Annotated in this window: 46 protein-coding genes, 3 pseudogenes and 1 riboswitch (1 of these 50 cut by a window edge); of the genes and pseudogenes, 23 read left to right on the plus strand and 26 right to left on the minus strand. The window is 66.4% G+C overall.

Annotated features, from left to right (window positions below):
- Positions 1-218 precede the first annotated feature (218 nt).
- Together IEX78_RS21315 and IEX78_RS21320 are read right to left on the minus strand one after the other, a co-directional pair.
- The gene (locus IEX78_RS21315) at positions 219-716 is read right to left on the minus strand and encodes a WKL family lipoprotein (protein WP_188830827.1); all 498 of its coding nucleotides are present in this window, start codon (positions 714-716) and stop codon (positions 219-221) included.
- 48 nt (positions 717-764) lie between these two features.
- A complete protein-coding gene (locus IEX78_RS21320) occupies positions 765-2,063 on the minus strand; it encodes a DNA polymerase IV (RefSeq protein ID WP_188830939.1) in 1,299 nt (432 codons plus the stop codon).
- A 166-nt stretch (positions 2,064-2,229) separates the two neighbouring features.
- On the opposite strand from IEX78_RS21320, the gene IEX78_RS21325 reads away from it, so the two are divergent.
- Positions 2,230-3,105, plus strand: coding sequence for a UTP--glucose-1-phosphate uridylyltransferase (locus IEX78_RS21325; RefSeq protein ID WP_188830828.1), 876 nt, complete (start codon positions 2,230-2,232; stop codon positions 3,103-3,105).
- A 218-nt stretch (positions 3,106-3,323) separates the two neighbouring features.
- Here IEX78_RS21325 and ileS read toward each other — a convergent pair whose 3' ends face one another.
- The 22 genes from ileS to IEX78_RS21435 form a co-directional block, all read right to left on the minus strand.
- On the minus strand, positions 3,324-6,458 hold the full coding sequence (gene ileS, locus IEX78_RS21330; protein WP_188830829.1) for an isoleucine--tRNA ligase: 3,135 nt from the start codon (positions 6,456-6,458) through the stop codon (positions 3,324-3,326).
- A 263-nt stretch (positions 6,459-6,721) separates the two neighbouring features.
- A complete protein-coding gene (locus tag IEX78_RS21335) occupies positions 6,722-6,916 on the minus strand; it encodes a hypothetical protein (RefSeq protein ID WP_188830830.1) in 195 nt (64 codons plus the stop codon).
- A gap of 83 nt (positions 6,917-6,999) precedes the next feature.
- Positions 7,000-7,854 carry a DivIVA-like cell division protein Wag31 gene (wag31, locus tag IEX78_RS21340; RefSeq protein WP_188830831.1) on the minus strand — a complete coding sequence of 285 codons (855 nt, stop codon included), beginning with the start codon at positions 7,852-7,854 and terminating at the stop codon, positions 7,000-7,002.
- 60 nt (positions 7,855-7,914) lie between these two features.
- Positions 7,915-8,220, minus strand: coding sequence for a YggT family protein (locus tag IEX78_RS21345; RefSeq protein WP_188830832.1), 306 nt, complete (start codon positions 8,218-8,220; stop codon positions 7,915-7,917).
- Positions 8,221-8,309: 89 nt separating this feature from the next.
- Positions 8,310-9,062, minus strand: a complete 753-nt coding sequence (locus tag IEX78_RS21350; protein ID WP_188830833.1) for a cell division protein SepF — start codon at positions 9,060-9,062, stop codon at positions 8,310-8,312.
- Between the two features lie 162 nt (positions 9,063-9,224).
- A complete protein-coding gene (locus tag IEX78_RS21355) occupies positions 9,225-9,977 on the minus strand; it encodes a YggS family pyridoxal phosphate-dependent enzyme (protein ID WP_188830834.1) in 753 nt (250 codons plus the stop codon).
- A gap of 83 nt (positions 9,978-10,060) precedes the next feature.
- The gene (gene pgeF, locus IEX78_RS21360; protein ID WP_188830835.1) at positions 10,061-10,795 is read right to left on the minus strand and encodes a peptidoglycan editing factor PgeF; all 735 of its coding nucleotides are present in this window, start codon (positions 10,793-10,795) and stop codon (positions 10,061-10,063) included.
- A gap of 115 nt (positions 10,796-10,910) precedes the next feature.
- Positions 10,911-12,170, minus strand: a complete 1,260-nt coding sequence (gene ftsZ, locus IEX78_RS21365) for a cell division protein FtsZ (protein ID WP_188830836.1) — start codon at positions 12,168-12,170, stop codon at positions 10,911-10,913.
- Positions 12,171-12,331: 161 nt separating this feature from the next.
- Positions 12,332-13,009 carry a cell division protein FtsQ/DivIB gene (locus IEX78_RS21370; protein ID WP_188830837.1) on the minus strand — a complete coding sequence of 226 codons (678 nt, stop codon included), beginning with the start codon at positions 13,007-13,009 and terminating at the stop codon, positions 12,332-12,334.
- Positions 13,010-13,017: 8 nt separating this feature from the next.
- Entirely contained in the window at positions 13,018-14,532 is a 1,515-nt protein-coding gene (gene murC, locus IEX78_RS21375) for a UDP-N-acetylmuramate--L-alanine ligase (RefSeq protein ID WP_188830940.1), read from the minus strand.
- 17 nt (positions 14,533-14,549) lie between these two features.
- Positions 14,550-15,680, minus strand: a complete 1,131-nt coding sequence (gene murG, locus IEX78_RS21380; protein ID WP_373291636.1) for an undecaprenyldiphospho-muramoylpentapeptide beta-N-acetylglucosaminyltransferase — start codon at positions 15,678-15,680, stop codon at positions 14,550-14,552.
- On the minus strand, positions 15,677-17,101 hold the full coding sequence (gene ftsW, locus IEX78_RS21385) for a putative lipid II flippase FtsW (protein ID WP_188830838.1): 1,425 nt from the start codon (positions 17,099-17,101) through the stop codon (positions 15,677-15,679). The genes murG and ftsW overlap by 4 nt, the downstream gene beginning before the upstream one ends.
- Positions 17,098-18,546 carry a UDP-N-acetylmuramoyl-L-alanine--D-glutamate ligase gene (gene murD / locus IEX78_RS21390; protein ID WP_188830942.1) on the minus strand — a complete coding sequence of 483 codons (1,449 nt, stop codon included), beginning with the start codon at positions 18,544-18,546 and terminating at the stop codon, positions 17,098-17,100. The genes ftsW and murD overlap by 4 nt, the downstream gene beginning before the upstream one ends.
- A gap of 49 nt (positions 18,547-18,595) precedes the next feature.
- Positions 18,596-19,672 (minus strand): phospho-N-acetylmuramoyl-pentapeptide-transferase, encoded by a 1,077-nt coding sequence (mraY, locus tag IEX78_RS21395; protein WP_188830839.1) that lies wholly within the window; start codon positions 19,670-19,672, stop codon positions 18,596-18,598.
- Positions 19,669-21,159 carry a UDP-N-acetylmuramoyl-tripeptide--D-alanyl-D-alanine ligase gene (locus IEX78_RS21400; RefSeq protein ID WP_188830840.1) on the minus strand — a complete coding sequence of 497 codons (1,491 nt, stop codon included), beginning with the start codon at positions 21,157-21,159 and terminating at the stop codon, positions 19,669-19,671. Before IEX78_RS21400 ends, mraY begins: the two co-directional genes overlap by 4 nt.
- The gene (locus IEX78_RS21405) at positions 21,156-22,868 is read right to left on the minus strand and encodes a Mur ligase family protein (protein ID WP_188830841.1); all 1,713 of its coding nucleotides are present in this window, start codon (positions 22,866-22,868) and stop codon (positions 21,156-21,158) included. Before IEX78_RS21405 ends, IEX78_RS21400 begins: the two co-directional genes overlap by 4 nt.
- An 81-nt stretch (positions 22,869-22,949) precedes the next feature.
- Positions 22,950-24,839 carry a peptidoglycan D,D-transpeptidase FtsI family protein gene (locus IEX78_RS21410; RefSeq protein WP_188830842.1) on the minus strand — a complete coding sequence of 630 codons (1,890 nt, stop codon included), beginning with the start codon at positions 24,837-24,839 and terminating at the stop codon, positions 22,950-22,952.
- Positions 24,836-25,543 (minus strand): cell division protein FtsL, encoded by a 708-nt coding sequence (gene ftsL / locus IEX78_RS21415; RefSeq protein ID WP_229684207.1) that lies wholly within the window; start codon positions 25,541-25,543, stop codon positions 24,836-24,838. Before ftsL ends, IEX78_RS21410 begins: the two co-directional genes overlap by 4 nt.
- A complete protein-coding gene (gene rsmH / locus IEX78_RS21420; RefSeq protein ID WP_373291637.1) occupies positions 25,540-26,541 on the minus strand; it encodes a 16S rRNA (cytosine(1402)-N(4))-methyltransferase RsmH in 1,002 nt (333 codons plus the stop codon). Before rsmH ends, ftsL begins: the two co-directional genes overlap by 4 nt.
- A 161-nt stretch (positions 26,542-26,702) precedes the next feature.
- Positions 26,703-27,134 (minus strand): division/cell wall cluster transcriptional repressor MraZ, encoded by a 432-nt coding sequence (gene mraZ, locus IEX78_RS21425; protein WP_188830843.1) that lies wholly within the window; start codon positions 27,132-27,134, stop codon positions 26,703-26,705.
- Positions 27,135-27,501: 367 nt separating this feature from the next.
- A complete protein-coding gene (locus tag IEX78_RS21430) occupies positions 27,502-27,912 on the minus strand; it encodes an SCO2097 family morphological protein (protein WP_188830844.1) in 411 nt (136 codons plus the stop codon).
- A 125-nt stretch (positions 27,913-28,037) separates the two neighbouring features.
- A complete protein-coding gene (locus IEX78_RS21435) occupies positions 28,038-28,472 on the minus strand; it encodes an SAV_6107 family HEPN domain-containing protein (RefSeq protein ID WP_188830845.1) in 435 nt (144 codons plus the stop codon).
- A gap of 101 nt (positions 28,473-28,573) precedes the next feature.
- Here IEX78_RS21435 and IEX78_RS21440 point away from each other — a divergent pair, with 101 nt between their 5' ends.
- The 13 genes and pseudogenes from IEX78_RS21440 to IEX78_RS21505 all read left to right on the plus strand — a co-directional run bounded on the left by IEX78_RS21440 (position 28,574) and on the right by IEX78_RS21505 (position 44,010).
- Entirely contained in the window at positions 28,574-29,197 is a 624-nt protein-coding gene (locus IEX78_RS21440; protein ID WP_188830846.1) for a GNAT family N-acetyltransferase, read from the plus strand.
- Positions 29,194-30,756 carry a phytoene desaturase family protein gene (locus IEX78_RS21445; RefSeq protein WP_188830847.1) on the plus strand — a complete coding sequence of 521 codons (1,563 nt, stop codon included), beginning with the start codon at positions 29,194-29,196 and terminating at the stop codon, positions 30,754-30,756. Before IEX78_RS21440 ends, IEX78_RS21445 begins: the two co-directional genes overlap by 4 nt.
- 277 nt (positions 30,757-31,033) lie before the next feature.
- Positions 31,034-32,095, plus strand: a complete 1,062-nt coding sequence (locus IEX78_RS24425; RefSeq protein ID WP_229684209.1) for a carotenoid biosynthesis protein — start codon at positions 31,034-31,036, stop codon at positions 32,093-32,095.
- A gap of 615 nt (positions 32,096-32,710) precedes the next feature.
- A complete protein-coding gene (locus IEX78_RS21460; RefSeq protein ID WP_188830944.1) occupies positions 32,711-33,460 on the plus strand; it encodes an LppM family (lipo)protein in 750 nt (249 codons plus the stop codon).
- Between the two features lie 105 nt (positions 33,461-33,565).
- Positions 33,566-34,867 carry a glycosyltransferase family 2 protein gene (locus tag IEX78_RS21465; RefSeq protein WP_188830945.1) on the plus strand — a complete coding sequence of 434 codons (1,302 nt, stop codon included), beginning with the start codon at positions 33,566-33,568 and terminating at the stop codon, positions 34,865-34,867.
- Between the two features lie 831 nt (positions 34,868-35,698).
- Positions 35,699-35,795, plus strand: a riboswitch (SAM riboswitch).
- Between the two features lie 13 nt (positions 35,796-35,808).
- Positions 35,809-36,771 (plus strand): amino acid ABC transporter permease, encoded by a 963-nt coding sequence (locus tag IEX78_RS21470; RefSeq protein WP_188830848.1) that lies wholly within the window; start codon positions 35,809-35,811, stop codon positions 36,769-36,771.
- Entirely contained in the window at positions 36,768-37,532 is a 765-nt protein-coding gene (locus tag IEX78_RS21475) for an amino acid ABC transporter ATP-binding protein (RefSeq protein ID WP_188830849.1), read from the plus strand. Before IEX78_RS21470 ends, IEX78_RS21475 begins: the two co-directional genes overlap by 4 nt.
- A gap of 15 nt (positions 37,533-37,547) precedes the next feature.
- Positions 37,548-38,509, plus strand: a pseudogene (locus IEX78_RS21480) (transporter substrate-binding domain-containing protein).
- Positions 38,509-39,003, plus strand: coding sequence for a GNAT family N-acetyltransferase (locus IEX78_RS21485; RefSeq protein ID WP_188830850.1), 495 nt, complete (start codon positions 38,509-38,511; stop codon positions 39,001-39,003). The pseudogene IEX78_RS21480 and the gene IEX78_RS21485 overlap by 1 nt, the downstream one beginning before the upstream one ends.
- Positions 39,000-40,064: an LLM class flavin-dependent oxidoreductase gene (locus IEX78_RS21490; protein WP_188830851.1), complete on the plus strand. Its 1,065-nt coding sequence runs from the start codon at positions 39,000-39,002 to the stop codon at positions 40,062-40,064. The genes IEX78_RS21485 and IEX78_RS21490 overlap by 4 nt, the downstream gene beginning before the upstream one ends.
- Complete coding sequence (locus IEX78_RS21495; protein ID WP_188830852.1) at positions 40,061-41,665, plus strand: ABC transporter substrate-binding protein; 1,605 nt, start codon at positions 40,061-40,063, stop codon at positions 41,663-41,665. The genes IEX78_RS21490 and IEX78_RS21495 overlap by 4 nt, the downstream gene beginning before the upstream one ends.
- A 1-nt stretch (position 41,666) precedes the next feature.
- Positions 41,667-42,593: pseudogene (locus IEX78_RS24430) on the plus strand (ABC transporter permease); the annotation flags it as partial.
- A gap of 622 nt (positions 42,594-43,215) precedes the next feature.
- Positions 43,216-44,010, plus strand: coding sequence for an ABC transporter permease (locus tag IEX78_RS21505; RefSeq protein WP_373291641.1), 795 nt, complete (start codon positions 43,216-43,218; stop codon positions 44,008-44,010).
- On the opposite strand, the gene IEX78_RS21510 is transcribed toward IEX78_RS21505, so the two are convergent.
- On the minus strand, positions 44,001-44,315 hold the full coding sequence (locus tag IEX78_RS21510) for a hypothetical protein (protein ID WP_188830854.1): 315 nt from the start codon (positions 44,313-44,315) through the stop codon (positions 44,001-44,003). The genes IEX78_RS21505 and IEX78_RS21510 overlap by 10 nt on opposite strands.
- Positions 44,316-44,321: 6 nt before the next feature.
- On the opposite strand from IEX78_RS21510, the gene IEX78_RS21515 reads away from it, so the two are divergent.
- The 5 genes and pseudogenes from IEX78_RS21515 to IEX78_RS21535 all read left to right on the plus strand — a co-directional run bounded on the left by IEX78_RS21515 (position 44,322) and on the right by IEX78_RS21535 (position 50,965).
- Positions 44,322-46,115 carry a dipeptide ABC transporter ATP-binding protein gene (locus tag IEX78_RS21515; protein ID WP_229684210.1) on the plus strand — a complete coding sequence of 598 codons (1,794 nt, stop codon included), beginning with the start codon at positions 44,322-44,324 and terminating at the stop codon, positions 46,113-46,115.
- Positions 46,112-46,816, plus strand: a pseudogene (locus IEX78_RS21520) (LLM class flavin-dependent oxidoreductase); the annotation flags it as partial. The gene IEX78_RS21515 and the pseudogene IEX78_RS21520, both read left to right, overlap by 4 nt.
- A gap of 845 nt (positions 46,817-47,661) precedes the next feature.
- A complete protein-coding gene (locus tag IEX78_RS21525) occupies positions 47,662-49,023 on the plus strand; it encodes an NtaA/DmoA family FMN-dependent monooxygenase (protein WP_188830855.1) in 1,362 nt (453 codons plus the stop codon).
- Positions 49,020-49,817, plus strand: a complete 798-nt coding sequence (locus IEX78_RS21530) for a DUF1684 domain-containing protein (protein ID WP_188830856.1) — start codon at positions 49,020-49,022, stop codon at positions 49,815-49,817. Before IEX78_RS21525 ends, IEX78_RS21530 begins: the two co-directional genes overlap by 4 nt.
- Positions 49,814-50,965, plus strand: coding sequence for an LLM class flavin-dependent oxidoreductase (locus IEX78_RS21535; protein WP_188830857.1), 1,152 nt, complete (start codon positions 49,814-49,816; stop codon positions 50,963-50,965). The genes IEX78_RS21530 and IEX78_RS21535 overlap by 4 nt, the downstream gene beginning before the upstream one ends.
- Positions 50,966-51,075: 110 nt before the next feature.
- Here the strand turns inward: IEX78_RS21535 and IEX78_RS21540 are convergent, their stop codons facing one another.
- Positions 51,076-52,071 carry a methylenetetrahydrofolate reductase gene (locus IEX78_RS21540; protein WP_373291638.1) on the minus strand — a complete coding sequence of 332 codons (996 nt, stop codon included), beginning with the start codon at positions 52,069-52,071 and terminating at the stop codon, positions 51,076-51,078.
- A gap of 296 nt (positions 52,072-52,367) precedes the next feature.
- Here IEX78_RS21540 and IEX78_RS21545 point away from each other — a divergent pair, with 296 nt between their 5' ends.
- From IEX78_RS21545 to IEX78_RS21560, 4 genes are all read left to right on the plus strand, one after another.
- On the plus strand, positions 52,368-53,474 hold the full coding sequence (locus IEX78_RS21545) for a polyprenyl synthetase family protein (protein WP_229684232.1): 1,107 nt from the start codon (positions 52,368-52,370) through the stop codon (positions 53,472-53,474).
- A gap of 1 nt (position 53,475) precedes the next feature.
- Positions 53,476-55,119, plus strand: coding sequence for a phytoene desaturase family protein (gene crtI / locus IEX78_RS21550; protein WP_188830858.1), 1,644 nt, complete (start codon positions 53,476-53,478; stop codon positions 55,117-55,119).
- A gap of 95 nt (positions 55,120-55,214) precedes the next feature.
- On the plus strand, positions 55,215-56,873 hold the full coding sequence (locus IEX78_RS21555) for an alpha-(1->6)-mannopyranosyltransferase A (RefSeq protein ID WP_188830859.1): 1,659 nt from the start codon (positions 55,215-55,217) through the stop codon (positions 56,871-56,873).
- Positions 56,870-57,671 carry the 5' portion of a phytoene/squalene synthase family protein gene (locus IEX78_RS21560; protein WP_188830860.1) on the plus strand. The gene runs 335 nt beyond the window's last position, so 802 of the gene's 1,137 nt are visible here — the first part of the coding sequence; the start codon lies at positions 56,870-56,872; its stop codon lies off the right edge, out of view. Before IEX78_RS21555 ends, IEX78_RS21560 begins: the two co-directional genes overlap by 4 nt.

Genomic DNA, 57,671 nt, shown 5'->3' on the forward strand with positions numbered 1-57,671 from the left:
CGTAGGCGACGAAGGAGCAAGCAACGGTGCCTGAACGGACGGACCTGAGGGCCGCGACACGCGCGCGCCAGCGCGCCAAAAACACAGTTGACGTGAACTTTCTTCTAACTGGTGCCCTGATGAGAGACCCAGCCACTCACCAATCCGGCGTATAACTCCAAAACAGATGTCGGCGGCCCCTACCTCCCGACGCAACCACCCCGACGGAAGGCGAAACCTCAGCTACACGCCACCGACTGCTGGCCCAAGTTCTGCAGCATCGTGCAAGCCCAAGCCTTCTGTACCTTCCACTTCCCATCTTCAGCAACGAACGGCACATCTACCACGTTGGTCTGGCCGTTTACCGTGAAGTTCGCCTTCGCGTTTACCGAGTCACCAAACGACGTGACCTCGGTGACCTGCACCTGCACATTCGCGTCCTTAGCGGCCTGCGCCAACCGGTTCGGCAGTTCCGGGTCAGCGCCGCCGCCCTGCACAAAGTCGAGTTTCTCCTCGTTCGGCACCGACGGGTCTAACGCCATGTTGAGCTGCTGGTTGAGCTGGTCGACAGTAGGCACCGGGGGAAGGTCGGCGTTTGCTGAAGCCGACGCCTTCGCGCTCGTTGTGGTTTTCGCGGTGGAACTGCTGCCCTTGTCGTCGCTGCATGCGCTGAGGCCAAGCGCGGTGACGATAGCCAGGCCCGCGATCGCGATACGTCCGGTCGTTCGAAGCTTCAACTGCTCGTCCTTTACGTTCGAGGAGAATTGCCCAGCCGAGGCTACTCCCTAGCGCAGGCTGGCTAGCGGATCGGCCCGCGTCAACGCCGGGTCATCGGCCCGAAATGTCCGAGCTTGCCCGGGGCCGGTGGAACTTGTTTCAAATCGCACGGTGACCACGCCATATCCCGCGCCCTGCACCCAACCGTGCCCGAACTCGGGGTGTTCGACGTCGAGCCCCTGACTCCACCCGTCCGTCGGCGATTCGGACGGAATCTGCTCGGCGCTCGGCGGCGGTTCCACTTCGGCAACATCCTCGGGAACGGCCTGGTCGAGCTCGGGAAAAAGCGATTCCTGCCGAATCTGCGACAACCCGCCGTAGCCGACACCGACGAGTCGAATGGCTCCCAACTCGACGGGATCGATCGCTGAACGCTGCGCGGCCGCCGTCAAGGTGGCTAGCTCGGTGGTGGCATAGGGCAGCGTGAAGGACCGCGTCACGATGCTCATATCCGACTTCTTGAGCTTCAAAACGACCGTCCGCGCCGCCCTGCCGTCGCGTTCCAGCCGACGATGCGCGTGCGCGGCCATCGCGGTAATCGCCGCGCGCAGGTCGGCCATGCCGACGATGTCGCGCTCGTAGGTGGTCTCGGCGCTGATCTGCTTCGCCTCAGCCCGCTCAGCGACCGGCCGGTCGTCGATGCCACGCGCGAGCCGATGCAGCCCGAGCCCGACCGCACCGCCAAGCAGCGCGGCGACCTCGGATTCCGGCAACGCGGCGAACGCGCCAACGGTCTCGATACCGAGTCCGCGCAGGCGACCTTCGGCGACCGGCCCGATCCCCCACAGCTTGCGCACCGGCAACCCCGCCAACAACGCGGTTTGCTCGGTGGGCGAAATGACCCGCATCCCATCGGGTTTCGCGAGTCCAGACCCAATTTTGGCGAGTTGCTTACCGGTGGCAGCGCCGATCGACGCGGTAAGGCCGGTGCGCGCCAACACCGCGGCGCGCAGCATGGCGCAATACTGTTCCACCTCGGCGACGCTCGCCCCAACCAACTCGGCGGGCTCGCCAAACGCCTCATCAAGCGACAGCGTCTCCAACACCGGCACCGACGCGCGCAGCGTTTCGAACACCCGCCCGCTGAGCGTGGAATACACGATTCCGCGCGGCGCGACGACCACCGCGCTCGGCCCAACAAGCCGCCGGGCCTGATGCATCGGCATTGCCGACCGCGCCCCAAACACTCGCGCCTCATAGCTCGCCCCAGCGACCACCCCGCGCGGCCCAGCCCCACCGACGAGCACCGGCCGACCGCGCAACGTGGGCCGCGTGAGTTGCTCAGCTGAGGCAAAGAAGGCGTCCATGTCGATATGCAGCACCCAGCGACGGGCGGTTACCGCCGCGTCTTGCCTGGTCAGGCCGGTTGAGCCGGGGGTAGACGGGTGCACATCGCCAATCTAGCCCGACCCACCGACACCTAGGCGAGTCGTGGCACCCCGACCAGCACCGTAAGTGTGTGATGATCGAGGAATGAAGATCCGCAAGGCTGTCATCCCGGCGGCGGGCATCGGTTCACGTTTGCTCCCGCTGACCAAGGCGATTCCCAAGGAAATGCTGCCGGTCGGCGACAAGCCGGTCATTGAACACACCGTGCGCGAACTCGTCGCCTCCGGGATCACCGACATCACCATTGTCGTGAGCGGCGGCAAGTCGCTAATCCAAGACCACTTCCGCCCGAACCCGGCGCTGGTCGCGCAGCTACGCGCCGACGGCAAGTCGGCCTATGCCGACGCGGTTGAGGAAGTGGGCGAGCTGTCGCGGGCCGGCCACATCACCTATCTCGACCAGCACGGCCCGTACGGCAACGGCACGCCGGTGCTCAACGCCGCACGCAACCTGGGCGACGAGCCGATGCTCGTGCTATGGCCCGACGACGTCTTCGTCGCCGACGTACCGCGCGCCCAGCAGCTGATCACCGCGTACGAGACCACCGGTTGCCCGGTCCTCGCGCTGCTCCCGATGGAACCGGGCGAGTCGCAGCGCTACGGCGTGCCCGTGGTGCGTGAGGATCTCGACAACGGGCTGTTGCGCATTTCCGGGTTGATGGAGAAGCCGAAGCCCGAAGATGCGCCGTCCGCTTTCGCCGCCATCGGCGGGTATGTCGTGACGCCGGGGATCATCGAGGAACTCCAGGCGGAGACGGACAAGTGGTACGAGCACCAGTCCGGCGAGGTGTACCTCACCGACGCGATCAACACCTACGCCGCCGCGCACGCGGTGTACGGGCAGGTGATTCAGGGGCGGTGGTACGACACGGGGAACCCGGCGGACTATCTCGTCGCCCAGTTCGCGTCGGCGTTGGCGCATCCGGAGTACGGGCCGTTGCTGCGGCAATTGATCGACTAAGTCGGCTACCAGCGCGCGAGCAAGACATTCACCACCACGGTCGCTACAAAACCAAAAGCTAAGCGGCGCACTATCTTTCGACGCATTGGTCCCCCTCCCGCGCTTCGGCGCGCGTCGTCAGCGTCCATTTATTGTGCGCTATGTCGACGCCCATTCCGGGTAGACACGAAAAAGGCGGAACCCCTATCCGAGGGGTTCCGCCTTTTTCGTGGTTAGACCTACGCCTTCTTCACCGCGGCGCGCACGCCGCCGGTCAGTTCGGCACCGTCTGCCGCCTCGCCGAACGACAGGCTCGTCGCCAGCACTTCGCCCGCGATCAGGTCGCCGTGGGTTTGGGCCCATGCGAGTCGGTCCGCGGGCACGTCAAGCACCAGTGCGATGCGGTCGGAAACCTCAAGGCCTTGGGCCTTGCGGGTCTCCTGCAGGTCGCGGATCAGGTCGCGTGCCCAACCCTCGGCTTCCAGTTCCTCGGTGACAACCGAGTTCAGGACAACCAGACCCGCGTTGCCCGGCAGCGCCGCCGTCGACTCGGGTTCGGCCGCGACGAGGCGCTGCGTGTACTCCTCCGGCAGCAACGCGATGCCCGCCGCCTCAACGACGCCGTCGGCGGATTCGCTCCACTCCCCCGCCTTGACGGCCTTGATCACCGTCTGCACCTGCTTGCCAAGGCGCGGACCGGCGGCACGCGCGTTGACGACAAGTTCGAAGCGGCCGTGCGCGGCAACGTCGGTGGTCAGATCGACCCGCTTGACGTTGACCTCGTCGGCGATCAGCTCGGTGAACGGCGCGAGCCGCTCAGCGTCACCAGCGGCGATCGTGACCTCGGCAAGCGGCAACCGCACTCGCAGGTTCTTCGCCTTACGCAGGCTCAACACCGTCGAGCACACGGTACGAACCTCGTCCATCGCGGCGACCAGTTCGGGGTCGTGCGGCAGGTCGGTCTCGGCGGGCCAGTCGGTGAGGTGCACCGAGCGTTCGCCGGTGAGCCCACGCCAGATGACCTCGCTGATCAACGGCAGCAGCGGCGCGGAAAGTCGCGTGACGACCTCAAGCACCGTGTGCAGCGTGTCGACGGCGTCGCGATCCTCGGTCCAGAACCGCGAACGTGACCGACGCACATACCAATTGGTGAGCGCGTCAGCGAAGGCGCGCAGTTCCTCGGCGGCACCGGCGATGTCGTACGCCTCAAGCGCCTCGGTCATCACGTCGCGCGTGACGGCCAGCTTGGCGAGGATGTACCGGTCGAGCACGTTCGGCGAATCCGTGCGCCACACACCCGGCTTCGATGCGTAGAGCTGCAGGAACGTCCACGCGTTCCACAGCGGTCGCATCGCATGGCTGACACCTTCGCGGATGCCACGCTCGGTGACGATGAGGTTGCCGCCGCGCAGCACCGGCGACGCCATCAGGAACCAGCGCATCGCGTCGGAACCGTCGCGGTCGAACACCTGGTTGACGTCGGGGTAGTTGCCCTTCGACTTACTCATCTTCAAACCGTCGTCACCAAGGACAATGCCGTGTGCGACAACGGATTTGAACGCGGGTCGGTCGAACAGCGCGGTGGAAAGCACGTGCAGGTTGTAGAACCAGCCGCGCGTCTGCCCGTTGTATTCGACGATGAAGTCGCCAGGGCTGTGCGCTGCCGCGTCGGCGGTGCCTTCGAACCATTCCTTGTTCTCGAACGGGTAGTGCACCTGGGCGTACGGCATCGACCCGGACTCGAACCAGCAGTCCAGTACCTCGGGCACGCGACGCATCATCGACTTGCCGGTCGGGTCGTCGGGGTTCGGGCGAACGAGTTCGTCGATGACCGGGCGGTGCAGGTCGGTCGGGCGCACGCCGAAGTCGGCTTCGAGCTGGTCAAGCGACCCGTACACGTCGACGCGCGGGTACTCCGGGTTGTCCGAAACCCACACCGGGATCGGCGCGCCCCAGTACCGGTTGCGGCTGATGTTCCAGTCGCGCGCGTTTTCGAGCCACTTGCCGAACTGGCCGTCGCGGATGTGCTCGGGCTCCCACGAGATCTGCTGGTTGAGCTCGACCATCCGGTCGCGGAACTTGGTGACCGCGACGAACCACGACGGCACCGCCATGTAGATCAGCGGCTGACCCGATCGCCAACTGTGCGGGTAGGAGTGCTCGATGGTCTCGTGACGCAGCAGCTTGCCCGCCGCTTTGAGGTCCTTGATGATCACCGGGTTCGCATCGAAGACCATCAGGCCCTCGTACGGCGGCACCATCGAGGTGAACTTGCCCGCCGGGTCGAGCGGCTGCACGATCTCGATGCCCGCCGCCGTCGCGACGTCCATGTCCTCTTCACCGAACGCGGGCGCGAGGTGCACAACGCCGGTGCCCGAATCGGTGGTCACGTAGTCGGCGGTGAGCACGCGATGCGAGTTGGGATGGCCGACGAAGAAGTCGAACGGCGGTGCGTAGCTCAGGTCAGCGAGCGCGGCACCGTCGTATTCGCCGAGCACCTCCGGCTCGTCGCCCAGTTCGCGCGAGTAGTGCGAAAGCCGTTCTGCCGCAAGCACATAGCGCTTGTCGTCGGCACCGCGCACGTGTACGTAGCGCACGTCGGGGTGGACGGCGATGGCGAGGTTGGACGGCAGCGTCCACGGCGTCGTTGTCCAGATCAGCGCGTTCGCACCGTCGAGCGCGGCGAGCGGATGCTCGGCAGGCACGCTGAGCACCATGTCGACTGTGACCGCCGGGTCCTGGCGCATGCGGTATGAATCATCAAGGCGCGCTTCCTGATTCGACAGCGGCGTCTGCTCGTACCAGGAGTAGGGAAGCACGCGGAAGCCCTGGTAGATGAGCCCCTTGTCGAACAGCGACTTGAACGCCCACATGACCGACTCCATGAAGTCGAGGTCGAGGGTCTTGTAGTCGTTGTCGAAGTCGACCCAGCGCGCCTGGCGGGTGACATAGTCGCGCCACTCGCCGGTGTAGCGCAGCACCGACGAACGACAGGCCGCGTTGAATTCCGCGAGCCCCATCTCGTCGATCTGCGACTTGTCGGTGATGCCGAGCTGCTTTTCGGCTTCGATCTCAGCGGGCAAACCGTGTGTGTCCCAGCCGAATCGGCGGTCGACGAGCTTGCCGCGCATGGTTTGGAAACGCGGGATCAGGTCTTTGACATAGCCGGTGAGCAGATGGCCGTAGTGCGGCAGGCCATTGGCGAAGGGCGGGCCGTCGTAGAAGACGAACTCATCAGCGTCGGCGCGGTTGGCCAAGCTGGCGCGGAAAGTGTCGTCGGCGGCCCAAAAGTCGAGCACACGCTGCTCAAGCTCCGGGAAGGTGCCCGTACCGAAGTCGACGCGGGGGTAACCGCCGGAAGTGGTGTCCGCCATCGCGGATCTGCTCCTCGTGCTCACCGCGCCCGGTGGGACGCGATTGGTGGGCACGGGGACGATGCCGACGCGGGTGCGTCGATACCGCGGTACCACCCCGTTTGCTCACGAGCGAAATCGTGAGCCTCTCGTTGCGAGCTGTGACGGGCTCACCCGTTCGGTTCTACTGAGCGAGCGAACTCGCCGTTCTTCCGAAGACTCCCCGGTGATAGCCGGATCAACGTCGTAAGTACTTTCCATACTAACGCGCGGCGTCTACCGAATTATCCCCGCCTCGCGTGCCTGGACCGCACCGCCGTATCTGGCCTGCGCGTGGAGAGCGCGCCAACAAGCAACGTGGCGGCACCGATCACGCAGATCACGATGCATCCCCATGCCCAGATAACAGAACCGGTGGCCAGTGACGCGACGAGCAGTCCGAAACCGACTGCCGCGAGACCGAGCGTCAAGACGAGCATGCCGCCTCCCAAGCAAACCGACGGCCCAGAGTTGGGCGTACCCGGGTCGCGCGACGGTGCTGTCGCGCGACCCGGGTATCAGTTTACTTGGCGCCCTTGGCGAACGAGGACGGTGCGAGATTGTTGCTGGAACCGTTAGTTTCACCGGCGAACTCGCCGCCGTCGACCGGGACGGCCGAGCCACGGTTCTCCAGCTCTTCCAACTGCGATTCCAGGTACGACTTGAGCCGCACGCGGTACTCGCGCTCGAAGGTCTTGAGCTGTTCGATCCGGCTTTCCAGCACCGTGCGCTGCTGGGTGATCGTGGCCATGATCTCGGCGTGCTGACGCTCGGCGTCGGCGGTAAGCGCCTCCGCCTTGTCCTTGGCCTGCCGGATCTGGGTGTCGGACCGGTTCTGCGCGTCGGCGAGCATCGCGTCGGACTTCTGCCGCGCGTCGGCGATCATCGCTTCCGAGCGTGTACGGGCGTCGCCGACGAGTCGCTCAGAGTTTGCCCGCGCGTTCGACAGCAGGCCTTCGGCCTCAGTCTTGGCATCGGTGGTGAGGCGGTCGGCCATTTCCTGCGCGAGCGTGAGGACCTTGGCGGCCTGCATGTTCGCGTCGGGACCCTGAACGGGCGCGGGTGCGGCGACCGGCATCGGAACCGGCGGCGCGGCAGGGACCGGCTGCGGGATCGGTTCGGGTGCGGGCGGCGGCGCCTGCTGAACGGGGGCCTTGACGGCGGCCGGAGCCGAACCACGGTTAGCCTTGGCGTCTGCCAATTCGGATTCGAGCTCGGCGACCCGCTGACGCAAGTCGGCGTTCTCCTCGATCAGGCGCGACAGCTCCTGCTCGACGAGATCCAGGAAGGCATCGACCTCATCCTCGTTGTAGCCGCGCTTACCGATCGGCGGTTTGCTGAACGCGACGTTATGCACATCGGCTGGAGTCAGCGGCATCGAAGGATCCCTTCACGCGTCTTTTGGAGATCTAGCAAGCGGTCTTCTCGTTTCATTATGTCACACGGAGGTCACGGACGAGCCGAGGCTACCCACGACCTGCATGAGAATACCCAGCAGGATCACGAGCACCATGATGGAAAGGTCAAGGGAAACGCCACCCAACCTCAGCGGAGGTATCACGCGCCTCAGGAGTTTCACCGGCGGATCCGTGACCGTGAAGATCACTTCCAAGATAACGACGACGAAACCTTTCGGCCGCCAATCGCGCGCGAAGCTGCGGATGAGCTCAACGAGCACCCGACCGATCAGCAACAGCCAAAAGACGAGAATCACCACGTAGAGAACCGCGAACAGGGGGGCCACATGTTCACTCTGCCGTAAATCGGGCAACGTGCAAAATGGCCGCGCCGCGCGGTGCGCGGGCGGCCATCTTGGGTGAACGTGGCTAGCGCCTATTTCTGGTTGTAGAAACCGTTTTCGGCGATGCGCCTGCGCTCTTCGGCTGATACGTCAACGTCGGCCGGTGAGAGCAGGAACACCTTCGTCGCGACCTTGTCGAAGCTGCCGCGCAGCGCGAAGGCGAGTCCGGCGGCGAAGTCGACGAGCCGCTTGGCGTCGGCGTTGCTCAGGTCGACCAGGTCCATGATGACCGGGTTGCCCTCACGGAAACGCTCACCGATGATCCTGGCCTCGCTGTAGTCGCGCGGACGCAGCGTGGTGATCTTGGACAAGGATCCTCCGTCCTCAAAAATCCCGGGACGGCTCCTAGCGGTCTGCTCGGGACGCATGCGCTCATCGAGCCTGCGCTCCTCAACGTCGGGGTCGACGGCGAGGGCACCGCGGGTTGACCCGCGCATACCTGGTGCGACGCCGCCCGGCCGGAACCGTTGCCCCGACGACGGCGCGGTGTCGATGCGCGTGGGACGCCGAGGCGCCTCGTAGCGGTCATCACCGTAGGCGTCGCCGAGAAAGTCGTCGCGGCGGGCCTGGTAAGTGGGCTGGTAGGCGGGCTTGGGGTAATCCTCGTCGTCGAATCGGTCGACGCCGTAGCGATCTTCGGCGTACCGGTCGTAGCTGCGCTGGCGAGGACGCACGGCGGCGCGCTCGTCGGCAACCCGGGGTGCGGTGTCGTCGACGTAGTCGTCTTCGTACTCGTCGAGCGGGACCATGCCGAAGTACGCCTTGAACTTATGCAGCGTGCTCATGCCCCCACCTGCCCAGCGTCCACGACGGGACTGATTCGCTCGCTCCGCTCGCTCATATGGTCGACCTTCCTTCTGCCCGGTGGCGGCCGGGTGTTGAAGTTCTTGCTCAGCGCCTCGTCTGCCCAATCGTATGTGTCAAATGTGACTGATGAGGTTTCTTTGCTAAGGCGAGGTTATCGGTCGGCCGCCCATGAGGGCGGTTCCGACACGCACACAGGTCGAGCCGTGGGCGACCGCGATCTCCAAATCACCCGACATACCTGCGGAAAGTTCAGTCGCGTCGGCGTGTTGCGACAAGAGCGAGGCATGCAACTTCGCAAGCTTCGCAAAAGCTGCTTCTGGCGTTGTGTCAAGGGGTGGAATCGCCATCAGACCGGCCAAGGTGAGGCTTTCGACCTTCTCCACAAGATCAGCAAGCGCCAACATTTCGTCGGGTGCGACACCCCCGCGCGTGGGGTCGGCGTCGAGGCTGACTTGCAGCAGCACACGCAGGGGCGCGGTACGCTCGCCGACTGCCCGCGCTTCGCTCGCACCCCGGTCAAGCGCGTTTGCTAGCCGTTCGCTGTCGACCGAATGTACGGTGTGCGCCCACTTCGCGACCGACCTCGCCTTGTTGCGTTGTAACCGGCCAATCATGTGCCATTCGATCCCGTCGCGGCCACTTGCGGTGAGCTCGGCGACCTTGCCGCTCGCCTCCTGCTCACGCGATTCCCCGAATTCCCGTCGGCCGAGGTCGTAGAGAATCTCGACGTCGCTCGCCGGAAAGAATTTCGTGACCGGCAACAGCTTGACCGAGCCGGGCGCGCGACCGGCGTTGGCGGTCGCGGTGTTGACGCGGTCAACGAGCCCGTCGAGGCGACTACGCAGGTCATCGGCACGGTCCGGCGCGTGCGAGGTGATGGACGGTTCAGACATCTCGGTCCTCTCGGTGCTGCGGCCCAGCAGGGCGTGTGTTCGCGACGTTCAGCGGCGGATCGGGGGTACCCGAACCAGCGCGTTCAGCGCGATCCGGAATCGCGCCAGATCACGCTGCCAATCCGGCCGGTCGGCGCACCGCGACGGTGACTGAACAGCGTCTTGTCCTCGATCGTGCAGCGCGGGTCCAGCGCGATGCCAGCGACGCCCGCTTCGGTGAGCTGACGGCTGATGCCCGCGCGCAGGTCGAGGCCGGGGGTCTTGCGGACGGTCGTTGTCGCGCTGCCTGGGAGGTGTTTTTCCACGTCGGCGCGCATCGCGGCGGGCACCTCGTACTGGCGACCGGACGCGGCAGGTCCGAGGAACGCGCCGATGCGGTCGATGGACGCGCCAACCGAAACCATCGCGTCAAGCACGCGTGGCACGATGCCGATGCGCGCGCCGATGCGACCAGCGTGGACCGCGGCGATCACGCCCGCTTCGTCGTCAGACAGCAGCAGCGGAACGCAGTCGGCGGTAAGGACGACGAGCGCGAGGTCGGCCTGGGTAGTGACGAGCGCGTCGGTGACGGGCACCGGTTCGTCGCGCGGGCCGTCGACGATCTCGATGTTGCGCCCATGCACCTGTTCCATCCACACGAGCCGCTCCGGGGCCAGCCCGATACCTTCGGCAAGGCGAACTCGATTGCGCGCCACGGCAGCTGGATCGTCGCCGACGTGGTCGCCGAGGTTGAACGAGTCATACGGCGGGGCAGAAAAGCCGCCCGCGCGGGTGGTGGTGACCCGACGAACTGTGGTGGTTGAGGGCGGGGTGGTCATACCGACGAGCGTAGTGCGCTGAGCGGAGTGTGGCCGACCACGCCCGAACGTGGCCGTCCAACGCGAAAAAGGGCGCTAGGAGAGTCCCAGCGCCCTGATTCAGCTAACCGTTCGACTAGCGCCGCATGAAGATCGGCACTTCGATGTCGTCATCGTCGTCGCCGTCGGTGCGCGGCTCGGGCTCGACAACCCGGTTCATCGCGTCTTGGGTGACCCGCTGACGCTCCGACTCTCGGTACCGCTCGGTGTCGCGGTAGGTGGGCGCGGGCGCGGTACGCGCGCTCGACACCGCACTGGTCGCGGGCTCGGCGGCACGCACCGGCTCGGCCGGACGCGACTGCCCGATCTCACCAGCACGCGCGGTGCCGATGGGGTTGTTGCCCGACCTGGCCGACGCCACATTGGGCTCGAAACGACGGACCGAGGGGCCGCCACCGTCAAAACCCGCCGCGATCACCGTGACCCGGACCTCGTCGCCGAGTGAATCGTCGATGACGGTACCGAAGATGATGTTGGCTTCAATGTGGGCTGCTTCCTGCACAAGCGAAGCGGCTTCGTTGATTTCGAACAACCCAAGATCAGAGCCACCGGCGATCGACAGCAGCACGCCATGCGCGCCGTCCATCGATGCTTCGAGCAGCGGCGAATTGATCGCGGTCTCAGCGGCTTTCACCGAGCGACCTTCGCCCCTTGCCGAGCCGATGCCCATCAGCGCAGAACCAGCGCCGGACATCACCGACTTGACGTCGGCGAAGTCGACGTTGATCAGACCCGGGGTGGTGATGAGGTCGGTGATGCCCTGAACACCGTTGAGCAGCACCTCATCTGCCGAGCGGAACGCGTCCATGAGGCTGACGGCGGCGTCGCCGAGCTGCAGAAGGCGGTCGTTCGGGATCACGATGAGGGTGTCGCAGGATTCACGAAGCAGGTTGATGCCCACTTCGGCCTGGTTGCCGCGACGCTTGCCCTCGAACGAGAACGGCCGCGTGACAACACCAATGGTGAGCGCGCCCAACTTCCGGGCGATGCTGGCGACGACGGGTGCGCCACCGGTACCGGTGCCACCGCCTTCGCCCGCGGTAACGAAGACCATGTCGGCGCCCTTGAGCACCTCTTCGATCTCGTCCTTATGGTCTTCTGCCGCTTTACGACCCACTTCCGGGTCGGCGCCTGCGCCAAGGCCACGAGTGAGTTCACGACCCACATCGAGCTTCACGTCGGCATCACTCATGAGCAATGCTTGGGCATCGGTATTGACCGCGATGAACTCGACTCCCTTGAGTCCCTGTTCGATCATTCGGTTGACGGCGTTCACGCCGCCGCCGCCGATACCGACGACCTTGATCACTGCAAGGTAGTTGTGCGGGGGCGTCATGGGCTCTCGCCTTCCTTCGATCTAAAACCCTCAACATCAACCATAGGGTTGGCGTTATGTCAAGTATCCGACTGCTGCGGAACGCTATTCGCAGCCACCGCGATCCCGGCGCAGGCGCGCCGAGAAGGGAGGTGAGAATCTTGTTGCCATGGCAGTGGCGCTCACTTTACCGTGACCAGATTCGGACTAGAGACGTCGAATACAGTCCCCTCACGGGTTAGCAGCGGCAATACGACAGCGGCTTTGCGCTCATTATCGCCTGTGCCGCCCCACAGTACCTGTCTTCCGTCGCGAAGGGTAAGTGAGACGTCCGAAATCGACCGTGCGGCAACCTCGTCCACCTGAATCAGCAGCGCGGGGGGCAATGTGACCAGCACTTTGGCGGCTGCCGCGGTGACTGGATCAGTGCCCGCCGGATGCTCGGTGACCAATTTCGGAATTCCGATCGGTGGATTTGGCTCGATCGCGAATTCCACGCTTTCGGAGTCAACAAGATGGGCGCCCTGCGGAGAATCGAAGTACAGCACCGGAGTTCGTTCGACAACACTCACTCGAACCGACGACGGAAAACTGCGCTGCACCCGAACCGAACGCACCTTGGGAATTGTCGCGACCCTGCCCGCGATGGCCTCGGTATCGATACGCAGCATCGAACGACCATCGGGGATTTCGAGTTTCGCGATGACCTCATTCTCGGGGACGGCCGCCAATCCGTCGACGCGCACGCTGCGCACCGAAAGCACCGGGGTAAACCACGCCGCAGCGGCCAATCCCGCGACAACGACAACCGCGACCGCACTCCACAACCGATAACCGCGCCACCCGCGCGCGGCGGGCATCGGCAATCTCATCGACCCTGTGGGCGCGCGCGTAGGCCGTCGAGAATTTGGCCACCGAGCATCGTGACGTCGCCCGCGCCCATCGTGATGACGATGTCGCCCGGCTCGGCGAGACCGGCGACCTGCCTGCCGACCTTCGACATATCCGGCTGGTAGTGCACGGGTTTGGTGACGGCCTGCGCGACCAACGCGCCGTTGACGCCCGGCAGCGGCTCTTCCCGCGCCCCGTACACGTCGAGAACGACCACCTGGTCGGCCAGACTCAGCGCCTCACCGAACTCGGCGGCGAATGTGGCAGTGCGACTGTAAAGATGCGGCTGGAAAACAACGATCACGTTGCCGCGCTTAGCCCGACCGTGTTCGCGTGCGTCCTGGGCGACCAACTGCGCGGCCGCTTCCAGCACCGCGCGCACCTCGGTGGGATGGTGGGCGTAATCGTCGAAGACGCGCACCCCGTTTTCTCGACCGGTGAATTGGAAGCGCCGATGCACGCCGCCGAATCCTTCGAGACCAGCGATGATCTCGTCGATGTCCGCGCCGGTGGCCCGAGCGGCGAGCAAGGCCGCGAGCGCGTTGAGTGCCATATGCCTGCCCGGCACCGACAGTTTCAACGTGCGAGTGGCGGCTTCGCCAGCGAGCTGGAACTCCATGATCCCGCCGACGTCGCGCGGCTGCCAATCGACAAGGCGCGCACTGACCGGAACGGCCGCGTCGCCGAATTCGCCGGAACCGTAGCCAGCGACGCCGACGCCGCGCTCATGCAGACGCGGGGCGACGCGTTCGGCGAACGCGCGCGAACCCGGGTCGTCGAGGCACACGACGAGCAGGCCGCCGGGCGCAAGCCGATCGGCGAAGTCGTCGAACACCTGTGTGTAGGCCTCGTCGGTGCCGAAGTAATCGAGGTGATCGGATTCGATATTGGTGACCACCGCGACGTCGGGGTCGTATTGCAGCAGCGACCCATCCGACTCATCGGCTTCGGCAACGAAGGTCTTGCCGGTGCCGTGATGGGCGTTGGTGCCCGACTCATTCAGCTCGCCACCGACCGCGAATGACGGATCGACGCCGCAGTGCTGCAACGTGACGATGAGCATCGACGTGGTTGACGTCTTGCCGTGCGTCCCCGAAACCAACAGGGTGTTGTGCCCGCGCATCAGCGCGGCGAGCACGGTTGGCCGAAGCAAAACCGGGATGTCGCGCCGATGTGCTTCGACCAGTTCAGGATTGGTCTTGGGAATGGCCGCGTACGTGGTGACCACGGCCGTTGGCCCGCCGGGCAGCAGGTCGAGCGCTTCGGCGGCATGCCCGATGCGCACTTGCGCGCCGCGTGCCCGCAGGGAAAGCACCCCGCGACTCTCGCGTGCGTCCGACCCGGAGACCGCACCGCCGCGCGACAGCAGAATGCGCGCGATGCCCGACATGCCAGCACCGCCGATGCCGACCATGTGGACGCGTTCCAGCTCGGGTGGCAGGCCGGATTCGGTGGTGCCACCGAGTTCGATTTCGGGGCGGTCGATGGGCATGCCCGATTCGGGTGCGCTCATCGAGCGGTCTCAACAACGATGCGGGCGACCGTGTTGGCGGCGTCGCGGTGGCCCGCGCCCGCCGCGGCACGGCTCATCTTGTCAAGTCGGGGCGGGTCGAGCAGCAGCGGAATCACCTCGTCAATCACGTATTTCGGGGTCAGGTCAGCGTCAGCGACAATTGTGCCACCGCCCTGTGACACCACCGGACGCGCGTTGAATTCCTGCTCACCGTTGCCATGCGGCAGCGGCACGTAAAAGGCGGGCAAGCCGACCGCCGACACTTCGGCGACGGTCATCGCACCGGACCGGCACACCGTCGCGTCGGCGGCGGCGTAGGCAAGGTCCATGCGCGAAAGATAGGGAACGGCAATATATTTCGCTGTCCCGTCATTGACACCGGGATCCAATTCGACGGTGTTCTTCGGACCGTGCGCGTGCAGCACCGAAACGCCAGCGCTCACCAACTGTGTCGCCGCGCCCGACACGGCCTCGTTGAGACTCCGCGCGCCCTGCGAACCACCGGTAACCAGCAGGACAGGCCCTTCGGCGGGCAGCCCGAAATGCGCACGCGCTTCGGCGCGCAACCCGGCCCGATCGAGTCCGGTGATCGACGCGCGCACCGGAATTCCCACGATCTGCGCGTCCGGCAGCCCCGAATCAGGAACGGCGGCAAGCACTTTCGCGGCCAACCGCGCGCCAACCTTGTTCGCGATCCCGGCCTTCGCGTTCGCCTCATGCACCACAACCGGCACCCGACGTTTGCGTCCGAACACTCCCCCGCGCGCGGCGAGGTAGGCGGGCAGCGAAACGTAACCGCCGAAACCGATGATCACGTCGGCGTCGGTGTCGTCGATGACCTTGCGCGTCGCCTTCACCGACGCCCGCACCTTCGCGGGCAGTCGCAGCAGATCAGCGGACAGCTTGCGCGGCAACGGCACTGGTGGAATCAGCGCGAGCGGGTACCCACGGTCGGGCACCAGCTTAGTTTCGAGGCCACGCTCAGTGCCAAGCGCGGTGACCTGAATCGAATCGTCGAGCGCGCGCAACGCGTCGGCCACCGCCAACGCGGGTTCGATGTGTCCCGCGGTACCGCCGCCCGCGACGATCACCGACAACCCGTTCCGTTCGGACTTCGGGTGACTCACCTGGATCTACCTCGTTCTTTCGGATGTGGCATGGGATAGGTCGGTTCCCATGCTCGAGTCGAGCGTAACGACGACGCGCCGCGTCCCTGCGGCGCGCGGCGACGGGGTTGCGGTTGCGCTTCGCGGCGCGCTGCGGGCTTAGGTTTGGGTTTCGGCTTGGCTTTGGCCGGTGCCGCCTTGCGTGGCGCGTCGGCTTTGCCCGGGATGTAGAGGTCGGGAACGGGCAGCCGCAACAGGCGCGACAGTCTGCCGTCCTGGCCCGCTTGCAGCGCGGCGACCGCTTCGGGTTCGTGTCGCGCCGCGCTAGCGATGAGGCCGAACATGAAAAGCGTGATGGCGAGCGAAGAGCCACCGGCCGAAACGAGCGGCAACTGCAAGCCGGTGACCGGCAGCAACCCGACGACGTAGCCGATATTGATCAACGCCTGCGCGGTGATCCAGGTGGTCGCGGTCGCGGTGAGCAGGCGAAGGAACGGGTCGTTGGACCGCAATGCGATGCGAATGCCGGTATAGGCGAACATCGCGAAGAGCGCGAGCACGAGCATGCAGCCGAGGAAGCCGAGTTCCTCGCCGATGATGGCGAAGATGAAGTCGTTGTGGGAGTTGGGCAGGTAACTCCACTTCGCGCGACTCTGGCCGAGCCCGCGTCCCCAAATGCCACCGTCGGCGAGTGAGTATTTCGCTTGGCGCGCTTGGTAATTGATGCCCTGCGGGTCGTCGCCGGGATTGAAGAACGCGCGCATGCGGTCAGAGCGATACCCCGCCGACAGCGCGAGCACCATTGCCGCGATCATGCCGGTGATCATCGCGCCCGCGAAGATCTTCCACGGTAACCCGCCAAACCACAGCAGCGCCATCAGCACAACGCCGAGCGCGATCGTGGTCGACAGGTTCGGTTCGAGAATGACGAGCAGGCACACGAGCAGGCCGGCGGGCAGGACAGGGACGAGGATGTCTTTGAGCGGCGCGCCGCGTCGGGTGGCGAGCAGGTGCGCGCCCCACACGACCAGCGTGACCTTGACGACCTCGGACGGCTGAATCGACAGCGGCCCAATGTCGAACCAGCGCCGCGCGCCGCCGTGGACCGCGCCGATGCCGGGAATCAGCACGAGCAGCAGCGCGACAACGGAGGCGAAGAAGATCGGGAACGACCACTGGCGAACAAGTCGAAGGGGCAGCCGGAGCGCGATATAGAACGCGACCGCGCCCAGTGCCGCGAACATCGCCTGCTGCACGAACAGCGTGTACGCCGACCCACCACCCGCGTACGACTCGACGCTCGATGCTGACAGCACCATGACGAGCCCGAGGACGGTGAGCAGCGTGGCGATCGTGACGATCAGGTGAAACGACGCGAGCGGGCGGGCAAGCCACGCGCCGAAACGCTCACCTGCCCAGTTCGTCCGCGCCTTTTCTGTCACAACGCCCGCCCGATGTCACCATCTTCCAGTGCCGTCACCGCGTCGACGAAGCATCGACCGCGGTGGGTGTAATCGTCGTACATATCCAGCGAAGCCGCAGCGGGAGCGAGCAACACCGTGTCGCCGGGCCCCGCGAGACCAGCGGCGGCACGCACCGCGCGGCCCATGATCGCGTCAGCGCGCGCTGATCGGGAGGTGTCGACATCGTTGTTCATGTCGGCATCGTCTCCCGCATCAAGCTCGATGACCGGGACTTCGGGCGCGTGTCGCGCCAACGCGGCCGCGATGATGGGCGCGTCGGCACCGAAAAGGACCGCGCCGACGAGTCGTTCGCCGACTTCTTCGATCAGCTCATCGACGCTCGCGCCCTTGAGTAGACCGCCCGCGACCCAGACGACCTGCGGGTGGCCCAGGATCGACGCGCGCGCGGCGTGCGGATTGGTTGCCTTGGAGTCGTCGATGAAGACGACGCCGCGCACCTCGCGCACGAAGGCGGCGCGGTGCGGGCCAACCTTGTGTTCGACGAGCCCTTCTTTGATGAACTGCGGGGCGACGTCGATGGCGCGGGTGAGCGCCGACGCCGCGAGCGCGTCAGCGATACCGGCCGGTCCCTGCGGGCTGATGTCGGTGGTGTCGGCGAGGATCGCGGCCTTGGTGAACGCGCGGTCGAGCAGCTTGCCGTCGACAACGCCCAGTTCGCCGTCGGCGGGAACGCCGATACGGAAACCAACTGTCCTGCGCGCCTTCGCTTTTCGAGCGAGGCTGCGCGCGATGGGGTCGTCGAGCCCGACAACGCCGATGCGGCCGGTGAGCGCGCGCGCCTTAGCGGCGGCGTAAGCGTCGAGGCCGCCGTGCCAGTCGAGGTGATCTTCGGCGACGTTAAGCACGACACCCGCTTCGGGGCGAACCGAAGGGGCCCAATGCAATTGGAACGACGACAGCTCGACAGCGAGGATCTGCGGGCCCGGATTGCGCCGCAACGCGTCGAGAATCGGCAGCCCGATGTTGCCGCAGGCGACACTGCTGATGCCCGCGGCGCGCAAGATCGCGTGCGTCATCTGCGTTGTCGTCGTTTTGCCGTTGGTTCCGGTGACGACAAGCCACTTGCGCACCGGCCCGTAGATGCGGGCTTGGTCGACCCACCAGGCGAATTCGACGTCGCCCCACACCGGGATGCCCTCGGTGACCGCCGAGACGAGCACGGGCGAGTCGGGTCGCCAGCCGGGGCTGGTGATGACGAGGGCGAAGCGGCTCAGGTCGGCCGATTCCAGTTCGACACTCGTCGCGACTTCCAAGCCAAGCTCGGCCGCTTCGGCGAGTGCCTTCGCGCCACCGTCGGTGACGACAGGACGCGCGCCGATGTCGCGCAACGGTTGGATCAGCGAGCGACCCGAAACACCCCAGCCAGCGACGAGAACGTCACGGCCACGCAGGAATTCGAGCATGGGACCGGGCGAGCGCACGATGCGCGGGTTGTGTTCGACCATGACGCACTCACCCGACCTGTGAGAGGTATTCGCTGTAGAACAGCCCAAGACCGACGGCGGCGGAGATGCCAGCGAGAATCCAGAATCGGATGATGACGGTCGTTTCCGCCCACTTACTCAGTTCGAAGTGGTGGTGGAACGGTGCCATCTTGAACAGGCGGTTGCGCGTGGTGCGGAACACGACGACCTGCAGGACAACCGACGCCGCCTCAGCGACGAACAGCGCGCCGATCACGGCCATCAGCAGTTCGGTGCGGGTGACGATCGAGATACCAGCGATCAGACCGCCGAGCGCGAGCGAACCGGTGTCGCCCATGAAGATCTTGGCCGGGGCGGCGTTCCACCAGAGGAAGCCGATGCACGCCGCGCCCGCCGCCGCGCAAACCAGCGCGAGGTCGAGCGGGTCGCGCACGTCGTAGCAACCAGCTTCGGGGCTGGTGACGCACGAATTGCGGTACTGCCAGAAGGTGATGATCACGTACGCGCCGAGCAGCATGCTCATCGAACCGGCGGCGAGACCGTCAAGGCCGTCGGTGAGGTTCACCGCGTTCGACCAGGCGATCACCAGCAGCAGCACGACGATGACGAACACGATCGCGCCCATCGACACGGTGTTCCAGTCACGCACGTACGAGATGTGCTTGCTTGCCGGGGTGAGCCCGCTCGGGTTGCGGAACTGCAAGGCAAGCACCGCGAAAATCACGGCGGCGGCAGTTTGGCCGATGTATTTGCCTGCCGCGGTGAGGCCAAGGTTGCGCTGCTTGCGCAGCTTGATGAAGTCGTCGAGGAAGCCGACAACGCCGAGCGCGGTGGTGAGGCCGAGCACGAGCAGGCCCGATGCGGTCGGTCCTTCCGCGTCGTAACCGATGCCAATCAGGTGCGAACCGAGATAGCCGGCCCACATGCCGATCAAGATCGCGACGCCACCCATCGTCGGGGTGCCGCGCTTAGCCTGGTGGCTCGCTGGCCCATCGACGCGGATTTCCTGCCCGAAACCCTGCTTGGCGAACAACCGAATCAGCAACGGCGTCAACAGAATTGACACCGCCATCGCGATTCCGGCTGCGAAGAGAATTTGCCTCACGACTGCGTCTTACCTTCCCCTGCCCCGATCAAATGCTCAGCCACGGTCCACAGACCAACTGACTTCGACGCCTTGACCAGTACCACATCGCCTGCCGCGATCTCGTCGTCAAGCAGCGCGATCGCCGCTTCGATATCGGGCACGAGAATCGATTCCTCGCCCCATGAGCCTTCCATTACCGCTCCCTGGTGTAAGCCGTGGGAGGGTCGTCCGTCGCCGATCACGATCAGTCGGTCGACGTCGAGGCGAACGGCAAGTCGACCAATCGCGTCGTGTTCGATGACCGACGTGTCGCCGAGTTCGCCCATTTCGCCGAGCACCGCCCAGCTGCGGCGCGGCTCGCCGCCCGACTTCGCCAGTGTCACAAGCGCTTTCAGCGCCGCACGCATCGAGTCGGGGTTGGCGTTGTAGGAGTCGTTGATGACGGTGACGCCGTTGGCGGTGGTCCGCACATCCATGCGACGGGCCGACGCGGCGTTCGCACCTTCGAGCGCCTGGGCGACCGCCGCGAGGGTGGCACCGCATTCGAGCGCGACAGCGGCGGCCGACAGCGCGTTGCCCACCTGGTGTTCACCGTGGACAGCGAGCTGGACGGGCATCGATTCGCCATTGGCGTGCAGGGTGAAGCTGGCGCGCGCCTGGCCGTCCATGTGGACGTCGGTCGCGCGAATGTCAGCCTCGGTCGACAGCCCCACGGTGACGACCCGCGCTTTGGTCCGCGATGCCATCGCCGCGACGCGGTAGTCGTCGGCGTTGAGGACGGCGAGGCCGTCTTCGGGCAGGGATTCGACGAGTTCGCCCTTGGCTTGCGCGATCGCGTCGCGGCTACCGAATTCGCCGAGGTGGGCGGTGCCGACGTTGAGCACGACGCCGATGCGCGGCGGTGCGATGCGCGCGAGTTCGGCGACGTGGCCGACGCCGCGCGCCGACAGTTCGAGTGCGAGGAACTTGGTTTCGGGGTCGGCGCGCAGGGCAGTCCACGGGTGGCCGAGTTCGTTGTTGAACGAACCGGGCGGCGCGACAGTGGGCCCGAGCGGACTCAACACGGCAGCGATGAGGTCTTTGGTCGACGTCTTGCCCGACGAACCGGTGACCCCGACAACCGTGAGTCCATTTGTCGCACTGAGCTTTTCGGTGCTGATCCGAGCGATTTCCGCGAGGGCCTTGAGCACGGCGGCACCGGAACCGTCCGTGTCGTTCGACAGGGCGAGCGCGGCACTTTCGGTGGCACCGAGCGGCGGAACGACGATCGCGGGCACCCCGACGGGCCGAGCGGCGAGCACCGCGACCGCGCCAGCGGCAACAGCGGCGGCGGCGTGGTCATGGCCGTCGGCGTTCGCGCCGGGCAGGGCGAGGAACAGATCACCGGGACCCACTCGGCGCGAATCGAATTCGACCGAACCGGTCACGGTTGCCTGCGCGTCGGGGACGTCATGCAGGGTGCCCCCGCACGCGTCCGCGATTTCCCGCAGTGTCATCTCGATCATGAGACCGTCAAGTCCTCCGAGTCCGTTGCCGGACTTTGTTGTGCGAGTAGGGAATCCAGGTGGCGCGCGAGCACTTCCCGGTCGTCGAAGGGCTGCTTGACCCCGTTGACCTCTTGTCCTGATTCGTGGCCCTTACCCGCGACGAGCACGACGTCGCCGGTGCGCGCCCAGGCGAGCGCGGCGGCGATGGCGTCGGCGCGGTCGCCGATTTCGCGGATTTCGGCGCGATGGTCGGTGGGCAGCGCGAGCGCGCCAGCGGCGACGGCGGCGCGGATGGCGGCCGGGTCTTCGCTGCGCGGGTTGTCGTCGGTGACGATCACGAGGTCGGCTTCGCGTGCGGCGGCGGCACCCATGAGCGGGCGTTTGGCCGCGTCACGGTCGCCGCCAGCGCCGACGATCACGGCGAGTCGGCCGCTCCCGGCTTCGGTGAGGTGACCACGCAGGGTCGCGACGACCGATTCGACGGCGGCGGGTTTGTGCGCGTAGTCAACAACGGCGAGGAAGTCTTGCCCGCGCTCGACGCGCTGCATGCGGCCGGGGACGTCGACGGTGGCAAGGGCGGGCGCGGCCGTCGCGGGGTCGACGCCGGCTGCCGCGCAGGTGGCGACGGCGAGCAGGGCGTTGGCGACGTTGTAGCGGCCGGGAAGCCGCAGGCGGACCGGGAGTTCGGTGTCGTGCGGCGTCCGGGCGGTGAATTCCTGCTCGCCACCAGCGGTTTTGATGTCGCCGATGAGGTGCCAGCTGGCGGCGTCGCCGGTGGTGGACACCGTTATCGGCGCTGAGCGGTCGGTGCGCTGGTTGTCGGCGTCAGTCGCCTGCGTGTGCGGTTCGGAGCCGAGGTCGGCTGCGGCCGCCTGCGCGGCCAGCTCGGCTGCGGTGGTCGTCGCCTGCGCCTGGGCGGCCAGGTCGGATGCGAGGCGCTTGCCCCATGCGTCGTCGACGCAAATTACCGACGTGCGGGCCGCGACGGGCGAATTCGCGTCGAAGAGCAGGCGTTTCGCGGCGAAGTAGTCTTCGAAGTCGGCGTGGAAATCCAGGTGGTCCTGCGACAGGTTCGTGAACGCGCCGACCGCGAAGCGCACACCGTCAACGCGGCCCAATGCGAGCGCGTGGCTCGACACCTCCATCACGACCGCGTCGACGCCCTGTTCCACCATCGCGGCGAACATCGCGTGCAACTGCGGCGCTTCGGGAGTGGTGAGCGCGCTCGGCACGCGACGGCCGCCGATGCGGGTTTCGATCGTGCCGATGAGCCCGGTCGACAGGCCGGCGGCCTGCAAACCGGCTTCAACCAGGTACGACGTTGTTGTTTTACCCGAGGTGCCGGTGATCCCGATGATCGTGAGCTTGTCACTTGGGTGGCCATAGATCTCGGCCGAAAGCTCGCCAAGCTGCGCGCGGGCCGCGTCGACAATCAGCACGGGCACGTCGACGTCGCCGATCTGATCGGCACCGGCCGCGTCGGTGTACACCGCGACCGCGCCGCGCGCGATGGCGTCGGCGGTGAAGCGCGCGCCGTGGGCATTGGCTCCGGGCAGCGCGGCGAACAGGTCGCCTTGCCGCACCGCCGACGAGCGCTGTTCGATGCCGGTCACGTTGACGTTCGGTGACCCCAGAAGAGTGGCACCGGTGAGGTCAAGCAGGGCCTGCAGCGGCACCGACGGGGCACGGTCGGGCCGGAGCGCTTGCGGGCTTTGCTGCTCGGGCACAGGGCTCCTTTCGGAAAGGTCGAGCGTGGTCGAGCACGGGGGCGAGACGACGAGTCAGGTTACCGACACGGCGGTGGTCGATCAGAGCCCGGCCTCCAGAACAAACTGTTTCGGCTCCGGCGACGGCGGAACGCGGTCGCGTTGCAGCGCCCATGAGGCGATGGTGTGGAACAGCGGTGCTGCCGACTGGCCGCCACTGCCATCGGAGCTGCGCACCGGCGCGTCGAGCATCATGCCGATTACGTAGCGCGGGTTGTCGGCGGGTGCCATCCCGGCGAAGGTGATGTAGTACGACGAGGTCGAATAGCAGCGGCACGCTGGGTCGACCTTCTGCGCGGTGCCGGTTTTGCCGGCAACCTGGTACCCCTCGATCGCGGCGGGCGCGCCGGTGCCCGACTGCACGCCCATCGGGTCTTTTTGCACGGTCGATTGGAAGATCGTGCGCAATGTTTGCGCGGTTTGCGGGCTCACGACCCGCACACCGTCGGGTTGGAGTTCCTCGCTGCGCGTGCCGTCGGGAGCGACGCGGGCTTTCACGATGCGCGGCGGGATGCGCAGGCCGTCGTTGGCGATGGCCTGGTACATGCCCGTCATCTGCAGCGTGGTCATCGAAAGACCTTGTCCGATCGGCAGATTGGCGAAGGTGCCGCCCGACCACTCCGCGCGCGTTGGTACCTGCCCCGGGCTTTCGCCGGGCAGCCCGATGCCGGTGTTTTTGCCGAGCCCGAATCGGTCGATCATGTCGGCAAACCGATCTTCGCCAACGCGCTGCGCGAGCATCAAGGTGCCGACGTTAGAAGACTTTCCGAACACGCCGGTGGTGGTGTAGGGCGCGACGTCATGGGTCCACGCGTCGTTGACGGTGACGCCCGACATCCGAATCGACCCTGGAACTTGCAGCACCTCGTCGGCGTTGGTGACGCCGTACTCGATCGCGGCGGCGGCAGTGACGATCTTGTTCACCGAACCCGGTTCGAAGGGCTCGGTGATCGACGGGTTGCTCATGTCGGCTGAGGCCCAATTGGCCGGGCCCAGTGCGGGATTGAACGTGTTGTCATTGGCCATCGCGAGCACCTGACCGGTCTTCGCGTCGAGCACAACCGCCGACGCCGACGCCGCGCCGGAAGCCTGCTTGGCCTGCTGCACCTGCTGCTGCACGAAGTACTGCAGGTCTTCGTCGAGGGTGAGTTCGACACCGTGACCGTTGACGGCGGGCTCCTGGTCGCGGTAGCTGCCGGGGATCACGGCCCCGTCGGAACCACGGTCGTAGGTGCGCGACCCGTCGGTGCCAGCGAGCACCGAGTCGAGCGAAGATTCGAGCCCGATCTTGCCGCGCCCATCCCAGCCCGTCGCGCCAACCACGTTGGCCGCCAACGCCCCGCCGGGGTATTCGCGCAGGTCCTGACGCTCGGCACCGACCTGCGAGAACTTCGCGGTGACCTCGTTCGCGATGCGCGGATCAACATTGCGCGCCAAGTAGACGAACGGTTTGTCGCTGCGCAGTTTTTCAAGCAGCTCTTCTGTTTTCGGGCCAGTGGGGCCGAGTTTGTTGTGCACGAACTCGGCGATGTCTTTGATCCGCTGGTCCGGGTCGGGTGCCGACGGGTCGGCTTTGCGCGCTTCGGCCAATTGCTGTCGCACCCGAACTGGTTGGAACGTCAGCGCTTTCGCGGTGATGGTGAACGCGAGACGGTTGCCGTTGCGGTCGGTGATCGGGCCGCGCACCGCTGACTCGGTCTCTTTGGTTGTGCGTTGCGACGCCGCCTGCGCGGAAAGCCCAGGAGCAGCGATGCTTTGGACATAAAGCAACTGCACCGCGACCACACCAAGCGCGATCAGGAGCGTGCCCTTGCCGATGCTCAACCTGCGCCGAATGGGCCGGTCGCCACCTAACTGCGCGCGACGACGCGCCGAGCTGGCCGAACTACCCGGCGCGCGTCGCTTACGCGGCGACGACCCGCTTTGCCTCACCGTCCGCTCGCCGCCACATCAGGACGCGGCGTTTCGGTGACCGCATGACCGGTGGTTGGCGGGATCGTGGCTTGCGCGTTCGGCACCGTGGCACCACTGCTGCTGAGCCCACCGTTCGGCGACGCGGGGCTCACCGCGGCACCGCCCGGCTGGACCGGGACAACCCGTTCGCCTTGCGGCAGACCAGCACTCGGCGTTGGGGTGAGCGGGCCGTTCAGCGGTGGCACCGGAGCGCCTTGCGCAGCACTCGGCGTACCGATCACGGTGATCTCGCCGGTTGGCCCAATCACCAAGCGCGCCGGGTCTTTCGCCGGGATCATGCCCAATTCACGTGCGCGCGAAGCTAATTCCGGTGCCGAGTCGGCTGTGGCAACCTCGCGCTGCAGTGCGGCGCGCTCGTCGGCGAGCTTGCGGTTGACCGCGCGCGCGTCGCCGAGCTGGTAGCTGTCTTCGGCGGCACGAGTGGTGAGCAGCAACGTCAACGCGAGACCGCAGCCGAGCAGGCCGATGATCGCCGCGACGAACGGGATACGCCCCGCCATCTTCGACGTGACCGGCGGCACCGGAATGCCGTCGAGCAGTTGCTCGCGGGTGCGGCGCCGCGCGTAAGCCCGTTGGGCCGCACCAGATTTGGTTTTATCGGTCGTCTCCGCACGCCGGACCTGTGGTTCGGCGAGAGCGACGGCACCTTTCGATGTGCTCATCGTTGCCCCTCCAGCGTCGTTGTTGACCCTGGCGCGATCCGTTCGGCCGCGCGCATTCGCACCGGAGTTGCTCGAGGATTTTCCTCGATTTCGACTTCGGTCGCCTTTTCCGCGCCCCGGGTGAGCATCCGGAATTCCGGTCCCATCCCAGGCAATTCGACCGGCAGGTCGAGCGGGGAACGCGACACGATGCGTGGCGCGAACTCCTGTTTGACCAGCCGATCCTCTAGTGATTGGTAGGACATGACCACGATCCGCCCGCCGATACGCAGCGAGTTGAGCGCGGCGGGCAGGGCGGCGGCGAGGGAATCGAGTTCGCCGTTGACCTCAACCCGCAACGCCTGGAACGTGCGCTTGGCGGGATGGCCGCCGGTGCGACGCGCGGCGGCCGGGATCGTCGCGTACAGCACGTCGACCAGCTCGGCGCTCGTCGTGAACGGTTTCACCGCGCGACGCCGCAGCACCTCGGAGGCGATTTTGCCCGCGAAGCGTTCGTCGCCATAGGTTTTCAGGATGCGCGCGAGGTCGCCGTGGCCGTAGGTGTTGAGTACGTCGGCCGCGGTGATGCCGGTGGTGGGGTCCATGCGCATGTCGAGCGGCGCGTCGATGGAGTAGGCGAAGCCGCGATCAGCTTCGTCGAGCTGCATCGAGGAAACGCCGAGGTCCATGAGAATGCCCGAGACGGAACCTGTTTCGGCGAGCCCCGCTTCGTCGAGGGCGTCGGCGATGCCGTCGTAGCGGGTGTGTACGAGGGTGACGCGGTCGCCATACGGCGCGAGGCGTTCACCAGCGAGTTTGAGCGCGGTGGTATCGCGATCGAGGCCAACGAGCCTCAGCTCGGGATAGGTGCGCAAGAAATGTTCGGCGTGGCCGCCCAAACCCAGTGTGCAATCCAGATATACGGCACCCGGTTCCGTTAACGCGGGCCCGAGAAGCTCATCGGCGCGCCCCAACAGCACCGGAACATGGCGGGGGTTGTCGGTGCCATGATCTTTCACCTCAACCTCCCAGAAGATAGCTGTACTGCGTGGAAAATCGCCGTTATGTCATCGGGGCGAATGCTTCGAGGTCTCTGTCCGATGCGCGGCACCTGGCGTCGGGGAAGTACGTCAGGGTCCACGCCCGGGCAGAGGCCTCGCTGCACTCGCGGTGCTCGCGGCTAGAAGATCCCGCCCAGCGAATCATCTCCGGCTTGCGCGTAATCCTCCTCGTGCTCGGCGAGGTAGCTATCCCACGCCGCCTTATCCCAAATCTCAAGGAAGTCAACCGAACCCACGACCACGCAATCCTTCGACAGATTGGCGTAGCGACGATGGTCTGCCGACAAAACGATCCGGCCCTGCGCGTCTGGACGCTGTTCGTCAGTGCCCGCCGCGAGTGCGCGAACGAAAGCCCTTGCCTTGGGATTGGTTCGCGACGCTGCCGCTGCCCGCCGCGCGAGCGCGGTGAACTCTTCTCGCGGATACACGGCCAGGCTGTGGTCTTGACCCTTCGTGACCATCAACCCTCCCGCCAGATCGTCTCGAAACTTCGCAGGCAACGTCAATCGCCCTTTGTCGTCCAATCGAGGGGTGTATGTACCGAGAAACATCCCGGCCACCTCCCTACTGGATTACCTCGCCGTACGGCCTCTCCTGTAGTGCGCGCCCCACATTACCCCACTTTCCCCCACTTTCAATCGAAACCCTGGGTGATCCTGCTCCCCGACAAGACAATTCCGCAGGTCATGTCAGCTATCAATCAGAGCCAACGCAATCGCGTGTTTAAGCGACCCGCGCGGGTCGCCTAGCGCGTGTCCCGACAACGTTCAGCTAACAGCGGGTATTTCGGACGCGTTTTTGCGCGGCGAGTGGGGCGCGTGCCCTAGGTGGGTGGGCACAGACGAGTGAAGGCGGCGTCGCACCCGCGGTGGGTGCGACGCCGCCTTCGGTTCAACGAAGAGCTGAGCTACAGACGAGCTATTCCTGTTCGAACCTGCGCCGGAAACGGTCTTCCATGCGCGAGGAGAAGCCGCCCGACTTGCGCGGCGCACTGCCACGCGCCTGGGCGCCACCGGCCGACGCGGACGCACCCGCGCGGCCGGGCCGATGCACAGTGCCGACCATCAGCAAGACGCCAGCACCGAACATCGCGATGAAGCCGAACAGGCTGATAATCGGGAATTCACCGCCGAGCCGCACGGGCAGGGCGATGCCGGCGATGAGCAAGACAAGGCCGACGACGAACAACGCCGCCGCCTGCAGTCTGCGTCTCGACGACGTAGAACGGAGACGTCCGCCGCGAACAGACGAGGCGAACTTCGGGTCCTCAGCATAGAGAGCGCTCTCGATCTGTTCGAGCATGCGCTGCTCGTGCTCGGAGAGTGGCACGGTACCTCCCCCGGCACTAGGCGTGGCTGGTCGCCTCCGGGTAGGCGACGGGTAGCCGACCTTGGCGGCTATCTGCTCCCCATGATACGAGTTCGATCGTGGCCGTACCACCTACTCGGTGATAACTAAGCGGTCATGTCCCGGTCGCGACTTGGCAGCGGCGGCGTCTGCGCAGGTCTGACGGCTGCCGCGGCAAGCGCGTCGTCGACGTCGTAGAGAAACGCGCCGACCCGAGAGCAGAATTCGTCGGCCTGGGCTGCCGTTACGCCACGGTCGAGACCCGCTTCCAGCGCGGCACGGAGCTGGGAATGGGCTTCGAAGTAGTCGGCCCACATCGCGAACTCGGTGCGCGCGCGCCGCAGCAGCACCCACGCGCTGCGTGATCGGGCGCGCGGAGCTTGGTCAGCTCCCACGAGCGCGATGATCGCGCCCGCGCCACGCAACGCGGCGAGGTAGGCGGTGCGCAACCGCTCCCCTGGCTCGTTTTCCCATGCCGAATCGGTGAGTAAAGCGTCGGCTTGGCGAAGTAATCCGCCCGCGCGCCCATCGTGTCCAGCCATCTACCGCACCTTTCACCCCTCGCACTGATCGAACAATCATTCGAACGTTTGAATTGAGCTTCAATGTAGAGGCACCCACCGACAAGTTTCCGACGAGAGCGATGACAGCCGTCAAGCCCAACCACACCCCCGCCCCGGTCGTCGTCGACCTGAGCGCCGCAGCGCTGCGCGTTCGGATGCACGACGCCCTGTCGGTCTATGTCGCCGCGATGGACTATCCGCGCGGCACCGAGCGCCATCGCGCGCCGATGTGGACCGAACACACAACCCGGGCGGGGTGGCGCGCTGTCGCGGCGATGCTGCCCGACGATTCGGGTGCGATTGACCTGCGTAGCTCCCCGATTCTCGCGATCGCCTACGGATATCGGGGCGCGCCTCGGCAGTGGTGGCATCAGCAGGTCCAGGTCGGCATGCGACGCTGCGGCTGGCCCGACAGTGCCGCGCGCGACCTGCTCGCCGACTATTTCGAGCTCACCGAACTGCATGTGCATCCGTCGGCGCAGGGTCGTGGGATCGGCGCGACGCTGCTCGCGCGGTTGCTTGTCGACCGGCCCGAAGCCGCCGTTTTGCTGTCGACACCCGAGGTGCCCGCTGAAGAAAATCGGGCGTGGAAGTTGTATCGCCGCGCTGGGTTCACTGACGTGATTCGCGACTTCGTCTTCGCGGGCGACACGCGGCCGTTCGCGATTCTTGGTCGTCGCCTGCCCTTCGACGGGGTGCTGTGAGTTCGGTTGTTGTCGTTGGGTCTGGGCACAACGCGCTGGTCGCGGCCTGTTATTTAGCTCAGGCTGGCAAGCGGGTCACGGTGTTGGAGCGCGACACCGTGCCCGGCGGCGCGGTGTCGACCGTTGAGCGGTTTCCCGGATACCTCGTCGATCGTGGGTCGTCAGCGCACATCATGGTTCGCCACACCGGGATCATCGAGGAACTGGGGTTGGCGCGGTTTGGGTTGCGCTACCTCGACTGTGATCCGTGGGGGTTCACGCCGGGCGACGGAGTGTCGCCACCGATCGTTTTCGAACGCGACCTCGCGCGGACGTGCGCGTCGATCGAGGCGGCGTGTGGGGCGCGCGATGCTGACGCGTATCGCCGGTTCGTTGAGCTGTGGGGGCCGCGTAGTGCGCGGGTGATGCGGGCGTTCGGTGGGCCGCCGACGCCTGGGCGATTGTTGCGGTCGTTTTGGGGGTTGGACGCGTCGGCGGGTGGGTCGGCGCTGTCGCGTGAGTTTCTGCAAACCGGCGACGCGCTGTTGGACAGTTACTTCGACGACGAACGACTCAAGGCGTCGCTCGCGTGGTTCGGGGCGCAGTCGGGGCCGCCGATGTCGGAGCCGGGGACCGCGCCGATGGTGGGGTTCGCGGCGTTGATGCACACGTTGCCGCCCGGGCGGGCGGTTGGCGGGAGTGGGGCGTTGAGTGCGGCACTGATCGCGCGGTTGCGTGCTGACGGTGGTGAGTTGCATTGCGGCGATGGGGTTTCCGCGCTTTCTTCGGTGGGCGATGAGTGGCTGGTACGAACCGAGTCGGGTCGAGAGATTCGCGCCGATGCGGTTGTCGCGGGTTCGCACATCCTCACCACGCTTGACCTGCTGCGGGCCGGTGGGTTCGCGCCGGAGGTGCTCGACGAGTGGCAGCGGCGGATTCGCGTCGGGCCGGGGATCGGGATGGTCGTGCGGTTGGCGACGGACGCGTTGCCCGCCTACCCCGACGCGTCGGTCGCTGAGTCAGCGCACGGCTTGCAGTTTTTAGTTGCCGACCGCGCGCACTTGCGGTTGGCGCATGGGAATGCGATGGGCGGTTGCTTGCCGCCGCGTCCGGTGGTGTTGGCGATGAGTTTCAGCGCGGTCGACCCGTCGATCGCGCCAGCGGGACGGCATCAGGTGTCGCTGTGGTCGCAGTGGCATCCGTACGCGCTCGCTGACGGAAGTTCGTGGTCTTCGCACGCAGACGCCGAGGCGGACCGGATCATCAGCGAGGTCGACCGCTTCGCTCCGGGCTTCAGCTCGTCGGTGCTCGACCGATTCGTGCAGACGCCGGTTGATTTGGAGCGCGAGATGGGGTTGCGCGGCGGGAACGTGATGCACGTTGAGATGTCGCTGGACCAGATGATGCTGTGGAGGCCATTGCCCGAACTGTCGAGCCAGCGGGTCCCGGGCGCGCCGGGGTTGTATTTGACGGGCGCGTCGACGCATCCGGGAGGTGGGGTGTCGGGGGCGAGCGGCCGAAGCGCGGCGCAACTGTTGCTGTCGGATGGGCGGGGGTTGCGCAGGTTTTTGCGCCGATGAGGGGTGTGGGGAGTCGCGGAGGCGCCGGAGCCGCTTCGGCGGACGAGCTCACGCTCACTCACACCGTCGAAAGTGGTTGCGGCAGACCATTATCGGTGCAGCGCCCTCGGGTCGTGTCGATGTTTCAGCGTGGGCGGTGACGCGCAGGTGCCGTGGCAGCCAGGAGGTGTTGGCTGGGCCGGGCGCAGGTCGAACGACCGCGCGCTGCCTTTGTACGGGGACGCTGTGACGATGCGAGGTGCGGGCAGTGCGCGGTGAGTTGGCGGCTCGGTATTCGGTGAGCGCTCGAAGCGTGGTGCGGCGGGTCGTCGGGGGTGTGCGGGCGTGGTTGCGGGCTGAGCCGGTGCGGGTGCTGCCTGCGGGGGCCGCGCTCTTGCTTGTCGCGGTGCAGATCGCCTATCCGCTCACCGACGGGGCCGCACGGGACGCGGTTACCTGTGCGGTCGTCGGGTTGTCAGCGCTTACCGCGTTACTGCATGCCTGGATCACGCGCGGATTCGCTTGGGCCGCTTCATTTTTCGTCATCGTGTCCGGGCTTGGGTTCGTTGCCGAGGTTGTCGGGACGCGGACGGGGGTGCCGTTCGGGGCGTACTCCTATGCGGTCGGCCGACTCGGGCCCGCCATCGCCGACGTGCCCCTCGTGGTTCCGCTGGCGTGGACCGGTGGGCTGTACCCGATTTGGATCGTCGCGGGGTTGGTCTCGACTGGGCCGTTGCGCCGGGTCGCACTGTTCGCGGTGAGCGCGGTCGGCTGGGACCTTTTCCTCGACCCGCAGATGGTCGCGGACGGCCAGTGGACGTGGGCGGACCAGTCGCACGGCCTGCCCGGTCTTCCGGAAATCCCGCTGACGAACTACGTCGGGTGGGCATTGGTTGCGACCGTCATGGGCGTGGGGCTAACGCTGCTTGACCGCTTCGGCCCCCGCCCTCGCACCGTAGCTGTGACCGCGCGCCCACCCCAGCTCGATGTGCCCGTGACAGGCGATCACGCCCGTCGCAACGGTATTGGCGCATCGATGTCACCGACCGCACCGCCGCGGAGCGAACCCGGACCCGGCGAGATCGATGCTGGCGCACCGAACGACCCGATCGACCAGGGCGGCACCGCCGCACACCTCGCACTCGCACGACCACGGTCGAATAGCGGCCCTTTCGCCGACGACGCGGTACCCGTCGCCGTCCTGCTCTGGACGTGGCTCGGGTCGACGCTCGCACACGCGGTGTTCCTCGGACTGCCCGCATCGGCGGTCTGGGGGTTCGTAGGGATGGCACCGATTGGGGGCGCGCTGGTGTACCGACTGCGGGAACGTGCCCGGCGCGGGCCACAGACTGCCGGTTAGGGACCGTGCGTGCGGGCACGGGCGACGCCGCGATCGAGTCAGCGACTCGCCCAGCTCGTGTCGGGGTCGACTGGGTGCAACGGAGCGTCGACGGGCAAGAGCACAGTCCCGCTCGGGTCGGCGCGACCACGGTGTCCGTCCAGTTCGCGCCCGTCAATGAGGTCGCTGACAAGGAGTCATGCTCGGGTCGACGCTCGCACACGCGGTTTGCCGCGGACTGCCCGCGTCGGCGGTGGGGGTTCGTGGGAACGGCACCGATTGGGGCGCGATGGTGCTTCGGCTGCGGGAACGTACCCGGCGCGGACCAGGGTCAGCTGGCTAGCACCGTGTCTTTGGGCTGCCCGCGTCGGCGGTGTGGAGGTTCGTAGGGGTGGCACCGATCGGGGGCGCGATGGTGTACCGACTGCGGGAACGTGCCCATCGCCGGCCACAGTCGGCTGGTTAGGGCTGTGTGTTCGGGCTGCGCGCTTCGGCGGCACGGGTCGTGCGAATGTGGGCGCGCTGGGGTTTCGTAGGTGGGAAAGGGCTGGTCGGGGCGGGGGTCGGGGCGTCGGGTGGGTTATGCGGCGTGAGCCTGGCACGATGTGACCCGTGCAGCCGAGTCCCGTCGCCGACATGCCCATCGCCAGCCGACCTTCACGTGCGCCGCGAGTGCGGCGTCTCGCGTCGGTGATCGCCCTGTTCGCGTTGCTCGCGCCCGCGCTTGTCGGATGCTTGCGTGTGCAGGCGTCGCTTGGCGTTTCGTCGAACGACCGCGTTTCCGGGCGGATTGTCGCGGCGTCAGTGCCGACGAACTCCAACGACAAGGGTCCGCAGCTCACGACGCCCGAACAGCTCGCCGCGAAGGTTCGCATCGAGAACTACAACCAGGACGGGTACGTCGGCTCCCAGGCGTTTTTCGACGACCTCTCGTTCGGTGAGGTCAGCCAGTTGGGTGGGCTGTCGGATCAGACGCAGGGCATGTTCTCGCTGAACTTCACGCGTTCGGGCGATTTGGTGAGCCTCGCGGGTCGCGTTGACCTCCAGTCGGTGCCACCCCACGGTTCCGACGTGCAGTTCTCCATCGCGTTCCCCGCGCGTGTCGCGAAGACCAACGGCACCCGCGAAGGCGACAACACCGTCTTGTGGAAACTGCCCGCGGGTGAGGTGAGCACCCTGCGCGCCGAGGTGAAGTACGCCGACCCGAACACCCGCTCGTTCGCGGGCTGGGCGGGCATCGTCGGCGGGATCACCCTTGCCGTCGCTGCAGTGGCGGCGGGCATGGCCTACCGCAACCGCAACCTCCCGCCACCGAACGCCCCGCGCCCGAGCTTCTCCCCGTCCGAAATGTGGCGTGAGGTGGCGAGTCGCCGACTTGGGCGGTAGGAGACAGCGACACCCGACCGGGTCTGGCTGCGCACCGATAGCTCGCAGGTGGGCCAGCCCCGCCACGCCAGGTCGACGGGGGTTTGGGCGGCGGGTCGCGTGCGGATGAACTGGGCGCGCGTCGGGCGCGGGTTGACCTCCCTCGGCACCGGTGTTGCCTGCGCGGGGACGCTGACCGCCGCCTACAACCTCGCGACGATGCGCGTGTTGCCGCGTGCCGGAGTGGCGGTGCTTGAGCCAGTGACGGTGTGTATTCCGGCGCGCGATGAGGCGGAAACGCTGCCGCGCCTGATCGCCGACCTTCGCGCACAGGTTGGCGTGCCGCGCATGCGGGTGCTGATCCTCAACGACGCGTCAACCGACGACACCTTCGCGCGAGCACACGAAGCGATCGACGGCGACGAACGCTTCACCTTGCTGCACTCAGCCGCCGAACCAGCCCCTGGCTGGACTGGCAAAGCCGCAGCATGCGCGCGCCTCGCGGCACGAGCGGTTGATCTCGCCCAGCGGAACTCCAACGCAGACATTGCCGAGGATGGCGCGGACTCCGTTCAGGAACGCGGTGCAGCTACGCAGGGTCGAGCGGGACTGTCTCCGCGCATCGCTTCGCGCGGAGAGACGCTGGTCTTTCTCGATGCCGACGTGCGGGTGGCGCCGCAGGCGATCGCTTCCGCTGTCGCCGAATTGCGCAGGGGCAGTGCGGGATTGGTTTCGGTCTGGCCGGAGCAACTCGCGGGGTCGACGGTCGAAAAGGTGATGCAACCGCTGCTTGCCTGGTCGTGGGCGTCGACCCTGCCGGTGACCGTCAGCAATCGCAGTCTGCGGACGTCGATGGCGGTCGCCTGTGGACAGTTCCTTGTCATCGACGCTGACGCCTATCGCGCGGCTGGCGGGCACGCCGCTGTTGCTGCCAGCGCGACCGAGGACCTCGATCTCGCCCGCGCCTTGCGCAGAAGCGGTGCGAAAACGGTGTTGGTCGCCGCAGGGCCGGGGGCCCGTACTCGCATGTACACCGATGCGACCGCCCTCACCAGCGGATATACGCGCTGGCTGCACTCGGCCTACGGTGGTCGCATCGACTCCGGCGCCGCAGTGGGCGCGGTGCTCGCGCTTGCATATTGGGTTCCGCCGGTCGCCGCCGTCTTCGCGCGCGGTCGCACGCGCCGCATCGGTTTGCTTGGGTACGCGGCTGCCGTCACGGGCAGACTCCTTGCGCGGCGCATCGAAACACCATCGGCACCACCACTTTCCGATGTCACCTCAGCGGCAGCGCATCCCCTCGCAGTGGCCAACTATCTGACCCTGTGGGCGCGCTCGCACTACCGCCGCCGCAACGACAAACTCCGGTGGAAGGGCCGAACCTTGGTCGCCACCGGACACGTGGCACCCGCATCACGTCTGCGCTGATCCATCCCCGGAATCAGTCCGAGGCTCCTCAGCGCGGCTTTGCCGGTTGGGCAGTCGCACCGTCGCCGCCGTGGCGACGAACTCCGGTGGAAGGGCCGAACCTTGGTCGCCACTAGACACGTGGCACCCGCATCACGTCTGCGCTGACCGATCCCCGGAATCAGTCCGAGGCTCCTCAGCGCGGCTTTCCCGGTTGGGCAGTCGCACCGTCGCCGCCGCAGCGACGAACTCCGGTGGAAGCGCCGAACCCTGGTCGCCACTAGACACGTGGCACCCGCATCACGTCTGCGCTGATCCATCCCCAGAATCAGTCCGAGGCTGCTCAGCGCGGCCGGTTGGGCGGCCGTGGTCTGCGGCGCACCGCCAGCTCCTGCGGCGGGGGTGCCGTGGCAATGTTACGAGTCGTCTCCGCACGGACGAAACCGCACCGAAAACCGGCCAATCCCACCACTTTCCGAAACCGATTGCGGTGGCACAACTGCCGACGCGTGCCTACGTCCACTTGCGGACCCGCACCGACGCTCGCCACCTCAGCGTCGCAGGCGCGCCAGGCCGACTGAGCGTCCCCAACGGCGGCAACTAAGCGGTTGCGATCCGAGTGGCATAAACGTGCAAGTTCACGCCCAAACTGCCGAATTCGAGTGCCCAAGCCGCGAACTAGCACGAATATGCCACCTGTATCGCAACCACCCCGTTGCCATCCCATTCCCGGCGATTGTCCACCCCGACACACCCAACCGCGCCGATGCGCTCACGCTGATTTGTACCGTTGTGCAACCCCCACATCGTGACCGATGCTCATCGTTGTCTGGACCAGTTGGTCCGGGCGGCTAACCATCCAGAGCGACCGAGAGACCTGGCTCGATGACGTCGCAGCAACCCGTCCGCACATGCGGAGGTGGGTGCTTCCTGCCAGGTGCGATGGAGGAGTAGGGATTTCGATGACCGTATCCGTAAGTGCTCCCGCGGATTCTGCGTCATCGGTCGATGTCGACCCGGTGCCGCCGATCGCGGGCTCGTGGCATCCGTGGCGTTGGGTCGTCGCGGCTGTCGCGCTGGTGCTCGTCGCGCAGTTCGCGCACGGGCTGATCACCAATCCGGGCTGGGATTGGGCAACGTTCGCACAGTATTTCACCGCGAAATCCGTGCTCGCCGCACTGTGGGTGACGATTGAGCTCACCCTGTGGGGCGCCGGGCTCGGCTTCGGCCTTGGCCTGTTGATCGCGATCGGCCGCATGTCGACCAACCCGGTGCTGCGCGTGATCGCGTGGACCTACATCTGGGCGTTCCGGTCGATTCCGCTGATCGTGCAGCTGCTGTTTTGGTTCAACATCGCCTACCTGTATCAGCGCCTGTCGCTCGGAATTCCGTTCGGCCCCGGCTTCATTGACTTCGAGGTCAACGGGGTGATCAGCGGTTTCAGCGCCGCCGTGATCGGGCTCGCGCTGCATCAGGCCGCGTATTCGGCCGAGCTGATTCGCGCTGGTCTCCAGTCTGTCGATGAGGGTCAACTGGAAGCTGCTGCGGCGCTTGGCATTCCACGCTGGCGACAGTTCCGCACCATCGTGCTCCCCCAAGCGATGCGCTCGATTCTGCCGAACGCGGCCAATGAGGTGATCAGCCTGTTCAAGTCGACCTCCATCGTGTCGGTGATGGCGATCGCGGAGCTGTTCTACCAGGTCCAGGTCGTTTTCGGCCGCAACGGCCGCGTCGTTCCCCTGCTCATGGTCGCGACCGTTTGGTACATCATCCTCACCACGATCCTGTCGGTCGTTCAGCACTACGTGGAGCGCTATTACGCGAAAGGCGTTGGCCGCCAAGCAGTTCAGCCACCGTGGCAACGCGCGAAAGAACGCTGCATCGCCATCGCCAACGCGACCGCACCAAGGGGAGCAACCCGATGACCACTCCCGCCATCGCCGCTCGCGCGATTCACAAGTCTTTCCGTGGCACCGAGGTGCTACGCGGGGTCGACCTCACCGTCGCACCGGGCGAGGTCGTCGCCGTGATCGGCCCGTCCGGCTCCGGCAAATCCACCTTGCTGCGGGTGCTGAACCACCTCGAAGCCCAGGACTCCGGCACCGTCGAAGCCGACGGCGAACTCATCGGCTACCGGCTGCGGCGCGGCGCGCTGCACGCGCTCAGCGACCGCCGCGTCCGCGCCCAACGCGCCCATATCGGCTTCGTTTTCCAGCAGTTCAACCTGTTCCCGCACCTCACCGCGTTGGAAAACATCGTGTTCGCGCCGGTGTCGGCGCAGGGCCGCGACCGCGCGACCGTGCGTGCGGAAGCACTCAGCCTCCTTGAGTGCGTCGGCCTGAAAGATTTCGCCGACGCCTACCCGCGCCGACTTTCCGGCGGTCAACAGCAACGCGTCGCCATCGCACGCGCACTTGCCTTGCGCCCCAAGGTGATTCTCTTCGACGAGCCCACCTCCGCGCTTGACCCCGAACTAGTCGGCGAAGTCCTCACCGTGATCGCCACGCTCGCCCATCAGGGCACCGCGCTGGTGATCGTCACGCACGAAATCGGTTTCGCCCGTGAGGTTGCCGACCGCGTCGTCTTCCTTGACGGCGGCAAAGTCGTCGAAACAGGCACTGCCGCACAGGTTCTCGACGCCCCCGAACATCCGCGTACTCGCGCTTTCCTCGCTCGCGTTCACTAGCAGAACAGGCTCTTGATGAAATTCTCTACATTCTTTGGCATTACGGCCGCGGCGACGCTGTTGCTGACCGGGTGCGGCACCGATCCCGAGGCTGCCAACACGGTCAAGGCCGCTGGCGTCACCTTCGACCTGTCGCCGGAGCAGGCCGGTCGCATCCACGTCCCGAAGGACGAAGCGGCAGCAGCGTTGGTACCCAAGGCAATTCGGGATCGCGGCACGCTGCTAGTGACCGGCCCGTCTGGCGCTGCCCCACCGCTGCGGTTCTACGCGACCGACGACAAGACCGTCATTGGCTCCGAAGTCGACCTCGCCACCCTCTTCGCTGACAAGCTCGGCCTGAAACTTGTTCCTCCGTCGCCGATTGGTCGGTGAACTTCGTTCGCGTCGACTCCGGTGAGGTCGACGCGTTCATCTCCAACGTGACCGTCACCGAGGAGCGCAAGGAGAAGTACGACTTCGCGACCTACCGCAAAGACAACCTCGCCGTCGAGGTGCCTAAGCAGAGCACGCTTGAGTTCAAGGATCGAAAGAGCTTGGCGGGCAAGCGGGTTGGCGTCGGCAGCGGTACCAATCAGGAGCAGCTCCTGGTGAAGTGGAACGAGCAGAACGTCGCCGAGGGGCTGCCCCCGGTCGACATCACTTACTACCAGCAGATCACCGATCACTACCTGGCGCTCCAGTCGCAGCGACTCGACGCCTACATCACCCCCAACCCGAGCGGCATTTACCACTCGACAACGTCGGGCCAGACGAAGCTGGTTGGTTCGTTCTCCGGCGCTGGCGACATCATCCAGGGCGAAATCGCCGTGACGACCAAGAAGGACAACGGCCTGATCAAGGCCATCCACGCCGCGATCGCCAGCGCCATCGCCGACGGCAGCTACCAGAAGGTGCTCGACCGCTGGGGCCTCGACTCGGAGAAGGTCACCGAGTCGCGCATCAACCCGCCGGGCCTGCCCAAGAAGCCGGTCGCCTGATGAGCTCGTCGACGCGCGAACTGCGCGTGCATTCGGTTGCCCAAGACGACCCGCTCGCCGCGCCGCTGCTCGCTGAACTGGCCGAGGAGTACGCGACGCGCTATGAGCGCCCGCCCGTCGCGGTGCATGACAGCCTGCGTGCCTACTCCCCCGACCACTTCGCCGCACCGCACGGCGCGCTGCTTGTCGTGACCCGCGACGACGAACCGATCGCGGGCGGCGCGTTCCAGCGCTATGACACCGAAACCGCTGAGCTGAAACGCATTTGGACGTCGAAGGCGCATCGCAGGCAGGGTCTGGGTCGCTTCGTTGTCGCCGAACTCGAAGCACTCGCACGCGAACGCGGCTACCGGCGCGTGTACCTGACGACCGGCTGGCGACAGCCCGAGGCGGTCGCGCTGTACCTCGCCGCTGGCTATCGCGCCCTGTATGACCCGACGTTGCCCGCCGAAGAGGTTGGGCCGCATCCGTTCGAGAAGTGGTTGACCGCATGAAGTTCTTGTTGATGACGCTCATCACCCACGCTCCCGACCCGATTACGGGCGTCACGCCGTCGACGCGCGGGCGGTTCGCCGAGGTGATCGACATCGCCGAACGCGCCGATGACCTGGGTTTTGACGGTTTCGCTGTCGGCGAGCGGCACGAGGATCCGTTCATCTCGGCCGCGCCGCCGGTGATCTTGAGCAACCTCGCCGCCCGCACGCGCAATATCGCGCTGTTCACCGCCGTGACCACGCTGAGCCTGCTCGACCCGGTGCGCGCGTTCGAGGACTATTCGACGCTCGACAACCTCAGCGACGGCCGCCTTGAGTTGATCATCGGCAAGGGCAACGGCACCGCACAGGCCGAGCTGTATCACGTGACAACCGACGACCAGTGGGACCGCAATCGTGAAGGCTACGAACTGTTTCGGCAGTTGTGGGCAAGCGATGACGTGACGTGGGAAGGCCAGTTCCGGCCGTCGTTGAAGCACGCGAAAGCACTTCCGCGACCGCTGCAACCGCGCCTGCGCATCTGGCACGGCAGCGCGACAAGCAAGGATTCGGTCGAACTCGCCGCCCGCTACGGCGACCCGGTTTTCTCGGCGAATGTCACCAATCCTGTTGCGCCGTATGCGGAATTGATCGCCTACTACCGCGAACGGTGGGAGCACTACGGGCACGATCCCGCCGACGCGCTCGTTGGCGCGGGCACTGCGGGCATTCAGGTGTCGCGCACGTCGCAGGAGGCGCTTGCCGCGTTCGCACCGATTTACGCTGCGCGCCTTGAGCTTCAGCGCACGCGCGGTATTCCGATCGTGTTCGACACCCTAGAAGATTTCGTTGAACGGTCGTCGGCGCTCATCGGGTCGCCTGAGCAGGTGATTGACAAGGTGAGCCGCTACCACGAGCAGCTCGGCCACGAGGTGATTCACCTTTCCGCCGACCGCGACGGTCGTTCCGAGTCCGCGTTTATCGACAGTCTCACCCTGTTCCAAGCCGAGGTGGCGCCGGAGTTGCGTCGTCGCATCCCGTCCAGGCCGCTCGCCTCCCAATTGTCCGGAGCCACACTGTGATTCGCTCTCGTGTTCTCGCCGTCGCCGCCGTTGTCGCGACGGCGACCACTCTCGCCGCGTGCGGCACCGACAGCGCTGGCGGGGGCGATGCCGGTCCGCCGCAGCCCGGCGGGACGTTGCGCTACGGCCTATCGGGTGCGCCGACTTGCTCGGACCCGGCACAGTCGGGCACCAATCAGACCATTTACGTTGCGCGTCAGATCGTTGATTCCCTCACCGATCAGGACCCCGCGACCGGCAAAATCACCCCCTGGCTCGCCAAGAGTTGGGAGGTGAGCCCGGATGCGAAGGTGTTCACCTTCCATCTCGCCGACGGCGTGACGTTCAGCGATGGCACGCCGCTGACCGCCGATTCGGTGCGCGACACCTTCGACGCGATCACCAAACTTGGCGCGGCGAAGGCGACGCTGGGCACCAGCTACCTCACCGGTTATGTCGGGACGACGGCCGTCGACAAGCTCACTGCCAGAGTCGAATTCAAGGCACCGAACGCACAGTTCTTGCAGGCGTCGTCGACGCCGCAGCTCGGTATCTTGGCCGCGTCAACTAACGCTAAGCCCGCCGAAGCGCGCTGCGCTGGCGACAACATCGGCAGTGGGCCCTTCACCTACGCGAGCTACAAGCAGGACCAGTCGGTGACGCTGGCTAAGCGCGCCGGATACAGCTGGGGCTCAGCGGTTTTCGCACATCAGGGCGAGGCCTACCTGGACAAGATCGAATTCACTGTTGTGCCCGAATCTGGCGTTCGCACAGGCAGTTTGGTTTCCGGGCAACTCGACGCGATCTCGGATGCGCTTTCCCAGGACGAGCCGCAGATTTCCAGTGCTGGCGGCCGCGTGCTTTCGACGTCGAACCCGGGTTTGGTTTTCGGTCTGCAGCCCAACTTCACCCGTGGCGTGCTGCGCGATCCCGTCGTGCGGCAGGCACTGCTGCCCGCGATCGACCGCAAGCAGCTCGTTGACACCGTGCTCGGGCCGCAGTTCAAGCCTGCGACGTCGGTGTTGGCGGCGAACACGCCCGGTTACGTTGACCAGTCGTTGACCTACGACCCGGCCAAGGCAAAATCTCTTCTTGAGCAAGCTGGTTGGGTGCCAGGTCCCGACGGGATTCGCGTGCGCAACGGTGAACGGCTCAGTGCCGCTGTGACTTTCAGTGCGGTGTTCGCTGGAAATCAGGCGATCTTGGAGTTGGTGCAGCAGCAGCTCAAGCAGATCGGCTTCGACTTGAAGCTTGATCTGGTTTCGACGCCGGAGAGCTTGGCGCGTTCAGCGTCGAAGGATTTCGACTTCAGCTACGGCAACTCGACCCGCGCCGACGGCGACATCCTGCGTACCTCGTTCGCGCTTGCTGGCCGAAACCTCAACGGACGCGGCCCCATTCCCGCCCTGGATGCCGCGCTCGACGGGCAGTTGTCGACCATCGACACCGCAGCACGCAACGCACAACTGGCGACGGCGCAGCGCGAAGTCCTCAGCAACGGGCTCTACATCCCCACCATCGAGCTTTCGCAGGCGATCGGCGCTGGTCGCAACACCCACGACGTGAAGTTCGAAGCGTCGGCGCGGTTGCAGTTCTTCGACACCTGGGTGAGCGGGCGCTGACATGGCGATTTACCTGGTTCGACGGGTCGGCCAAGCCATCGCGGTGCTGTGGGCGGCCTTCACCGTCTCCTTCGTCGTGCTGTATCTGCTCCCGTCGGACCCGGTTTCGCTCGCGGCTGACGTGGGTGTCGGGGTGAAGCCGGACCCGGCCGCGATCGCGGAAATGCAGGCCCGCTACGGGCTCGATAAGCCGCTGTGGGAGCAGTACGCGACCGCGCTTGGCAACGCCGTAACTGGCGACCTCGGGCGGTCGATCAGCACTGGTCAGCCGGTCACGAAATTGATTGCCGACGCGGTGGCGTCGACGTTGGCGTTGGCTTCGCTCGCGCTCGTTTTCGCCGTTATTGGCGGTGGCGCGTTGGCGCTCTTCGCCACCCATACCCGCAGGCCGTGGTTGCGTGACACGTTGTCGGCGTTGCCGTCGCTGGGCGTGTCGATCCCGAACTTCTGGACGGGTCTGCTTCTGCTGCAAGTCTTTTCGTTCGGACTGCACTGGTTTCCGGCGTTCGGCGGTACCGGATTGCGTGGCACGTTGTTGCCCGCGATCACCCTCGCCATTCCGACGGGCGCGGTGATCGCGCAGGTGTTGATCGCGAGCATCACGAACACGTGGCGGCAGCCGTTCGCGGAAGTCGCTGTGGCTAAAGGTGGTTCGCGGTGGTGGGTGCAGCGCAGGCATGTGGCGCGGCTGGCGAGCATCCCGGCGTTGACGATCGCGGGCGTGATCGTCGGCAACATGCTCGCGGGTTCGGTGGTCGCCGAGTCGGTGTTCGCGCGGGCCGGTGTTGGTCGGGTGACGCAGACCGCGGTGATGAACCAGGACATCCCGGTCGTGCAGGGGGTGGTGCTGCTGTCGGCGGTGGTTTTCGTATCCGTGAATTTGCTTGTTGACCTGGTGTATCCGCTGCTTGATCCCCGGATCACGGCGGCGACCGGGGGTGCGGTCCGCTGGGGATTCGCACGGAAGTGGGCAGCATCGCGCGGTGCGAAAGGTGCGCTTGATGCGGGGAAGGGCGGGCGCGGTGGCGTCGCGCCTACCGTAGTTGATGGAGCACAGCCCGTCAGCGGTCCGGAGGAACGCAACGGCACAACGAGCGACGTGCTAGGGCGCGAACGCGCGGGGGACGACGCCGATGATGCGGCGGGCGAGCTAGCCACGTCATCGAGCGCTAGCCGTGGAGCCAAAGCTTCACGCGAGGTCGAGCGCGCGTCGGTGACATCTGTGAGCGAGCGGGCAGCCAAGCCAACACGCGAGGTCGAGCGCACATCGGTGACCTCGTCGAGCGAGGGGCGGGCAGCAACGGCATCACGCGAAGTCGAGCGCGCATCGGTGACATCTGTGAGCGAGCGGGCAGCCAAGCCAACACGCGAGGTCGAGCGCACATCGGTGACCTCGTCGAGCGAGGGGCGGGCAGCAACGGCATCACGCGAAGCCGAGCGCGCATCGGTGACATCGGCGAATAGTGAAGGGGTGCATCGTGGTTGACGTTGCAACGCGGCCCACGTTGGTCGCTGACGACGAAGTGTCGCGTGTATCGCCCGTTCGGTGGGTGCGCGGCCGAGTTGGGGTCATTGTTGCTAGCGGCGTACTGCTTCTCGCGATCGCATGGGCGCTCGTCCCGTCGATCTTCGCGTCCGGTGATCCGCTCAGCGGTGTTCCCGCGCAGAAGTTCCAAAGTCCCAGTGCCGCACACTGGTTCGGCACCGACAACCTTGGCCGTGACCTGTTCACGCGGGTAGTACACGGTGCGGGGCTGTCGCTCACCGCGACCGTCACCGCCGTCGGACTCGCGCTCGTCGTCGGGTCGCTGCTCGGGTTGCTTTCGGGCGCGGCTGGTGGGCTGATCGACGCCGCGATCATGCGCGTTGTTGACGTGCTGCTGTCGATTCCTGCCCTGTTGCTGTCGCTCGCATTAGTGACCGCGCTCGGCTTCGGAACGCGCAATGTCGCTATCGCCGTTGGTGTTTCGCTCATTGCCAACTTCGCGCGCGTGATGCGGTCGGAAGTGCTGCGGGTGCGCAACGCGCCGTACGTCGAGGCGGCACACGCGTCGGGGGTGCGTTGGTACAGCGTGCTCGCGCGACACGTCCTGCCCAACTCGATACAGCCGGTGCTCGCGCTCGCGGCAGTGGAATTCGGCATGGCGGTGCTCGCCGTTTCGTCGCTGAGCTTCCTCGGGTACGGCACGAAACCGCCTACGCCCGAATGGGGTTCGCTGATTTCGGAAGGACGCAATTACTTGGCGTCGGCATGGTGGCTGACCACGCTGCCGGGCTTGGTGATCATCGCTGTCGTGCTTGCCGCCCAGTACCTGGGCCGCCGTTTTGGGGGAGGTCAGCGATGAGTGAAACACGCGCCACGTCGCGAGTTGACGCAGGCAGGGGCGACCAACGAGCCGCGCGACACAGTGAGCTGGCCGAAGTATCCGCAGACAGCGGTCATCCCCGCAAGCAACGTGCCGCACAGCACAGCGAGCTGGCCGACGCACCCGCAGACCGCCGTCATCCCCGCGAACAACAAGCCGCGCAGCACAGCGAGCATGCCGACGTATCCGCAGACAGCGGTCCTCTCCGCGAGCAACCAGCCACGCAACAGAGTGAGCGGGCCGAACACAGCGAGCGGGCCGACGCGTCCGCAGACAGCGGTCATCCCCGCATGCAACCAGCCGCGCAACAAAGCGAGCTAGGCGGCGCATCCGCAGGCAGCGCTCAACCCCGCGAACAACAAGCCACGCAGCACAGCGAGCTAGGCGACGTATCCGCAGGCAGCGGTTACCGCGGCCAACGGGCCACGCAGCACAGCGAGCTGGGCGACGCTTCCGCAGGTCGTCCCCGCGATCCCAACCAAGCAGGCTCAGCTCCGCTGCTCTCGATCGCCGACCTTCGCGTGTCTTACCGGGTCGACAACCGGGACGTTCCCGCTCTCCGAGGCGCCTCAATCACCGTCCGTGCGGGCGAAGTCGTCGCGCTCGTTGGGGAGTCCGGGTCGGGGAAGTCGACGCTGGCGCATTCGGTGATCGGGCTGCTTGATGACCACGCGACCGTCGACGGACGTATCGAATTCGACGGGGCGACAATCGATCCCAGCAACGAGTGCGCTGTCCGCAAGCTGCGCGGGGTGCGGATCGGGTTCGTTCCGCAAGACCCCGGACTCTCGCTGAATCCCGCGCTGCGGATTGGTGCGCAAGTGGCCGAAGCGCTGGTTGTGCACAAGCTCGCCGACCGACGCACCGCGGCGGTGCAAGCCGTCGAACTGCTCACCGAAGTTGGTCTTGACCAGCCCGAATCCCGTGCGCGGCAGTATCCGCATGAACTGTCGGGCGGGCAACGGCAACGCGTGCTGATCGCGATCGCGCTCGCCTGCTCACCCGACCTGATCATCGCCGACGAGCCGACGAGTGCCCTCGACGCGACGGTCGCGCGACAGGTACTCGACCGCCTCGCCGAACGCATCGCCGCGCGCGGTACCGCCGTGCTGCTCATCACCCACGACCTCGCGCTCGCCGCCGAACGCGCCGACCGACTTGTCGTGCTTTCGCACGGGGAAGTGGTCGAATCCGGGCCGACCGCGCGGGTGCTTGCCCAGCCAGCGCACCCGTACACGCGGCGGCTGCTCGCGTCGTCGCCGGCGCTCGCGCCAACGAACTTCCGCCCCGAACGGGCGCGAGCGAACACACCGCTGCTCTCAGTTCGACAGCTGCACAAGCAGTTTCACCTCGGCAGCGGCAGTATCGCGGCGGTCGACGGTGTCGAGTTCAGTCTCGATCGTGGCGAAACTCTCGCGCTGGTAGGCGAATCCGGCTCCGGCAAGTCGACGACCGCGCGAATTGCCTTGCGGCTCACCACCGCTGATAGCGGAACGGTGACCTTCGACGGGCACGACCTCACCAGCATCCGTCGCAAGCGACTGCGTGAACTGCGGCGACGGTTCCAGGTGGTGTATCAAAACCCGTACTCGTCGCTTGATCCCCGCTGGCGGGTCAGCGAGATCATCGCGGAACCGTTGCGCGCCTATGGAATTGGCGACCGCAAAGCACGGGTTGCTGAGTTGCTTGATCAGGTCGCGCTTGGAGCCGAGTTCGCCAACCGCAGGCCCGCCGAGCTCTCGGGCGGGCAACGGCAGCGTGTCGCCATCGCGCGCGCCCTCGCTTTGCACCCTGACCTGCTTGTTCTTGACGAACCGGTGTCCGCGCTCGACGCGTCAGTGCAGGCCCAAATCATCGAGCTGCTCAACGACCTGCAAACCGAACTTGACCTCGGCTACCTGTTCATCTCCCACGACCTCGCTGTGGTGCGGCAGATCAGCGACCGCGTCGCGGTGATGCGCCACGGGCGGATCGTCGAAATCGGGCCCACCGCACGGATTTTCACCGACCCACAGGACCCGTACACCCGGGAATTGCTGGCCGCCATTCCAGCGCCCGCTGACGGAAAGGATCTCACCCGATGAGCGACCTGCTATTGGGCCTCGAAACCGCAGGCACCGGAACGCATCCGGCGTCGTGGCGGCGTGCGGACTCCCGCGCCGAAGACGTGTTTGGTGCCGCGTATTGGACCGCGGCGGTTGCGCGAGCGGAGGCGCTTGGGTTCGACGCGGTGCTGGTGCCGGACTCGTTTGGCATTGCCGAGGGCGACGGCGTCGCGCGTGGGCAGCTTGACGCGGTGGCGATCGCGGCGCGCACGGCACCGGTGACCTTGCGCATCGCCCTGATCCCGCAGGTCAGCGTGACGCACACCGAGCCGTTTCACGTGTCGAAAGCTGTTGCGGCACTTGACTTCGCGAGCCTGGGGCGCGCGGGGTGGGAAGTGACGGTGTCGTCTACCGATGCCGAAGCGAAAGCGTTTGGCCGCAAGGAGATTCAGGATGCTGAATCCTTGTGGGCCGAGGCGGAAGAGGCAGTCGAGGTCGCGACTCGTCTTTGGGACAGCTGGCAGGACGACGCGGAAATCCGCGGCACCGCGACGGGCCGCTTCATCGACCGCGCCCGCGTGCATTACATCGACTTCGTCGGCGAGTTTTTCTCGGTCAAGGGCCCGTCGATCACCCCGCGCTCGCCGCAGGGCCAGCCGGTTGTTGTGGTGCGCGCGGATAGCCCGGAGTCGCTCAAAGTGGCGGCCCGTCGGGCGGACGTGGTGCGGGTGGGCGCTACAGCCGACTTAGGTGGGCGCGACGAGCCCGGTGCGCGCGACGGTGTTTCGCCAGCGAACACGGTCCACGCCGGCGTGCTCCCAGCTGTGCCGGATCCCTCAGCCCAGAGCCCGGCCGACGGCCAGCTCAGTGCCGTGCCGGACACTTCAGCCCACGGCCAGCTCAATGCCGACCCGGACACTTCAGCCCACAGCCCGGCCCACGGCCAGCTCAGTGCCGTGCCGGACACTTCAGCCCACAGCCCGGCCCACGGCCAGCTCAATGCCGAGCCGGACACCGCCGTCACCACGGAACACGGCTACCTGCGGGCTCGCACCGTTGCTGGCGAGGCGAGACCGCTGCCGCTGACCACGTGGCTCGCCGCGGTTGCGGCCCGACGCGATGACGTGCGTCGCGAGGTTGCTGCCACTGGACGAGATGCCGACAGCGTGCACGTCGTGGTGGATCTCGTTGTCCACGTTGCCGATTCGATCGCCGAAGCGGAGCGCGAACTCGCCGAACTCGACGGCTGGCTCGGCCGCAGCATCGACGACATCACCTTCGTCGGCACCCCCGCCGGCCTCACCGAACTCCTCGCCGCCGTCGCCGACGCGGCCGACGGCGTCACCCTCCGCCCGCTCGCCCTCAACGCCTTCCTGACCCGCCTCACCCCACTGCGAGCCAACGGCGACGCGCCCCCATCGAGCACCACCGAGCCGAACGGCAGCGCATCCGCTAACAGCCTCAATGTGCCCGCCAACTCCTCGCCACCCCTGGCACCCACGCCCAATCGGAATGCTGCAACCTTCCGCGACCGCCTCGCCCTGCCCCGCCCAACCAGCCGTTACGCCACCGAAGGAGCCGCGCTGTGACCGGCAAACCACGTAAGCAAGTGCATCTCGCCGCGCATTTTCCCGGCGTCAATAACACGACGGTGTGGGCGGACCCGGCGTCGAAGTCGCAGGTGGATTTCAGTTCGTTCGAACACCTCGCGCGCACCGCCGAGCGGGGCCTTTTCGACTTCTTCTTCCTCGCCGAAGGACTGCGGCTGCGCGAGCACCTGGGCAAGGTGCACGACCTTGACGTGGTCGGGCGACCCGACACCTTCACCGTGCTCAACGCTGTCGCCGCCGTCACCGAGCGGCTCGGACTGGCGGGCACGATCAACTCCACTTACAACGAACCTTTCGAGCTCGCGAAGCAATTCAGCTCGCTGGACCATCTGAGCGCCGGCCGCGCAGCGTGGAACGTCGTCACCTCCTCCGACGCGTTCACCGGCGAAAACTTCAGGCGCGGTGGGTATCTCGACCACAGTCAGCGCTACGTTCGCGCGGAGGAAGTGGTCGCGGCGACCCGCGCGCTGTGGGACAGCTGGGGCAGCGAAACGCTCGTCGTGGATCGCGAGAGCGGCGTCTTCGCCCGCGATATCCCCGAAACCCGGTTCGTGAGTTCGCAATTCGACATCGACGCCCGCTTCGTGCTCCCACCGAGCCCGCAGGGTCACCCCGTCCTGCTGCAAGCGGGCGACTCCGACGACGGCCGCGAATTCGGTGCGAAAACCGCCGATGCGATCTTCACCGGGCACGGCACTCTTGAAGCGGGACAACGCTTTTACGCTGACATCAAGGGTCGCCTCGCCAAGTACGGGCGCACCCATGACGAGCTGCTTGTGTTCCCCGCTGCGACGTTCGTCATCGGCGACACGCTCGAAGACGCCAACGAACGCGCCCGCCACATCCGTTTGCAACAGGTGAGCCCGCAGACCGCGATCGCCTTCCTTGAGCAGGTGTGGGGCCGCGACCTTTCCGAATACGACCCCGACGGACCGCTGCCGGACGTCGACCCCGACCCCGCCGCCGAGATCACTCGCGGTCGCGTGCGCCACGTGAAAGACCCACTGGTAGTGGTGAAGTCGTGGCGTGAGCGGGCCGAAGCGGACAAGCTCTCGATCCGCGAACTGATCATCGAGGTCACCAGCCGTCAGCAGTTCGTCGGCACCGCGACCCAGGTCGCCGAGCAGATCGACAGCTACGTCCAGGCCGACGCCGCCGACGGCTTCATCCTCGTCCCCCACCTCACTCCCGGCGGGCTCGATGAGTTCGTCGACAAAGTGGTGCCTGAGCTGCAAGAACGCGGCAGCTTCCGCACCAACTACACCGGAACCACCTTGCGCGACCACCTCGGCCTGCGTACCCCGACCCGCCATCTCGAAGGAGCACGTGCGTCATGACCGCCACCCTGAACACCACCGCTTTCACCGAAGAATGGACCCGCTGGCACGAAGAGCGCGAAGCCGCCCTGCGCGCGCCGCTCGGCTGGTTGAGCCTCACCGGCTTGCACTGGCTCACCGATTCACCCGAGCACCTCGACGGCGTGCCTGGCACGTGGTGGGTGACCGACGAGAAGGTGTTCATCACCGCGCAGCCCGCTGACCGGCTGGTTTTCGACGGCGAACTCGTCGCTGGCGTTTCGATCTTGACGCCCGTCGAAGGTGCGCCTGGCCTGCTTGTCGACAACGATGGGCGTCAGCTTGAGGTGATCCGTCGCTCGGGTCAGTTCGCGGTACGCGTGCACGACAGCGCGGCGGCGACCCTGCGCGATTTCACCGGCGTTGTCGCCTACCCGGCTGACCCGCGCTGGGTCGTGACCGGCAACTTCACCCCGTTCGAGACCGAGCGGACCGTGACGACGGGCGCGGTCGTCGCCGGGCTTGAGCATCACCACCGCGCGCAGGGCACGATCGAGTTCACGCTCAAGGGTCAGCGCCTCTCGCTTGTCGCCTTCGGCACCCCCGCTGAGCTGCGTGTTCTCTTCACCGACGCGACGAGCGGCGTCACAACCTACCCGGCGGCGCGGGTGCTGACCGTTGGCGCGGTCGCCGAGGACGGCACCGTGGAACTCGACTTCAACCGGGCTGTCAATCTGCCGTGCGCGTTCACCGATTACGCGACGTGCCCGGTTGCTCCTGCGGAGAACCGACTGAGTGTGGCCGTTGAGGCGGGCGAACAGGATCCACGGCGATGAGTGTTCCTCTTTCGATTCTTGACCTGTCGCCGATTAGCGAAGGGTCAAGTGCCGCACAGGCTTTGCGCAACACCATCGACCTTGCCCAGCACGCGGAACAGTGGGGTTACCATCGGTATTGGCTCGCTGAGCACCACTTCGTTTCGGTTGCCAGTTCGTCGTCGCTGACGTTGCTTGGGTTGGTAGCCGCCGCGACCTCGCGTATTCGCGTGGGAACCGGGGCGGTACAGGTTGGGCATCACACGTCGGCGTCGATCGTGGAAGCGTTCGGCACGGTCGACGCGCTCAACCCCGGTCGGCTCGACGTTGGTCTTGGCCGGTCGGGACATCGGCGTACCGCATTCACGGCACCAAGTACGGTGTCCGACACCGTGATTGAGACCGAGGTGCGCGACGGTGTCGTGATTCCGCCGCCGTTCGAAGCCAGGAACATCATCGACAAGTCGAAGTTCCTCGCGTCCGCTGAGGCGTTGCAGCAGCGCAACGCCGAAGCGTTGGACTTCGCCGACCAGGTCGCCGAGGTGCGCGCGCTACTCAACGGCGACTTCGTCTCATCGAATGGTGTTGCGCTGCACGCTGTTCCGGGCGAAGGCATCGACGCGCAGCTGTGGCTGTTTGGGTCGTCAGCTGGCGAAAGCGCGGAATTGGCTGGGCGACTCGGTCTTCCGTTCGCGTCGGCGTATCACGTCGCGCCTGGCACCGCGGTCGCCGCGGTGGAGGCGTATCGGGCGGCGTTTGTGCCGTCGGCGGTGCTCAGTGCGCCGCATGTGATCGTGTCAGCCGACGTTGTCGTCGCGCCGACGGACGAGCGGGCGCGCGAACTGGCGAGCACCTATGGACAGTGGGTGTACAGCATTCGCAGCGGCGCGGGGGCGGCGAAGTACCCCGCGCCGGGTGCCGCGCCGCTGACCGACGAGCAACTAGCCCTGGTCAGCGACCGGTTGGCGTCGCAGATTGTCGGCGCGCCGGAGACGGTGACCGAGCGATTGGCAGCGCTCGCGCGCGTGACCGGGGCCGATGAGCTGCTGATCACGACCATTACGCACGATCACGCGGACCGCTTGGAGTCGCACCGGTTGCTGGCGGAGGCGTGGAACCTGACGCCGGCGCGTCGGCGCGAACACGCCGATGTTGGGGTACGAAATTAGGGTCGACTGACCTGGCATATTCGTGCACTTTCGCGGCCTAACCCAGGAAAAGGGGCAATGAGGTCGCGAAAGTGCACGGAAATGCCACCGCCGACCTTTGCGGCTGTCGACTAAGCGATGCGCGCCGGGGCCGCTGTGACGCCGTAGCCCAGATTCGCCAGCACCTCGCCCGTCGCCTTCGCGAAGTTCAACGTGATGAAGTGCAGGCAGGGCGCGCCTTCGGCGATCAACCGCTGCGCCATTTCGGTCGCGATCTCAATGCCTTCCGCACGGACGGCGGCCTTATCTTCCTCAGGGCCGGTGCCTGCCGCGCGGGTGAGGCGCTCCATCACCGACTTACCAAGCGGGCGACCGCACAGTTCCTCCGCACGCGCGACCGTGCGCAGCGACGTGATCGGCATCAGCTCGGGGATGATCGGCTTGGCACCCTCGATCGGGTCCATCGCGACAACGCGGTCACGCAACCGCAGGTAATGGTCGACGTCGAAGAACATCTGGGTAATCGAATACTCCGCTCCCGCACGGAGTTTCGCGGCGAGGAAGCGGGTGTCGGTGTCCAGGTCGGGCGAACGGTGATGGCCCTGCGGGAACGAAGCGACGCCAACGTGGAAGTCGCCGAGGTCGCGGACGATGCGGACGAGTTCGTCGGCGTATTCCACGCCTTCGGGATGCTTGGTCCACTCACCGAGGGGGTCGCCCGGCGGGTCGCCGCGCAAAACGAGCAGGTTGCGGATACCGCAGTCGGCGTAGGAGCCGACGAGCGCGCGCAGTTCGTCGATGCTGTGGCCGACGGCGGTGAGGTGCGCGACCGGCAGCAGCGTGGTTTCGGTGGCGAGTTCGCCGGTGATGCGGACCGTGCGGTCCTTGGTTGACCCGCCAGCGCCATAGGTCATCGAGACGAACGCGGGGTGCATGCGCTCGAATTCGCGCACGGTACGCCACAGTCGCGCCTCGCCCGCCGCGTCGCGCGGCGGATTGAACTCGACCGAGAACGGCACACCAGAATGGGCGGCCAAACTCTGCACCACGGACGGGGTATTCGAGACGATCGGCGTGGAGTGGGTGTCAGCTGGGGCGAAAATTCCCCGTCCATTGTCGAAAGTCACCCGGTCAGTGTAGTGGGCGGGGCCGCGGCGACTCGCACCCGCGCGAGAATTGTCCGGATTCGCGGGGAGAATGCACACATCCCAGCGGCGGAGAATACCGAGACTATCCAGCACTGAGCCGACCGGAGACTCCCGCGGCCAGCGTGCGAGAGGCGTTCGGAGCGGGAGACCGTCCGCACCACGCGGCGGGTGACGGTGTGCGTGACCCGCGTATTCTGCGACCGAACGCCGACCGCTCGCTCTCAACCTGGAGGCCATCTGTGTCCGCCGGAATCGGTACCCCGTTGTCCAGGTCTGTGGCCGATGCGTTGGCCGAGGTCGACCTCACCGCGCTCACCCCGGGTTCGCCTGCCTTTGTCGATGCCGTCGAAACCGCGCTGACCAGCTTCTTCGCAAGTCGGCGCGCGCTCGTTGAGCCGCTTGGGCCGGTGTTCATCGACTCCGCTGACGCGCTCGAACAGTTCGTTATTCGCGGCGGCAAGCGCACCCGACCGGGCTTCGCCTGGACCGGGTGGCTCGCGGCGGGCGGCGATCCCGCCGGGGCCGACGCGCCCGCTGTCCTCACCGCCTGCGCGGCGTTGGAGCTGGTGCAGGCGTGCGCGCTCGTCCACGACGACATCATCGACTCCTCCCGCACACGGCGCGGTTTTCCGACCGTGCATGTCGACTTTGAGCAGCGTCATCGCGCCGCGTCGTGGCCCGGTAGCGCGACCGAGTACGGCAGCGCGGTCGCGATCCTCATCGGCGATTTGGCCCTGGCCTGGGCCGATGACCTTGTCCACGAGGCCGGACTCGCGCCCGCGGCACTGCAACGGTTCGCGCCGGTGTGGGCGGCGATGCGCACCGAGGTCCTTGGCGGGCAACTGCTCGACATCAACGGCGAAGCGGGCGGCGACGAGTCGGTCGACGCCGCGCTGCGCATCAATCGCTACAAAACCGCCGCGTACACGATCGAACGCCCGCTGCATTTGGGTGCTGTGCTCGCCGCCGCCGACCCGGCGCTCATCGACGCCCTGCGCACCTATGGCACCGACGTCGGCATCGCGTTCCAGCTCCGCGACGACCTGCTCGGCGTGTTCGGCGACCCCGCCGTTACCGGCAAGCCGTCGGGTGATGACCTGCGCGAAGGCAAGCGAACGGTGTTGATCGCCGAGGCGCTGCGTCGGGGCGACGCGGCGGCGGGCGCGCGCATCCGCGCGGGTTTGGGCGCTGAGCTCACCGACGCCGAAGTCGATGACCTGCGCGCGCTACTTACCGACCTCGGCGCGGTCGACGACGTGGAACGTCGCATCGCCGACCTCACCGCGACCGGCCTCGCCGCCGTGGCCGCGAGCACTGCCACCCCGCACGCCAAACAACTGTTGCGCACGATGGCTGACTCGGCGACCAAGCGAGCCGCCTGACATGAAAATCGTTGCGGGACAGGTCAAATCGGTTGTGGTGATTGGCGCTGGACTTTCCGGTCTCGCCGCCGCACTGCATCTGCGTGGGGTTGGGTACGCCGTCACGGTGCTGGAACGCGCCGATCACGTCGGCGGACGAGCTGGGCGCTATCAATTCGATGATTACGAAATCGACAGTGGCGCAACGATTCTCACGATGCCGGAGCTGATCGACGACGCACTCGCCGCCGTCGGCCACACGCGCGAAACCGTGCACCCGCCGCTGCGCATCACCCGCATGAGCCCGGCCTATCACGCGCGCTTCGCCGACGGCAGCGACATTCGCGTCTTCGACGACGTCGCCGCGATGACGGCGGAGGTCGCGCGCGCGTGCGGTCGGGCTGAAGCGCGGGGTTATCGGCGGTTGCGCACTTGGCTCGCGCGGATTTACGACGCCGAATTCGCCGAGTTCATGGACGCGAACTTCGACTCTCCGCTCGACATGGTGTCGATCCCGGCCGCCGCCAACGCGCTTGGGCGGCTGATTCGCCTTGGCGGATTCGGTCGACTTGGGCCGCGCGTTCGGTCGTATTTGAGCGACGAACGCCTCGCCCGACTATTCACGTTCCAGGCGTTGTTCGCGGGCACGGTCCCGAACAAGGCGCTCGCGCTGTACGGCGCGATCCCGCACATGGACACGAGCCTTGGCGTCTTCTACCCCGAGGGTGGGATGCGCGCGATCACCGTCGCGTTGGCTGACGCGTTCGTGCGGTCGGGCGGCGTGCTCGTGCTTGGCGCGGACGTGCACCGGGTTGATTACGCGACAGTGCGCGAAAGCTCGCATTCGGAATTCGGGATTGACTCGCGCGGGGCGTCGCACCGCACCCGTCGCGCCGAAGCGGTCCGCACCACCGACGGGCGGCTCTTCGAATGCGACGCGCTCATCGTCACCGCTGACCTCGGCTCGCTCAAACCGCTTGGGCTCAAGCATCGGCGCGGGCTGCGGGCGTCACCGTCGGCTGTCGTCGCGCACGGCACGATCCCCGCCCACATCGCCGCGCAGTGGCCGGTCCAAGCGCATCACACCATCGACTTCGGGGCCGAATGGGATCGCACATTCACCGAGATCGCGGCCAAGCGCGGCAAGGGCAAGCTGATGAGCGACCCCTCGCTGCTGCTCACCCGGCCCGCGCTCACCGACGCGACGCAGTTCGTCGACCGCGCTGACGGTCGCTACGAACCGCTCTCGTTGCTCGCCCCATGCCCGAATCTCGACGCCGCCCCGCTCGACTGGGCCCGGCTCGGTCCCGCGTACCTGCGCGAGCTGCTTGCCGAGCTTGAGCGACGCGGCTATGTCGGGATTGCCGAACATTTCACCGTCGACCATCTCGACACCCCAACGACCTGGTCTGAGCAGGGAATGATCGCGGGCACGCCGTTTTCGATCGCCCACCTTTTCCGACAAACCGGACCGTTTCGACCGAGCAACATGTCACCGGCGTCTATCGGTATTGACAACGTTGTTCTCGCTGGTTGCGGCACCACACCGGGGGTCGGCGTGCCAACCACGCTGCTGTCGGGCCGGTTGGCCGCCGCACGAATCACCGGTGACCGGACGCACGTCGGGGGCGACCTCGGGGTTAGTGTTGCCCAGATGAAGCCGTAAACTCACGGCCGACCTATTCGCATTCGCGGTTGCGACCGCCGACCAACCGGGGGGACCGATCGAATATGCCGCCCCCCAAGACGACCGTAGGCCCCATGGACACCACGCGCACACTTGAGCCGCAGCGCCACCTGCCAACCGGAATCTCGTCGGGCGTGCTCGCACGATCCTGGTTACGCATCGCGGGCGACTTCCTTCGCAGCCCGGAAGGTCACGCCGCCCTAATGGGCTTTTTCGGCGCGATGATGATCACCTTCGGCGGGTTTGGCGCGGGGGCGGTGCGCAAGCGCGATCCGTTGCTTGAGGCGCTGCATCTTTCGTGGTTGCGGTTTGGGCATGGGTACGCGTTGTCGACGATCCTGATCTGGGTCGGCGTCCTGCTCATGATCACCGCGTGGGTGCGGCTTGGTCGCGCGATTATCGGGTCAACGCGCGTGACGCTCAATGAACTGCGCGCGATCGTCGTCATCTGGACAACGCCGCTGCTGTTCGCGGCCCCGATGTTCTCCCGTGACGCCTACTCCTACCTCGCGCAAGGCGCGCTGCTGCGCGACGGTTTCGACCCCTACCAGGTGGGTCCTGTCGCCAACCCGGGCGTGCTGCTCGACAACGTGAGCCCCGTGTGGACCACAACCACCGCGCCGTACGGGCCAGTGTTCTTGCTGATCGGCCGCGCGATTACCACCGTCACCGGCGACAGCGTGATCGCCGGGACCATCTCGCTGCGGCTCGTGATGCTGCCGGGCCTCGCGCTGATGATGTGGGCGGTCCCGTACCTCACCAAGCACCTTGGTGGTAAGCCGACGGTCGCGCTGTGGCTCGCGGTGCTCAACCCGCTCGTGCTCGTGCACCTCATCGGCGGCGTGCACAACGAGATGCTGATGGTCGGCCTGATGTGCGCGGGCATCGCGCTTGTACTCGAACGGCATCACGTCGCGGGCATCGTTGTTGTCGCGATCGCGGTCGCGATTAAAGCGACGGCTGGCATCGCGCTGCCCTTCCTCGTGTGGATTTGGATGCTGCACGAGAAGGAACGACGGGCCGCGCGACGAGCTGCCGCGTATCCGGAAAGCGCGACCCACGACGACCACCCCGATGCCGCGCGCGCGTCAGCCGACATGCCGCATCCGTTCTTCATGTTCGCCAAGATCGCGGGCCTTGGCGTCACGGTATTCGCTGCGGTGTTCCTCGCCGCGTCGGCGATCGCGGGCGTCGGCTTCGGCTGGGTGACCGCGCTGTCAGGGTCGAAGAAGATCATCAACTGGCTTTCGCTGCCCACGGTGTTCGCCGACATGATCACCTGGGTCACCCCGCTGCGTGAAGAAGCCGTGCTCGACGTGACCCGCAGCCTGTGCGCGTTCACGCTGATCGTGGTGCTGATCGCCACGTGGTGGCGGTTCCGGCACAGCGAGCGTGAGGCCGTGATGGGCATCATCATCGCCTTCGTCGCCATCGTCCTCCTCTCCCCCGCCGCCCTGCCCTGGTATTACTCCTGGCCGCTCGCGCTCGCCGCGGGCTTCGCGCTGTCGACCCGCACCTTGCAGTGGCTCGTCGGCATTTGCACCTGGTTGATGCTGGTTTTCCAGCCCGACGGGTCGATCGGCCTCTACAACTTCTGGCATGTCGCCGCCGCCACGTTCGTCGCGGTTGTCGCTGCCTGGTCGTTGCGTAACGTCGACCCGCTGCACCTGCGTTCGGCCCGCTCCCGCGCCGCCGTCGCGACGAGAGATTCGGCGCCGATCGTTCGAGCATGAGCGATCTCGACACCGCCTACGCGCTGTGCGGGCGGATAGCCGCCGAACATGGGCGCACGTACTACTTGGCGACCCGCCTGTTGCGCCCCGAGCAGCGTCGTGCGGTGCACGCGCTGTACGCGTTCGCGCGGATGGTTGACGATGTGGTTGACCACGCCGACAACCCAGGGCACGTGCTTGACCCGATCGAAAGTCGAAGGGGCGCAACGACTTTCGGCCCTAAGGTTGCGACGCTCGCGCCGCACGCTTTGGTCGCCGAACTGGATGAGATCGAGCGCCTGCTCGCCGAGGCACTCGCGGCGGTTGACGCTCGGCCTGCTGATGTCCAGTCCTCCGACGCGGCTCAGCGCACCTTTCCCGCCGCCAACTGGACTGATCGTCAGCGGGTGGGCTCGCACAACCAGCGCGGAGCTGCCGATACGCGCATCGTGCACGCGGAGGGTTCGCCGATCAGACGGACCGAGTCCAACCAGCGCGACCTCATCATCGCCGCCCTCGCCGACACCATCGCGACGTACCACCTCGACCCGCGTCACCTCACGACGTTCCTCGACGCCATGCGCATGGACATCCCCGGCTCGCCCACCTTCCGCGCCCGCTACGCGACGATGGGCGACTTGCGCGAGTACATGGCCGGGTCAGCGGCTGCGATCGGGTTGGTGTTGTTGCCCGTGTTGGGCACGGTCGGGCCGCGTGCGGACGCCGAACCGGCCGCTGCCGCGTTAGGTGAGGCGTTTCAGCTCACGAACTTCCTGCGCGACCTCGGCGAAGACCTTGATCGCGGGCGCGTGTACCTGC

The sequence above is a fragment of the Nocardia camponoti genome (genome assembly GCF_014646135.1).
Classification (GTDB): Bacteria; Actinomycetota; Actinomycetes; order Mycobacteriales; family Mycobacteriaceae; genus Nocardia; species Nocardia camponoti.

Bases quoted from the DNA above. Each gene is read 5' to 3' on its own strand.
- pgeF (WP_188830835.1), bottom strand. From the start codon at position 10,795: ATGACCACCCCGCCCTCAACCACCACAGTTCGTCGGGTCACCACCACC.
- murD (WP_188830942.1), bottom strand. From the start codon at position 18,546: ATGCTCGAATTCCTGCGTGGCCGTGACGTTCTCGTCGCTGGCTGGGGT.
- IEX78_RS21465 (WP_188830945.1), top strand. From the start codon at position 33,566: ATGAACTGGGCGCGCGTCGGGCGCGGGTTGACCTCCCTCGGCACCGGT.
- ileS (WP_188830829.1), bottom strand. From the start codon at position 6,458: ATGGCGGACACCACTTCCGGCGGTTACCCCCGCGTCGACTTCGGTACG.
- murC (WP_188830940.1), bottom strand. From the start codon at position 14,532: ATGCCCATCGACCGCCCCGAAATCGAACTCGGTGGCACCACCGAATCC.
- IEX78_RS21440 (WP_188830846.1), top strand. From the start codon at position 28,574: ATGACAGCCGTCAAGCCCAACCACACCCCCGCCCCGGTCGTCGTCGAC.
- wag31 (WP_188830831.1), bottom strand. From the start codon at position 7,854: ATGCCGCTGACTCCAGCCGATGTGCATAACGTCGCGTTCAGCAAACCG.
- IEX78_RS21460 (WP_188830944.1), top strand. From the start codon at position 32,711: ATGCCCATCGCCAGCCGACCTTCACGTGCGCCGCGAGTGCGGCGTCTC.
- IEX78_RS21475 (WP_188830849.1), top strand. From the start codon at position 36,768: ATGACCACTCCCGCCATCGCCGCTCGCGCGATTCACAAGTCTTTCCGT.
- IEX78_RS21355 (WP_188830834.1), bottom strand. From the start codon at position 9,977: ATGTCTGAACCGTCCATCACCTCGCACGCGCCGGACCGTGCCGATGAC.
- IEX78_RS21555 (WP_188830859.1), top strand. From the start codon at position 55,215: ATGGACACCACGCGCACACTTGAGCCGCAGCGCCACCTGCCAACCGGA.
- IEX78_RS21435 (WP_188830845.1), bottom strand. From the start codon at position 28,472: ATGGCTGGACACGATGGGCGCGCGGGCGGATTACTTCGCCAAGCCGAC.
- IEX78_RS21485 (WP_188830850.1), top strand. From the start codon at position 38,509: ATGAGCTCGTCGACGCGCGAACTGCGCGTGCATTCGGTTGCCCAAGAC.
- mraZ (WP_188830843.1), bottom strand. From the start codon at position 27,134: ATGTTTCTCGGTACATACACCCCTCGATTGGACGACAAAGGGCGATTG.
- IEX78_RS21400 (WP_188830840.1), bottom strand. From the start codon at position 21,159: ATGATCGAGATGACACTGCGGGAAATCGCGGACGCGTGCGGGGGCACC.
- IEX78_RS21320 (WP_188830939.1), bottom strand. From the start codon at position 2,063: ATGGACGCCTTCTTTGCCTCAGCTGAGCAACTCACGCGGCCCACGTTG.
- crtI (WP_188830858.1), top strand. From the start codon at position 53,476: ATGAAAATCGTTGCGGGACAGGTCAAATCGGTTGTGGTGATTGGCGCT.
- ftsZ (WP_188830836.1), bottom strand. From the start codon at position 12,170: ATGACGCCCCCGCACAACTACCTTGCAGTGATCAAGGTCGTCGGTATC.
- IEX78_RS21515 (WP_229684210.1), top strand. From the start codon at position 44,322: ATGCAACCAGCCGCGCAACAAAGCGAGCTAGGCGGCGCATCCGCAGGC.
- IEX78_RS21335 (WP_188830830.1), bottom strand. From the start codon at position 6,916: ATGCTCGTCTTGACGCTCGGTCTCGCGGCAGTCGGTTTCGGACTGCTC.
- IEX78_RS21535 (WP_188830857.1), top strand. From the start codon at position 49,814: ATGAGTGTTCCTCTTTCGATTCTTGACCTGTCGCCGATTAGCGAAGGG.
- IEX78_RS21370 (WP_188830837.1), bottom strand. From the start codon at position 13,009: ATGCCCGCCGCGCGCGGGTGGCGCGGTTATCGGTTGTGGAGTGCGGTC.
- IEX78_RS21510 (WP_188830854.1), bottom strand. From the start codon at position 44,315: ATGACCGCTGTCTGCGGACGCGTCGGCCCGCTCGCTGTGTTCGGCCCG.
- ftsL (WP_229684207.1), bottom strand. From the start codon at position 25,543: ATGAGCACATCGAAAGGTGCCGTCGCTCTCGCCGAACCACAGGTCCGG.
- IEX78_RS21470 (WP_188830848.1), top strand. From the start codon at position 35,809: ATGACCGTATCCGTAAGTGCTCCCGCGGATTCTGCGTCATCGGTCGAT.
- IEX78_RS21490 (WP_188830851.1), top strand. From the start codon at position 39,000: ATGAAGTTCTTGTTGATGACGCTCATCACCCACGCTCCCGACCCGATT.
- IEX78_RS21325 (WP_188830828.1), top strand. From the start codon at position 2,230: ATGAAGATCCGCAAGGCTGTCATCCCGGCGGCGGGCATCGGTTCACGT.
- IEX78_RS21350 (WP_188830833.1), bottom strand. From the start codon at position 9,062: ATGAGCACGCTGCATAAGTTCAAGGCGTACTTCGGCATGGTCCCGCTC.
- IEX78_RS21530 (WP_188830856.1), top strand. From the start codon at position 49,020: ATGACCGCCACCCTGAACACCACCGCTTTCACCGAAGAATGGACCCGC.